The sequence below is a fragment of the Flavobacterium sp. W20_MBD1_R3 genome (genome assembly GCF_052119725.1).
In the GTDB taxonomy this organism is placed as follows: Bacteria; Bacteroidota; Bacteroidia; order Flavobacteriales; family Flavobacteriaceae; genus Flavobacterium.
Window position 1 is genome coordinate 1 of the sequence record NZ_JBGQOR010000011.1, and the last position, 57,671, is coordinate 57,671.

The 57,671-nt window shown below is 30.9% G+C and carries 50 protein-coding genes (1 of these 50 running past the window's edge); 25 read left to right on the plus strand and 25 right to left on the minus strand.

Annotation, left to right across the window (positions count from 1 at the left end):
- Nucleotides 1–365 precede the first annotated feature (365 nt).
- The 3 genes from ACEN2F_RS12535 to ACEN2F_RS12545 all read right to left on the minus strand — a co-directional run bounded on the left by ACEN2F_RS12535 (nucleotide 366) and on the right by ACEN2F_RS12545 (nucleotide 3,133).
- Nucleotides 366–749: a hypothetical protein gene (locus ACEN2F_RS12535; protein WP_441739554.1), complete on the minus strand. Its 384-nt coding sequence runs from the start codon at nucleotides 747–749 to the stop codon at nucleotides 366–368.
- Between the two features lie 229 nt (nucleotides 750–978).
- Complete coding sequence (locus tag ACEN2F_RS12540) at nucleotides 979–2,253, minus strand: FAD/NAD(P)-binding oxidoreductase (RefSeq protein WP_441739557.1); 1,275 nt, start codon at nucleotides 2,251–2,253, stop codon at nucleotides 979–981.
- 82 nt (nucleotides 2,254–2,335) lie between these two features.
- Nucleotides 2,336–3,133 carry a sulfite exporter TauE/SafE family protein gene (locus ACEN2F_RS12545; RefSeq protein ID WP_441739560.1) on the minus strand — a complete coding sequence of 266 codons (798 nt, stop codon included), beginning with the start codon at nucleotides 3,131–3,133 and terminating at the stop codon, nucleotides 2,336–2,338.
- A gap of 825 nt (nucleotides 3,134–3,958) precedes the next feature.
- Here ACEN2F_RS12545 and ACEN2F_RS12550 point away from each other — a divergent pair.
- Together ACEN2F_RS12550 and ACEN2F_RS12555 are read left to right on the plus strand one after the other, a co-directional pair.
- Nucleotides 3,959–5,707, plus strand: a complete 1,749-nt coding sequence (locus tag ACEN2F_RS12550) for a TrkH family potassium uptake protein (RefSeq protein WP_441739563.1) — start codon at nucleotides 3,959–3,961, stop codon at nucleotides 5,705–5,707.
- Between the two features lie 11 nt (nucleotides 5,708–5,718).
- The gene (locus ACEN2F_RS12555; RefSeq protein ID WP_441739566.1) at nucleotides 5,719–6,411 is read left to right on the plus strand and encodes a potassium channel family protein; all 693 of its coding nucleotides are present in this window, start codon (nucleotides 5,719–5,721) and stop codon (nucleotides 6,409–6,411) included.
- A gap of 425 nt (nucleotides 6,412–6,836) precedes the next feature.
- On the opposite strand, the gene ACEN2F_RS12560 is transcribed toward ACEN2F_RS12555, so the two are convergent.
- The 5 genes from ACEN2F_RS12560 to ACEN2F_RS12580 all read right to left on the minus strand — a co-directional run bounded on the left by ACEN2F_RS12560 (nucleotide 6,837) and on the right by ACEN2F_RS12580 (nucleotide 10,367).
- Entirely contained in the window at nucleotides 6,837–7,505 is a 669-nt protein-coding gene (locus ACEN2F_RS12560; RefSeq protein ID WP_441739569.1) for a peroxiredoxin-like family protein, read from the minus strand.
- Between the two features lie 32 nt (nucleotides 7,506–7,537).
- On the minus strand, nucleotides 7,538–8,224 hold the full coding sequence (locus ACEN2F_RS12565) for a haloacid dehalogenase type II (RefSeq protein WP_441739572.1): 687 nt from the start codon (nucleotides 8,222–8,224) through the stop codon (nucleotides 7,538–7,540).
- 158 nt (nucleotides 8,225–8,382) lie between these two features.
- The gene (locus ACEN2F_RS12570; RefSeq protein ID WP_441739575.1) at nucleotides 8,383–8,934 is read right to left on the minus strand and encodes a carboxymuconolactone decarboxylase family protein; all 552 of its coding nucleotides are present in this window, start codon (nucleotides 8,932–8,934) and stop codon (nucleotides 8,383–8,385) included.
- Nucleotides 8,935–9,020: 86 nt separating this feature from the next.
- The gene (locus ACEN2F_RS12575) at nucleotides 9,021–9,875 is read right to left on the minus strand and encodes a helix-turn-helix transcriptional regulator (protein ID WP_441739578.1); all 855 of its coding nucleotides are present in this window, start codon (nucleotides 9,873–9,875) and stop codon (nucleotides 9,021–9,023) included.
- Nucleotides 9,876–10,190: 315 nt separating this feature from the next.
- A complete protein-coding gene (locus ACEN2F_RS12580) occupies nucleotides 10,191–10,367 on the minus strand; it encodes a histone H1 (protein ID WP_441739581.1) in 177 nt (58 codons plus the stop codon).
- Between the two features lie 631 nt (nucleotides 10,368–10,998).
- On the opposite strand from ACEN2F_RS12580, the gene ACEN2F_RS12585 reads away from it, so the two are divergent.
- Complete coding sequence (locus tag ACEN2F_RS12585; protein WP_441739584.1) at nucleotides 10,999–14,526, plus strand: PAS domain S-box protein; 3,528 nt, start codon at nucleotides 10,999–11,001, stop codon at nucleotides 14,524–14,526.
- A gap of 7 nt (nucleotides 14,527–14,533) precedes the next feature.
- A complete protein-coding gene (locus ACEN2F_RS12590; RefSeq protein ID WP_441739587.1) occupies nucleotides 14,534–14,908 on the plus strand; it encodes a response regulator transcription factor in 375 nt (124 codons plus the stop codon).
- A 49-nt stretch (nucleotides 14,909–14,957) separates the two neighbouring features.
- Here ACEN2F_RS12590 and ACEN2F_RS12595 read toward each other — a convergent pair whose 3' ends face one another.
- Together ACEN2F_RS12595 and ACEN2F_RS12600 are read right to left on the minus strand one after the other, a co-directional pair.
- On the minus strand, nucleotides 14,958–15,446 hold the full coding sequence (locus tag ACEN2F_RS12595) for a hypothetical protein (protein WP_441739589.1): 489 nt from the start codon (nucleotides 15,444–15,446) through the stop codon (nucleotides 14,958–14,960).
- Between the two features lie 908 nt (nucleotides 15,447–16,354).
- Nucleotides 16,355–18,007, minus strand: coding sequence for a hybrid sensor histidine kinase/response regulator (locus ACEN2F_RS12600; RefSeq protein WP_441739592.1), 1,653 nt, complete (start codon nucleotides 18,005–18,007; stop codon nucleotides 16,355–16,357).
- A gap of 573 nt (nucleotides 18,008–18,580) precedes the next feature.
- Between ACEN2F_RS12600 and ACEN2F_RS12605 the strand changes: the two genes are divergently transcribed.
- Nucleotides 18,581–18,841 (plus strand): hypothetical protein, encoded by a 261-nt coding sequence (locus ACEN2F_RS12605; protein ID WP_441739595.1) that lies wholly within the window; start codon nucleotides 18,581–18,583, stop codon nucleotides 18,839–18,841.
- Between the two features lie 238 nt (nucleotides 18,842–19,079).
- Here ACEN2F_RS12605 and ACEN2F_RS12610 read toward each other — a convergent pair whose 3' ends face one another.
- Nucleotides 19,080–19,865 carry a response regulator gene (locus ACEN2F_RS12610; RefSeq protein ID WP_441739597.1) on the minus strand — a complete coding sequence of 262 codons (786 nt, stop codon included), beginning with the start codon at nucleotides 19,863–19,865 and terminating at the stop codon, nucleotides 19,080–19,082.
- Between the two features lie 222 nt (nucleotides 19,866–20,087).
- Here ACEN2F_RS12610 and ACEN2F_RS12615 point away from each other — a divergent pair, with 222 nt between their 5' ends.
- The 7 genes from ACEN2F_RS12615 (at nucleotide 20,088) to ACEN2F_RS12645 (ending at nucleotide 23,174) form a co-directional block, all read left to right on the plus strand.
- The gene (locus tag ACEN2F_RS12615) at nucleotides 20,088–20,255 is read left to right on the plus strand and encodes a hypothetical protein (protein ID WP_441739599.1); all 168 of its coding nucleotides are present in this window, start codon (nucleotides 20,088–20,090) and stop codon (nucleotides 20,253–20,255) included.
- Between the two features lie 15 nt (nucleotides 20,256–20,270).
- Nucleotides 20,271–20,609 carry a hypothetical protein gene (locus ACEN2F_RS12620; protein ID WP_441739601.1) on the plus strand — a complete coding sequence of 113 codons (339 nt, stop codon included), beginning with the start codon at nucleotides 20,271–20,273 and terminating at the stop codon, nucleotides 20,607–20,609.
- Between the two features lie 38 nt (nucleotides 20,610–20,647).
- The gene (locus tag ACEN2F_RS12625; RefSeq protein ID WP_441739604.1) at nucleotides 20,648–20,890 is read left to right on the plus strand and encodes a PAS domain-containing protein; all 243 of its coding nucleotides are present in this window, start codon (nucleotides 20,648–20,650) and stop codon (nucleotides 20,888–20,890) included.
- A gap of 85 nt (nucleotides 20,891–20,975) precedes the next feature.
- On the plus strand, nucleotides 20,976–21,422 hold the full coding sequence (locus ACEN2F_RS12630; RefSeq protein ID WP_441739711.1) for a PAS domain-containing protein: 447 nt from the start codon (nucleotides 20,976–20,978) through the stop codon (nucleotides 21,420–21,422).
- Nucleotides 21,423–21,566: 144 nt separating this feature from the next.
- Nucleotides 21,567–21,902, plus strand: a complete 336-nt coding sequence (locus tag ACEN2F_RS12635) for an ATP-binding protein (protein ID WP_441739607.1) — start codon at nucleotides 21,567–21,569, stop codon at nucleotides 21,900–21,902.
- Between the two features lie 68 nt (nucleotides 21,903–21,970).
- Nucleotides 21,971–22,075, plus strand: a complete 105-nt coding sequence (locus ACEN2F_RS12640; protein ID WP_441739713.1) for a hypothetical protein — start codon at nucleotides 21,971–21,973, stop codon at nucleotides 22,073–22,075.
- Nucleotides 22,062–23,174: an ATP-binding response regulator gene (locus tag ACEN2F_RS12645; protein ID WP_441739610.1), complete on the plus strand. Its 1,113-nt coding sequence runs from the start codon at nucleotides 22,062–22,064 to the stop codon at nucleotides 23,172–23,174. Before ACEN2F_RS12640 ends, ACEN2F_RS12645 begins: the two co-directional genes overlap by 14 nt.
- A gap of 622 nt (nucleotides 23,175–23,796) precedes the next feature.
- On the opposite strand, the gene ACEN2F_RS12650 is transcribed toward ACEN2F_RS12645, so the two are convergent.
- Both ACEN2F_RS12650 and ACEN2F_RS12655 read right to left on the minus strand, forming a co-directional pair.
- The gene (locus ACEN2F_RS12650) at nucleotides 23,797–24,897 is read right to left on the minus strand and encodes a Fic family protein (protein ID WP_441739613.1); all 1,101 of its coding nucleotides are present in this window, start codon (nucleotides 24,895–24,897) and stop codon (nucleotides 23,797–23,799) included.
- A 443-nt stretch (nucleotides 24,898–25,340) separates the two neighbouring features.
- Nucleotides 25,341–25,646: a hypothetical protein gene (locus ACEN2F_RS12655; protein WP_441739616.1), complete on the minus strand. Its 306-nt coding sequence runs from the start codon at nucleotides 25,644–25,646 to the stop codon at nucleotides 25,341–25,343.
- 614 nt (nucleotides 25,647–26,260) lie between these two features.
- On the opposite strand from ACEN2F_RS12655, the gene ACEN2F_RS12660 reads away from it, so the two are divergent.
- Nucleotides 26,261–29,353 (plus strand): P-loop NTPase, encoded by a 3,093-nt coding sequence (locus ACEN2F_RS12660; protein ID WP_441739618.1) that lies wholly within the window; start codon nucleotides 26,261–26,263, stop codon nucleotides 29,351–29,353.
- A 221-nt stretch (nucleotides 29,354–29,574) separates the two neighbouring features.
- Here ACEN2F_RS12660 and ACEN2F_RS12665 read toward each other — a convergent pair whose 3' ends face one another.
- Nucleotides 29,575–30,864, minus strand: coding sequence for an SEC-C domain-containing protein (locus ACEN2F_RS12665; RefSeq protein WP_441739620.1), 1,290 nt, complete (start codon nucleotides 30,862–30,864; stop codon nucleotides 29,575–29,577).
- 203 nt (nucleotides 30,865–31,067) lie between these two features.
- The gene (locus ACEN2F_RS12670; RefSeq protein WP_441739623.1) at nucleotides 31,068–31,361 is read right to left on the minus strand and encodes a hypothetical protein; all 294 of its coding nucleotides are present in this window, start codon (nucleotides 31,359–31,361) and stop codon (nucleotides 31,068–31,070) included.
- A 492-nt stretch (nucleotides 31,362–31,853) separates the two neighbouring features.
- Between ACEN2F_RS12670 and ACEN2F_RS12675 the strand changes: the two genes are divergently transcribed.
- Genes ACEN2F_RS12675 through ACEN2F_RS12695 form a run of 5 tightly spaced genes read left to right on the plus strand, consistent with a single transcriptional unit; the run spans nucleotide 31,854 to nucleotide 41,497 of the window.
- A complete protein-coding gene (locus tag ACEN2F_RS12675) occupies nucleotides 31,854–33,434 on the plus strand; it encodes a type I restriction-modification system subunit M (RefSeq protein ID WP_441739626.1) in 1,581 nt (526 codons plus the stop codon).
- Entirely contained in the window at nucleotides 33,431–34,717 is a 1,287-nt protein-coding gene (locus tag ACEN2F_RS12680; protein WP_441739629.1) for a restriction endonuclease subunit S, read from the plus strand. Before ACEN2F_RS12675 ends, ACEN2F_RS12680 begins: the two co-directional genes overlap by 4 nt.
- A 2-nt stretch (nucleotides 34,718–34,719) precedes the next feature.
- The gene (locus ACEN2F_RS12685) at nucleotides 34,720–36,858 is read left to right on the plus strand and encodes an McrB family protein (RefSeq protein ID WP_441739632.1); all 2,139 of its coding nucleotides are present in this window, start codon (nucleotides 34,720–34,722) and stop codon (nucleotides 36,856–36,858) included.
- Nucleotides 36,858–38,291 (plus strand): 5-methylcytosine restriction system specificity protein McrC, encoded by a 1,434-nt coding sequence (locus ACEN2F_RS12690; RefSeq protein WP_441739634.1) that lies wholly within the window; start codon nucleotides 36,858–36,860, stop codon nucleotides 38,289–38,291. The genes ACEN2F_RS12685 and ACEN2F_RS12690 overlap by 1 nt, the downstream gene beginning before the upstream one ends.
- A 2-nt stretch (nucleotides 38,292–38,293) precedes the next feature.
- Nucleotides 38,294–41,497: a type I restriction endonuclease subunit R gene (locus ACEN2F_RS12695; protein ID WP_441739637.1), complete on the plus strand. Its 3,204-nt coding sequence runs from the start codon at nucleotides 38,294–38,296 to the stop codon at nucleotides 41,495–41,497.
- 73 nt (nucleotides 41,498–41,570) lie between these two features.
- On the opposite strand, the gene ACEN2F_RS12700 is transcribed toward ACEN2F_RS12695, so the two are convergent.
- Nucleotides 41,571–42,797, minus strand: coding sequence for a hypothetical protein (locus tag ACEN2F_RS12700; RefSeq protein WP_441739640.1), 1,227 nt, complete (start codon nucleotides 42,795–42,797; stop codon nucleotides 41,571–41,573).
- 369 nt (nucleotides 42,798–43,166) lie between these two features.
- Here ACEN2F_RS12700 and ACEN2F_RS12705 point away from each other — a divergent pair, with 369 nt between their 5' ends.
- The 4 genes from ACEN2F_RS12705 (at nucleotide 43,167) to ACEN2F_RS12720 (ending at nucleotide 46,176) form a co-directional block, all read left to right on the plus strand.
- Complete coding sequence (locus ACEN2F_RS12705) at nucleotides 43,167–44,786, plus strand: reverse transcriptase domain-containing protein (protein ID WP_441739643.1); 1,620 nt, start codon at nucleotides 43,167–43,169, stop codon at nucleotides 44,784–44,786.
- 152 nt (nucleotides 44,787–44,938) lie between these two features.
- On the plus strand, nucleotides 44,939–45,697 hold the full coding sequence (locus ACEN2F_RS12710) for a LytR/AlgR family response regulator transcription factor (protein ID WP_441739645.1): 759 nt from the start codon (nucleotides 44,939–44,941) through the stop codon (nucleotides 45,695–45,697).
- A 156-nt stretch (nucleotides 45,698–45,853) separates the two neighbouring features.
- The gene (locus tag ACEN2F_RS12715; protein ID WP_441739647.1) at nucleotides 45,854–46,000 is read left to right on the plus strand and encodes a hypothetical protein; all 147 of its coding nucleotides are present in this window, start codon (nucleotides 45,854–45,856) and stop codon (nucleotides 45,998–46,000) included.
- A gap of 11 nt (nucleotides 46,001–46,011) precedes the next feature.
- The gene (locus ACEN2F_RS12720; RefSeq protein ID WP_441739650.1) at nucleotides 46,012–46,176 is read left to right on the plus strand and encodes a DUF1737 domain-containing protein; all 165 of its coding nucleotides are present in this window, start codon (nucleotides 46,012–46,014) and stop codon (nucleotides 46,174–46,176) included.
- Nucleotides 46,177–46,533: 357 nt separating this feature from the next.
- On the opposite strand, the gene ACEN2F_RS12725 is transcribed toward ACEN2F_RS12720, so the two are convergent.
- The 8 genes from ACEN2F_RS12725 to mnmE all read right to left on the minus strand — a co-directional run bounded on the left by ACEN2F_RS12725 (nucleotide 46,534) and on the right by mnmE (nucleotide 53,170).
- Nucleotides 46,534–47,205: a hypothetical protein gene (locus ACEN2F_RS12725; protein WP_441739653.1), complete on the minus strand. Its 672-nt coding sequence runs from the start codon at nucleotides 47,203–47,205 to the stop codon at nucleotides 46,534–46,536.
- An 86-nt stretch (nucleotides 47,206–47,291) separates the two neighbouring features.
- Nucleotides 47,292–47,942, minus strand: a complete 651-nt coding sequence (locus tag ACEN2F_RS12730; protein ID WP_441739655.1) for a hypothetical protein — start codon at nucleotides 47,940–47,942, stop codon at nucleotides 47,292–47,294.
- Nucleotides 47,943–47,944: 2 nt separating this feature from the next.
- On the minus strand, nucleotides 47,945–48,361 hold the full coding sequence (locus tag ACEN2F_RS12735; protein ID WP_441739657.1) for a hypothetical protein: 417 nt from the start codon (nucleotides 48,359–48,361) through the stop codon (nucleotides 47,945–47,947).
- 28 nt (nucleotides 48,362–48,389) lie between these two features.
- The gene (locus ACEN2F_RS12740) at nucleotides 48,390–48,719 is read right to left on the minus strand and encodes a helix-turn-helix transcriptional regulator (protein ID WP_441739660.1); all 330 of its coding nucleotides are present in this window, start codon (nucleotides 48,717–48,719) and stop codon (nucleotides 48,390–48,392) included.
- A gap of 178 nt (nucleotides 48,720–48,897) precedes the next feature.
- On the minus strand, nucleotides 48,898–49,818 hold the full coding sequence (locus ACEN2F_RS12745) for a hypothetical protein (RefSeq protein ID WP_441739662.1): 921 nt from the start codon (nucleotides 49,816–49,818) through the stop codon (nucleotides 48,898–48,900).
- Entirely contained in the window at nucleotides 49,808–50,944 is a 1,137-nt protein-coding gene (locus ACEN2F_RS12750; protein WP_441739665.1) for a site-specific integrase, read from the minus strand. Before ACEN2F_RS12750 ends, ACEN2F_RS12745 begins: the two co-directional genes overlap by 11 nt.
- A gap of 8 nt (nucleotides 50,945–50,952) precedes the next feature.
- Nucleotides 50,953–51,525, minus strand: coding sequence for a helix-turn-helix domain-containing protein (locus ACEN2F_RS12755; protein ID WP_441739668.1), 573 nt, complete (start codon nucleotides 51,523–51,525; stop codon nucleotides 50,953–50,955).
- Between the two features lie 244 nt (nucleotides 51,526–51,769).
- A complete protein-coding gene (mnmE, locus tag ACEN2F_RS12760; RefSeq protein WP_441739670.1) occupies nucleotides 51,770–53,170 on the minus strand; it encodes a tRNA uridine-5-carboxymethylaminomethyl(34) synthesis GTPase MnmE in 1,401 nt (466 codons plus the stop codon).
- Between the two features lie 176 nt (nucleotides 53,171–53,346).
- Here mnmE and ACEN2F_RS12765 point away from each other — a divergent pair, with 176 nt between their 5' ends.
- From ACEN2F_RS12765 to ACEN2F_RS12775, 3 genes are all read left to right on the plus strand, one after another.
- Nucleotides 53,347–54,183, plus strand: a complete 837-nt coding sequence (locus ACEN2F_RS12765) for a universal stress protein (RefSeq protein ID WP_441739672.1) — start codon at nucleotides 53,347–53,349, stop codon at nucleotides 54,181–54,183.
- Nucleotides 54,184–54,253: 70 nt separating this feature from the next.
- Complete coding sequence (locus ACEN2F_RS12770; protein WP_441739674.1) at nucleotides 54,254–55,087, plus strand: universal stress protein; 834 nt, start codon at nucleotides 54,254–54,256, stop codon at nucleotides 55,085–55,087.
- A gap of 116 nt (nucleotides 55,088–55,203) precedes the next feature.
- Nucleotides 55,204–56,976, plus strand: coding sequence for a MutS-related protein (locus ACEN2F_RS12775; protein ID WP_441739677.1), 1,773 nt, complete (start codon nucleotides 55,204–55,206; stop codon nucleotides 56,974–56,976).
- A gap of 229 nt (nucleotides 56,977–57,205) precedes the next feature.
- On the opposite strand, the gene dnaN is transcribed toward ACEN2F_RS12775, so the two are convergent.
- On the minus strand, nucleotides 57,206–57,671 hold the 3' portion of the coding sequence (gene dnaN / locus ACEN2F_RS12780; protein ID WP_441739680.1) for a DNA polymerase III subunit beta. The gene runs 653 nt beyond the window's last position; 466 of the gene's 1,119 nt are visible here — the last part of the coding sequence; the start codon falls outside the window, past its right edge; its stop codon occupies nucleotides 57,206–57,208.

Consider the following 57,671-nt stretch of genomic DNA (forward strand, 5'->3'; position numbering starts at 1 on the left):
GTTTCGAACGGTAAAAGGAATTATCCTGATGCCTTCTTTACCAGATGGATCCTTACTAATTATTTTTAGTTGATGTAGACCATCAAAACAACAGATAGCGTAGTACATAAGGACCTAATATTTAATCACTACCTGCCATTTTCGTGATTTTTACATACAAAACACAACGAATTGAAGCCAAAGCCAATGGTGCTTTGATCCGTTTTTAGGGTACTTTTTACTTTTAAAAATAAATATTAATCATATTTTATAGATTTCTCAGAACTTGTTGCTTTTATTTTTGATTTTCACAAAAATAAAGGACTTACTGTGATTAGTAGCCCTTTGTTTTAGTCTTATATAGTTGTTTTAATATGTTTTAGATTTCACATCCATTTTGAAAGAAAATCAATCAACTCTTCTCGTAATTCTTTGAATATTTTTTCAAATACTGCAATACTTTCTCGGTGAATTTTATGATCTGAGAATTTAGTGTGCTCCAGATTATTACTATTCTTGCGGACCGTTGCCTGAAGATATGATTCGTGGCTAGTGATATCATGATGTAAAATATCGATTTGTTCTTTTTGTATGATCAGCTGATTGTGAAAATGATCAACTAATGAAAGAACTTCCGTAGCCGTATTTTTTTTTGCTATTTCCGAAAGTCGGTTGGTCATTATTGAAAGTTCATCTTTGTAAAATAAAAGTTTGTTAAGCCACGTTTTGTGCTCCTCATGTAATTGGTAAATTGTTTTTGTAGTTTCCATTTTCTTATTTTTAAATTAATGCAGTTGAAGTTGTTTTTTTTTAATTCTTAGTAACCCATTTGGTTATATGTACTTTTTTAGAGAAAGCTATCGTTTTGCTGACTACTAATTTAGGAATATTCTAGTTATAATAAAAATTTAAGTACTTAATTTTGAAGTTGTTATGATTAAAAAACAAAAAATCCCTTTCAATTTTACTCGAAAGGGAAAAAAACAAAAATAACTATTATTAGGCTGTTCCTTTTAGGATTTTGTTCCAATACAACCAAGGTAATATCTTAGTTTTAAGAATCCACATCGCCCAATTCGGGTTGGCTTGATTTATTGGAAAAGTCATTTTCGGAGTGTTTGAATAATCAAATTCAGCCAGCATTAATTTCCCATATTGTGTTGGAATAGGGCAGGCGCTATAGCCGTCGTAGTGCGCTGTCATTTTCTTTTTGTCTAAAATCGCCAAAAGGTTTTCAACTACAACAGGCGCTTGTTTTCTTATTGCGGCACCGGTTTTGCTACAAGGGGCATTAGTGCAGTCTCCTAGCGCGAATACATTTGGAAAACGAACGTGTTGCATAGTATGTTTATCAATGGCGACATATCCCAGTGGATTTTCGGGGTCTCTCAAAGGGCTATTTTGTATAAAATCAGGTGCAGATTGCGGGGGAACTGCGTGGCACAAATCAAAATTGAGGATTACTTTTTTGAGTTCATCAGTCTTTTGTGTTTCTATAATTCCGTAACAAGCAGCGTTTTTATTAGATAGTTTTTGATTTAGATTTTCATCAATTTCTTTAGTTACAAATTCTATTGTTTTATCTGCTCCGTTGATCGCAGTGACATTAGCACCATAATGAACGTGGATATTATATTTAGACACGACTTTTTTTAATGTATCCGCATATTCTTTGACACCAAAAATAGTATTTGCGCCAGAAATATAATGAACCTCACATTTATCTAAAATTCCTTTTTTACGCCAATAATCGCAGGCTAAATACATTATTTTGTGTGGTGCTCCCCCGCATTTTATAGGCGTTGTTGGGTTTGTAAAAACTGCTGTGCCACCCTTAAAATTTTCAATCATTTCCCACGTATATGGTGCATATTGAAAAGAGTAGTTACTGCTTACATTATTCTTTCCAAGAGTTTCTTTAAGTCCTTTTATTTTGTACCAATCCAGTTGAATTCCGGGACAAACCACTAAATAATCATAGGTAAATTCATCACCTGAAGTACATTTTACTTTGTTTTCCGTTGGTTGAAATTCAGAGACAGCTTCTTTTATCCAAGTAGTATTTTTAGGAATCAGCTCTTTTTCATTTCGAACGGTAGTTTTGATGTCAAATATTCCCGCACCAACTAACGTCCATGCCGGTTGGTAATAATGTTTTTCAGATGGATCAATGATTCCAATGTTCAGATTACTTCTTTTACGGAGTAATTGTGAGGCTACAGAAAGTCCTGCATTTCCTCCACCTACTACAAGTATTTGATAATGATTAGCCATTTTTTTAATTTATTTAAAATAATAGATTAAAATTAATTATTTTAAACACTTGTTTATGTGACTTTTATCACATATTGAGATCTTATTTTAGAAAAAGTTCTTTCGTAATAATATAAATACCCATTACTAAAACAAACCATCCAAATGCAGGTTTTAGTTTATTTCCATCAATTTTTTTAGACAATGCAGTTCCTATAAAAATACCAACAATTGCAAAACCTGAGATGGTAAATAAAAACTGCCAATCAATAACACTTTCTCCGCCTTCACCAAAAAAGCCCAGTAATGATTTAGCAGCAATAATAACAAGCGAAGTTCCTACTGCTTCTTTCATGGGTAATTTACTCAAAATAACTAATGCAGGAATTATCAAAAACCCGCCGCCTGCGCCAACTAATCCTGTAATAACACCTACAAGGGCACCCTCAATAAGTATCATAGGATAATTGAATTTTTGCGCTACCGCTTCTTCGCGAACTGCTTTTTTATCTTTTTTTATCATCGTATAAGACGCAAGAACCATGATAACGGCAAAAAGCAGCATTAAAAAAAGATCTTTTGTTAGTATGAATTTTTCTATCGTAAAGATTTCTTGGGGTATAGCGGGAACAATAAGCGCTCTTGTGGTAAAAACCGCAATAATAGACGGGATACCAAAAACAACTGCTGTTTTGATATTAACTAATCCTTTTTTGAAATATCCAACAGTTCCAACTGCACTGGTTAATCCAACTATAAATAATGAATAAGCCGTTGCTAATACGGGTTCAATTGCAAATAAATAAACTAATACCGGTACGGTAAGGATTGAACCTCCTCCACCAATCAGTCCTAAAGCTACGCCAATTAGGATCGATGCAAAATAACCTACGTATTCCATAATTATAAATTTTATAATGCAAATATTGCTCGTTAAAACCGTATAATCTGTAACATTTATCACATTGGAAGATTTTTTTAGAAAGTTAATGTAAAGATCAAAACGCAATAGTTAAGAATTTTCCGCTGCATTGGATTGAAATTAGACCATATATAGACTTAAAGCCCGTGCTGCTTTGCATTGTAGCGTCCGTTCATGTAAGGCTTGATTCTCTCTCGATTGTAAACTTGTTTGTTCTATTAATTATGTGAACTCAACTATATTTTAAATTCCAATATAAAGATATAACATCTTTTTATTTGTAAATCAACTTATTAGGTTTGATGATTCAGAATGCCACTTGGCTTCGTTTTTCTAAAACGAAAATAAATCCATCGGAGGCCATTTTAATTATCAGTTCTAATTTTCTTTCAAATATACTTTTTAATTATTCACAAGGTATTCTTTTAGAGTTGCATTTTGGGAAAGTATTCTGGTATTATTCATTCCATTTTTGATTCTCATTTTATTATTTTGCACACAAAAACGCATTAATTTTGTAGCTCAATGTTAGGTACTAATTCTAATGAATATTAATGAAGTTGCAGCTATTGACTCGTTGCGAAAGAGAAAGGAATAGTATACATCCCAAACATTATCTTTAAAACGATAGTAATCAAAACTCAAAATAAAAGTGATTGCGAGAAACTAAGTAACTTTAGGCTTTGTTTGAAGATCATAAAGGGTAAATTATAGTATGTTTGTGTGAAGCGAATTACCCTATATATAGAAGTAGTAATTTGCGAACTAGTTTGACAAAATATAAATGGAGAAACGAGCGAATTAATGAAAATAGATTTAAAAAAATTTTATAATGTTGCGCTTTTTATTAGTTTTTCCGGGGTTGTAACTTTTATAGCTGATTTTGGTTTTCCTCAAACCGAAAAATTCCAAAATATTTTAAATAGCTATTATTTTTTTATTCTGATATTTGGTGTCATCTCGTCTTCTCTTCGTCATATAAGAGAAGGAAAAATAGTAAAACGTAAAGCCTTTATTTTTGACAGTTTGTCCATACTTTTTACACTTGTAATCTTATTTCAGCACTTTGTCACTGGCGACATTAATCAATCTTCATTGTTATTCTATAATGATAGTTGGGTAAAACTTGCCGTTGCGTTTAGTTTCATTAGAGAATTTTCAGAAATAAAACTCAATTTTAAACGGAAGGTGCTCAATCCTGCACAATTATTTATAAGCAGTTTTTTGTTGATTATTTTGTTTGGAACCTTTCTTTTAATGCTACCCAAGGCGACTTACAGTGGGATTTCATTTTTAGATTCCTTATTTACCGCTACAAGTGCGGTTTGTGTTACCGGGCTTATTGTTGTTGATACAGGAAGTTATTTTACACTATTTGGGCAAACAATAATTTTGTTACTTATTCAAATTGGTGGGTTGGGTATTCTAACTTTTGCTAGCTACTTTAGTTATTTTTTTAAGGAAGGTACTAGTTATGAAAATCAAATGGTCATTGGCGATATGACTAGTTCTCAAAAGCTTAGTGATGTGTTTTTGACCTTAAAATATATTTTACTGATCACCTTTAGTATCGAATTTTTTTCGGCAGTACTGATTTACTTTAGTTTACCAGAAGAAAATTTCCGATCACAATTTGACCGACTATTTTTTGCAGGATTTCATTCTATATCTGCATTTTGTAATGCAGGATTTTCCACATTACCTAAAAGTTTGTACGAGGGAAGCTTTAGATTCAATTATTTATTACAAATGATTATCATTATTACTTTTGCCTTGGGCGGTTTAGGTTTTGCCATTGTTGTAAATTTACTAAATTATTTAAAATATAAGATTGCTAACTTTTTTTCAGTTACCGCTAAAAAGCATTATTTCAAACCATGGGTATTGAATATTAATAGTAGAATAACGCTCATTACAACACTTTCACTATCGGCATTTGCTTTTGTTGTGTTTTATATTTTTGAATACAACAATACACTTGCGGAACACCATGGTTTGGGTAAGGTCATTGCTGCATTATTTGGTGCAACCACACCGCGAACGGCTGGATTTAATTCTATTGACACAGCGGCACTGACTTTCCCCACGCTGATGATTGTTTTATTGTTAATGTGGATTGGAGCTTCTCCATCATCAACAGGAGGGGGAATTAAAACGAGTACATTTGCGATTGCAACATTAAATATTTTAAGTCTTGCCAAAGGAAAATCAAGAATAGAAGTCTTTCGCAGAGAAATTTCGGATATATCAGTGCGTAGAGCTTTTGCAATTATTACCTTATCGTTGATTACAATAGGATTTGGGATTATCTTAATTTCTTTTTTTGATAGTAATCAAACTTTAATGAGCATTGCTTTTGAATGTTTTTCAGCTTACAGCACCGTAGGATTAAGTTTAGGAATAACAAATCAGCTAAGCAGTGCGAGTAAGTTTGTTCTTATTGGTATTATGTTTGTAGGTCGCGTTAGCATGTTATCTATTGTAATTGCTGTTTTCAAAAAAGTAAAGCATCATAATTATCATTATCCAAAAGAAGAGATTACTATTAATTAAAATTATAAAAAATGAAATATATAATTATCGGCCTAGGAAACTTTGGTGCATCTCTTGGTCAAAAATTAACTGCTCAGGGAAATGAAGTGATTGGCATTGATACCAGTATGGTGAAAGTCGAGGCAAATAAAGAAAAAATTTCACATACTATTTGTATGGATGCCACTGATGAATATACCGTTTCCGGATTGCCACTTAAAGAAACAGATATTGTAATTATTGCCATTGGAGAAGATCAGGGAGCTAATGTAATGACTACTGCATTATTTAAAAATTTAGAAGTAAAACGACTAATAAGCAGAGCCATAAATCCTCTTCATGAAAAGGTATTACAAGCCATTGGTGTAGACGGAATTGTTCATCCCGAAGAAGAAACGGCAGAACGCTGGGCTAAAAAATTGTGTTTAAATAATGTGGTAGATTCCTTTGAACTTAGTGATAATTACAGTATTATCGAAGCAACTGTGCCCGAAGAATACATTGGTAAAAGTATTGAGGAGATTGGATTGTTACGAAATTTCAATTTAAATGTTCTTACTACAATCAAAAAAATAGAGATTAAAAGTCTTTTAGGAAAAAGTAAAACAGAACTAAAAGTTCAGGGCGTAGCTGCTCCTGATTTAATTCTTGAGGAAGCCGATATTTTAGTATTATACGGCTCTAATAAAGATTTACAGGTATTTTTGAAACAAAAAATAAACTAACTAATTGACCAGTTAGTCCCACTATTGCCTAGCTGTTCAGACAATTTTTGGCAGATTTGCCACAATGCAAAAACAAAAATCCATATTATTGCTTTTTTTGATAGGAATAATTCTATTTCCCTGGCAATAAATCTGTTTAGCACATCCATTAGGCGAACCGGATCATTCTGGAGATCCAGAGCATAAAGAAATTTCAAATTGCGAATTGAGAAGACAATACAAGGGTAAACAATCCGCTATTTGGCCTCCAATAAATTGCAAACAAGAGATTTTGAATCAGTAAAGTTTCAGCAACCACAATTTGACAGTCTAATTTTAGCTGTTAGTCCTTTTGTAGTACTTATTTCTAATTTTGAATTTACTTTCAATTCGAAAGCAATACAACCTCATTTATTTCTTGAAGAACCGCAGCTTTCCAGCTAAAACTATTTTGGTAAATTATTCAAAATATCGTCTACTGAGGCTCTTATTTTATAATCAGGATTGAATTGTTTGTAAATAATTTTTCCGTTTTTGTCAATGATAAAAGTAGCAGGAACAGGAAGTTCCGCTTGTTTATTTGCATTAGTCTCCGCAATTGAAACTTGAAATTTGTCTTGTATTATTGCCTGATAGTCTTCGGTCACTTTAAAATTTACGTCAAAAGCGTTTCGGATGCTTCCATCGATATCTGAAATAATAGTAAAATTAGCTCCTGTTTGCTCTTTAGTTTTGGACACATTATCATAACTTTCAGAAGTTATAGCAATTAGTTTTGCTCCAGTTGCTTCAATTAGTTTTGATTTTTCCGCAAATTCCGATAAGTGTTTATTGCAAACCGGACACCAAAAACCTCGGTAAAAGATAATTACGACGGCTTGTTTTTTATAATATTCTGACAACGCAATTTTTTTGTTCTCGGCGGTAGTCACGATAATTTCAGGAGCTGCATCACCTACATTTAATCCTCTTGGAATTAAGGTTGTATCCATGCCAGCACCCGAGTAATCAATTGTAGGCTTTGCTGTAATTATTTCTTTTGGCGCATCAGTAACTTCTTTTTTGCAAGAAATAAATGCAGTAACTACAAGTAATGTCAATATTAATTTTTTCATTATCTTTTTTTGTAATTAACTTTTATAAATTGTTATTTATATTTTTCAGTTAGAACCAGCGCCATTTCATATATATCTTTGGCCACATAATTCGGATTATCTGAAAGTGAATATAACGATTGTCCTTCACGTGCTATAAAACCAGTTTTCAATCCAGCATTCATTGCACCGGCTAAATCCCATCCGTGTGCTGCAATCATGATTATATTTTGTGTTTCCTGATCTAATTGAGTTGCTGCCCATTTATAGGTTTGTGGGTCTGGTTTGTACTTTTTAAGGGTATCTATGCTTAAGGCAAGTTCAAATATATCTGTCAGATTTGAATTAATTAACTGTTCTTTAAGGGCATTTTCAGGTGAATTAGTCAAAGTAGCCAATCTAAACCCATTTTCTTTTAATAGTTGTAAGCCTTTTAAAACATCTGGATACGCTTTCAAATTCCGAATTACTGACAGTGTTTTTTTAGTTTCATCGTCGGTTATCGTCTTATTTAAAGATGTTGCCGTCATTTTAAGCATCGCAACAGCTATTGTGCTAAAATCATGGTACTGATTGGTACAATTATCAACAAGCGAATGATGCAATACCATTCCAAACCAAATTTTGAACGCCATTGGTTCATCCAATAAAGTGTTAATTGCATCCTTTAGCGGCGTCATGTCTAACAAGGTTTCATTTACATCAAAAAGGAGTACTGGTTTTGTTTTTTTTGAGTTCATAGTTGGGAATTTTTATATCTTTTTAAGAATTATTTTCGTTTAACTGATTAAATTCATGTTTGCTCAAATTTAAATGTACTAATTTTAAAACACTATTTTGATTTTCTAAATGTGAAATACAAATTCAATAACACACCAGAATTCACTTTAAAGTTGATTTATTTTTTCCACGCTCTTCCTGCAAAAGCATCATCTAATACTGGATTTGTGTTGTGATTAGAATAATTACTGATTGTTTTTACCGCTATTCCGGCAATTATACCTAAAACGTGTGATTCGGTATATCCTACGGCTAAAAATTCATCAACTTCTTCTTGTGTAACATTCCCGCGATTTACAGTTAGTGAGCGTGTTAGTTTAGATAAAGCGGCTAGTTTTAGATCTGGAACTTGTTTTCCTTCACGAATTGCATTGGTTACTTCGGTAGGTACTTTTGACATTTTATCAGCAATAAAACTGTGTGCTGCGGTGCAATATTCGCAGTTGTTTTCGTAAGCTACGGAAAGAAAAACGACTTCTTGTTCTACTGAATTAAAACCAGAATTGGCTCTAAAGCTATTATAGCCATAAATATATGTCTCTAAGAGTGCTGGATTTTCGCCCATGCTTTTGTACATGTTGGGTACAAAGCCTAATGTTTTTTGAGTAGTATCGAAAATTGCTTGAGCTATTGGAGAAACTGGATTGTTTTCTAATTTTAAATGTGCCATTTTTGTTTTTTAAAGTATTTACTACTTGTTATTTATTTAACAAAGGTGCAACTAATACTGAGCTTCGACTTTTGTTATTCGTTCAACTACTTGGCTATTTGGTCCAAACGGTAATTAGATGGCGTTTGATTGTGTTTTTCATGAAAAAGTGTCGAAAAATTTGCTAAATCATTGAAACCACAATCAAAAGCAATATCTGTAATTCTCTCGTCAGAAATCAATAAAAGTTCGGCCGCTTTTTCTAATTTTTTATTCCGAATATAATTTGCCGGACTATCATCGTAATTTTTTTTGAATTCTCGTTTAAACGAGGAAAGACTTAAATTAGTCAGTTGCGCCAGTTGATCTATGGTAATGTGTTGATAAAAATTATTTTCTATAACTTGTTTGAATGTAAAACTGGTAGGAGAAAAAAGTTGGGATAAAATTTGTTGTATTACAGGTGCATTTTTTGTTTGACACAACAACAAAATGATTTCTTTTAATTTGATGATCAATAAGTCCTCATTAATGAGAATTTGATTGTCAAAATAAAACAGTAAACTTTCAATGTATTTTTGAATTAAAAAATCAGTATTAATTGGGGTTATATCAATATTCTGATTTGCTAGTTTTGGTTGTTGGAAAATCTTAGGTAAATCGGTTTCATAAATTTTTTTCAAAATTTCTGGATGAAAATGGACAAAAACAATTTGATTGTTTTTAGAGAGTTCATTGCTTTTCATTTGACTGAAATAAGAACCACATTTTAGCAAAACCGCTTCATTGACCGGTACTGAAATACTTTGTTGTTGTATTTGATAGTCTATTTGCCCTTCGAGCATATACAAAAAACAAGCCTCATTAGGCACTGGATTCGGGATTTTGAACGGAGTTTCGATTTTCACTTTTTCGAAAATTACATACCCGAATAATTCGTATTGTTTTCTTTCTGTAATCATTGGGATAGTTTTAAAGTGAAAATTAGATTTCTATTGTTTTATTTGTGATCAAATACAACAACATGTTATTAGGATAAGATACAATTAAACAATAAAATAAAATTTATTTTTTAATCAAAAACTATACTAGTAAAATAATCGGGGTTCAATTAAAATAGGCACTGTCTATTTTGTTGAAAATAGGGCAAAAATTAATTAGCTTAGAAGGAACTTGCTACGCATCTTGGAACAAAAGAATGAAACCTAATAGAGGGGGCTGTCAAGAATAACTAAAAAGCCCTCTAAAATTAAGAGGGCTTATAAATAAAGAAAAATTTATTTTTTTGATTCTTCAACAGATACTTTTCTAAACTCTTTTAATAATTTTTCCATATCTAAAGTTGACTTACGAGCTCTAGTTCCAGCAGCTTTGTTTCCTTTTTCAATGTGTAGTTCACATTCAGTTTTGAATGTTTCGAATTCGGCTGTAATTTTTTCGAATAAATCTTTCATGATAATGCTTTATTAAATTAGGGCGCGAAAGTAGAATTTTGTAGTTTAAATATAACTAAATTGCTGTTAAAATTATTAATTTTTATTATGTCGGATTATAAAATAATCAAAATTGTGAATATTAGGAGAGGTTATAAAGAGTTATACTTTGCTGTTTTTTAGATTTGAGTTTTTTACTGTGAGCGCAACGTGCTCACTTTCGTTTGCATTACTTTAATAAAAATTAAAAATATTAAAGTGCTTGTGTTTTAACTGATGTGAGATGTCAAGTTACAATTTAGCTACTACATTTCTATGGAAGTTTAGCTTACAGGAGCAGGAAGTTATTGAGCAGTAGTCTCTTAAAAAATAATTTTTTAAAAATAATTTCGGACTATTATCGCTCATGAAACTTGAAAAACGATAGAAATGGTTTTGTTAAAAGAGAAAGATAATTTGTCTGATAGATCCGCGGGTGTATTTCTGCATTAGGCTTTGATTGAAAATCAATGAAATGTTTTTTTTTTGAGAATTAAAAAGATTTATTATTTTTGTTTTTTTTTTTGAAATAAATGGTACTTTTTAAATTGATTTTAAAATCGAATGACCATGTTTGTTAACAAAAATTAATTCTTCAAAACCAATGCAAGGTGTGAAAAAACAAAAAAAGCTAATAAAATTATTTGACACACTTGATTTTCAACAAGAGTTCAATACTATGTTATCATTAATTTCGGAATTGTGTGATGTTTCAGCTGTTTTTATTTCTATAATTGGTGACGATGGCGAAATTATAAAAGCTAAAGTTGGGTTTGAGACTTTGGTTGTTCCTGAAAACTTGTCAGCATTCATTAAATCAATCGTTAATCATAAAGAAAAATCAATCCTTGTCGCCAGCAATCAAGAAATCAAAGATTTAGCCAGTCCTCATTCCTTTTTTGCGGGTTTCCCTATTTGTGTCAATGAAAGTTTCGTTGCAGGAACTCTTGTTATGATGGATGCTAAGCCAAAAAATCTATCTGCACTTCAATTGAAATCGTTAGAGTTTTTTGTATCACAAATTCAAAGTTTATTAGAGTTACACCTGCAAAAGCATAAATTACAAGAAAAAGAAATTCAATTTGAACAAATTATTGCTAATGCAAAAGAGATTTTCTATCAACTTGATCAAGAGGGATTGATTATTTATGCGTCAAAAAACTGGACAACTATTTTGGGTTATGACATTAATGAACTGATTGGCAAAAGTAAAACTATATTTCTACATCCTGATGACGTAAATGAGTACACCACTTATTTTAAAAATCTAGGTGAAACGGGAAAAGGTGAAAAAGAACTTACTTTTAGAATATTACATAAAAAGGGATATTATGTGTGGCATGCTACTAATCTCAAATTAGAAGAAGTAAACGGTGATTTTATTTACATAGGAAACTCAAGAGATATTAGTGAACATATAGAGATTCAGCAAAAAAATTTAGAACAAAAAGTTTTTTACGAAAAAATATTAGATCAGCTCCCAACTGATATAGCTGTTTTTGACAATCAGCATAGATATATTTATTTGAATCCGTCCGCAATAAAAAATGTGGATTTAAGGCGATACATTGTAGGAAAAGACGATTTTGAATATGCAGTGCATACTGGTCGTGATGATACTTCGGCAAAAATTAGACGAATGAAATTTTTAGAAGCAATAGAATCTAAAAATTTAATTGAATGGGAGGATTCTATTGAAAGCTCCGATGGACAAGTCTTTTTTCATTCTCGGAAACTGAAACCTGTTTTTAATGACGATGGTACATTAGAAATGATGGTTGGTTTTGGTGTTGATATCACTGAAAGTATAAATATTCAGCAGGAAATTCTTAGAAGTAAACAACTTACTACTAGCATTGTGCAAAACGTAGCAGTGGGGATCTTAGTTCAAGGACCGCAATCCGAAATAATAGAAAATAATAAGGCAGCTTGTGAAATGTTAGGACTAACAGAGGATCAACTTTTAGGTAAAACTTCTTTTGACGATCACTGGCGAGTAATTTATGAAGATGGCAGCGACTTTAAGCATGAAAACCATCCGGTACCTCAGGCTATACAAAAAATGAAACCCATAAATAATATTGTTATGGGTGTTTATCGCCCTTTGTACAACGATTTAGTTTGGTTATTAGTAGATGCTATTCCTGTAACCAACGAATCAGGAGAGTTACTCTATGTAATTTGTTCATTTAACGATGTTACTGCGCAAAAAAATGCAGAAAAAGCATTAAAAATAAGTAATGAACGTTTTATGTATTCTAGCGAAGCTACTTCTGATGCGCTTTGGGATTGGAATATAATTACCGATGAAATCCTTGTTGGAGAAAGTTATACAGCACTTTTTGGACACCGATTTAAAAACAATATTTATACTGGAAAAGAATGTGAGCAATTTATTCATCCAGAGGATAGGGGCAGCTGCATTGCAAGAATGAACGAGTGTATTAAAAGTGATATTTATAAATGGTCAGAGGAGTATAAATACTTAAAATCAGATGGTACATACGCGTATGTGAAAGATAAGGCTGTAATTCTAAGAAATGATCAGGGTGAAGCGATCCGTATGATTGGCGCGATGCAAGATATTACGACTGAAAAAAAATTAAGAGATGAATTACAACTAAGTGAACAGCAATTCAAGGGAGCCTTTGAAAATTCAGCGGTTGGAATGGCTATTGTTAATCATGATGGCTATTGGATTGAGGTGAATAATAGATTGTGCGAAATATTAGGATATACGAAGGAAGAGTTCAAAACGTTAACATTTCAAGAAATTACCTATTTTGAAGACTTGAAACACAATTTAGCACAAAAAGAAAAATTAGTTTCAAGTGAAGTCTTATATTTTAGTTTAGAAAAAAGATACATTCACAAAAACAAATCTCTAGTTTGGGTTCATTTATCAGTTTCTACGGTGCGAAATAATCTAGGTGAAATTCTACATTATATTCCGCAAATAATTGATATTTCCGAAAGAATTAAAATGGAAGAGCACAATAATTTCTTAATCGAAGAGAACAACAGGAATAAGACAAATCAACTGAATGAGGCACAAAATATGTATCGGCTTTTAGCAGATAATACAATTGATTTAGTTTGTTTACACAATTTAGATAGTTCTTTTCAATATGTTTCGCCATCAATTCAAAATTTATTAGGGTATACTCCTGAAGAATTGATTGGTAAATTTCCGCAAGAATTTGTTCATCCGGATGATAGAGAAATGCTTCAAAGTAATATTGACGGAGTTATAACGGAGTCACAAGATGTGTCAGTAAGTATTAGATACAGAAATAGTGAAGGCAATTATTTTTGGCTTGAAACCAAAGCTATTTTAGTAAAAGAAAATGGAATTCCAATAAATTTTCAGACTAGCACAAGAAACATAACGCAGAGAAAAATGGCGGAAGAAATTGTTGAAAACACACTGCTGCGAGAACGAGAATTAAATGAACTACGGACCAATTTAGTTGCTACTATCTCCCATGAATTTAGGACACCAATGACCACTATTAGAACTAGTGCTGAACTGATATCTTTATATTTAGAAAATCAAAAAATTGATAATGTTGATCGATTGCTAAAAAGAGTCACAATTATTACAGAAGAAATCGATCGAATAGTAGAATTAATGAATGATGTTTTGATAATTTCAAAAGAAGATTCTAAAAAAACCTCTTTTAATCCTAAAAAATTAGATTTAAAAGAGATTTGCCTAAAATTAATAAATACGAATAATTTTAAACAAATGAACTCCAGAAAAATTGACACGAATTTTTCCGGTGAATCTTTTACTGTTTTTGCAGATCAAAAATTAATAGAACATGCCATTTTAAATGTATTAAATAATGCCATCAAATATTCTGAAGAATATGATACAATTTCTCTAAATCTTTTTAGCATTGACGGTATAGTGGTGGTGTTAGAAATTATTGATTCTGGAATTGGCATACCAGAAAATGACCAGCAGAAACTATTTAACACCTTTTTTAGAGCCAGCAACACTAATGGGATTCAAGGTACTGGTCTAGGACTGTATATTGCGAAAACATTTATCAAAAAAAATTCAGGAACTATTAAATTAGAAAGTAAACTAGGAAAAGGGACTAAAGTAGCAATGCAATTTCCTTTGAAAAAATAATAGCAAGATGCCTAAAATACTAATTATTGATGACGAAGTAAAATTGAGAGAAACCATTAGTGAGCTCTTCTCATTTAGCGGATACGATGTACATGAGGCTGAAAATGGAGTTAAGGGATTACATAAAGTCAAAAAAATAAAGCCCAACTTAATTATTTGTGATGTTATGATGCCTGTTTTGTGCGGTTATGGTTTTTTAGAGCAACATAAAAAATCTGATTATTTCTACATTCCAGTCATATTACTAACAGCTCTAGCTGATTCTAAACAAGAACAAAAAGGAATTAGTCTTGGAGCAGCTTTACAAGTAAAAAAACCATTTGGTTTTCAGGAATTAAAAAAAATAGTTGATTCACTATTACTAACTAATAATTGTAAATAAAATATATTTTGTTATCCCAGTTGTTGCAAAATGATAGGATTTTCACAAATTATGCGATGTTTTGTCCTATGTTCTGATAATTAAACGCAATTGTTAGATTGACTTTGTTGTTTTTTACGGCAGTACCAGAGAATTTAGAAAGAAAAATCTTAGCATAGTACAAATTCGTTTTACTAACAAGAATCTCTTGGTAGTTATTATACTTATTGTTTATTAACAATTGGTATGAATAATTTCGTAGTAGAGTATTCACTATTACAGAAATCGTAAGTAAAGCAACAATGAAATTTTGAACAATAGCATCCAAATTTATCGTTTGTAATACTGTTAAATAAAATAAGGCTGCCAACAGTATTACTATAATATTGATCTTAAAATCTCTATTTTTAATAAGTCTTACATTTGTAGTTTGATCTAAATTTATCTTTATTCTTTGATTGTCATTTTTAAAAATGATTGTGGACTCAGAGAGGATGAAGAAATTATTTTCTTCTATTTCGCTCCCGATTGTATTATTGGATGATAAATTTTTTCCCATAATTCATATGTTTTTACATTTGATAAGCTTAAAAAAAATGATGTAACTTACTCATAACATTAATGTTGTGTCCAGAACAGTAATAGTACAACCTAATGGTACAATTAGTTGTAATGATAATAGTTTGTCAGTTCTAGTGATCTTGTTTTTGATTGAAATCAGAACCACCACAAAAAAAGTATCGTTAAAACGTTTTTTAAATAGAAGTCGTTTTAATTACGAAGCGCATCGAAAAGATTTTCTCTTTTTTAGTTTACAATAAAACACTAGAATTGAGGCTTTTTAAAAATTGCACCCAAAGGATTATTGTAATACTTGTGATATTGATGACAACTAATTCCTATTTTTTTTTTAAATTTATTGATTAGTTTAGTTTTATTTTTATTTTTAATTTATAGGTTAAAATAAATGATTTATAATTGATATTTTACCAAAAATTAATAGCTACTTAACTCAATATGAATCGCATGAGTTACTTCGCTCCAAGGCTTTTTTTTCTAAAGAGAAGAGTTGTAAAATAAAATTGTAACACAGAAAATATGTTAAATCGGATAGCGATTCCGAGCTAAACTGAATAGAGCAGTACGCTGTACTATTGCTACTATATAAACGAAACTGAATTTCGATAATGAAGAAAGTGTGATGTAAATTTGTGCAGGAGATGAATTTAAATTAAAGCATACTTTTAGTTGGAATAATTGGAGTTTAAAACCAAAATAGTAAAAAAGGTGTAATCTATCAATGCTATAGAAATCTGGTACGATAAAAAAACAAGAAACGTTTTTTGAAATATGACGCTTAGTAAAATGAAAGACCTATTGTCATATTTTGTAATATTTTTAAAAGTATAGTAATGAGGAAAAACTTTTTTTGAAATAATGAGAATTTATGTTTCTAGTAACTTTTTTTTATTGTGAGATCGTTATGAGTAATTTTCTTAACTGATCAACTGTGAATGGTTTTCCTAGAACGTAATCTACACCATGTTCTTTTTTTGTTTCTTCTTCTATTTCCAAACTCCATCCAGAGGCAACCACAATTTTGATTGTATCTCCATATTTTTCTTTTATTAGTGAAGCAAGTTGCCAACCGTTCATTTCTGGCATACCAATATCGGTAATTACCACATCAAAGTTATAATTTTTAAGGTATTCTAAAGCTTCTTTTCCACTGCAGGCAGTATCACATTTATGACCTAATGTTTCCGTTATCAAGCAGGCGCTTTCCCTAATTAATGCATCATCCTCTACCCATAAAACTTTTAGAACACTTTTCGCTTTTAAAAAGGTTTCTTCCAATTTTTTATGTTCCGGATTTTGCGCTATTGGAAGTATTATTTCGATTGTAGTTCCTTTTCCTAATTCAGAATTTTCAATCTGAATACTCCCGCCATGTTCCTTTATTATGCTGTAAGCTCCACTCATTCCAAGACCTCTCCCAAGTTCAAATCCCTTTGTTGTGTAAAATGGCTGAAATATTCTGGTCTTACAATTTTCATCCATACCCATCCCGGTGTCAGTGATGGTCATAAAAACATTTTCGACTCTTTTGCCAGTTGCAATGCTAATTTGTCCCCCTTTAGGCATTGCTTCAATACTATTTTTAATCACATTATATAAAGCAATACGTAATTCACTAGCATGGCCCATAATATCCGGTATTGAAACAAAGTCTGTTACTAATACTATTGCTAATCCATTTTTTTCTGCTTCATCTTTCCATAAAGGTTGTGATTGACTTATAACTTCGGATGCGATTGCATTTAAATTTAGTATTGAATGCTTTGTATTTACTTGGTTTTTACTGCTAAAATGCTGTATTTTTTGAACTCGATTTGCAGCATCTTCAATGACAGTCATTACTGTTTTTAAATAGTGTAACGTGGACTCCGGCAAATCACATTGTAACATCGCGATTTGTAAATTTCCTAGTATTAATTGAAGGGAATTGTTGAAATCATGTGCAACTGAAGATGCCATTTCACCAATTGCATTCAATCGATGGCTTTCGATTGCAGCCTTTTCAAATTGTCTTCGTTCCGTAACGTCAACAACAGTTAAAAAACATTGATTGCTATTTTGGTCAATAATTCCTTCAATATGCACATCTTTAGGCGAATTAACTTCCGTTAAAAGTACTACATTACATATTTCTTTGGTTTTATTTAATAATATTCTTTCAAAAAAGGAATTAAAAGTAGAGCGGGTATCTTCTGAAATAAAAAAACCAAATCTTGTATGTAATAAATCTAAACGTGTTTTTCCCAGCATATTTGCCGCACAAAAATTCAACGCTGTAATTTCGCCATGATTTGAGAGGGAAACATAACTGGTAGGGGCAAAGTCAAAAAGTCTAGCGTATTTTTCTCTGTCTAGTTCTGCTTGTTCTTTTGCTAATATAAGTTCTTCGGCTTGCAATTCCAGTTCGATTTGTTGCACGTGAAATTCATGAAGTAATTTCAAATTGTCTGATTCAGAAATAGATTCCTTATATTTAGTCAATTGTTCTTCTGCTTTCTGGCGAAGAATTGCTGAATTTAAAGTTTTATCATATGTTTTCATAACGAGAGAAATTTGTATTCACAAGTGTTATTTTAGTTATCACAAAGTCTGTCAAACGTAATCACGTGACAAATTTTAATACTATTAACCATCTAAATTGATTTATAAAAGTCATTTAGTCAGTAGCGCAACGACCACATATAATTTTTAATCGGCTGTGTGAATATCAAAAATAATTAAAAAACAATAATTTAAACAATTAAATCGGCCGATTTTTAATATTATTAAAAGTCGATCAAATATACATTTGTTGTAACAGTATTCAAGCAATTTTTTGTTATAATTTTTCTTTTTAGAGTAAGTCTGGACTATATTTTGAAGAAAATAGGGGCACTCGTTTTTTTAAATTTTATAAAGAAAGAAGATCTTAGTATGTGGTTTTTTGCATTTTTCTTCAGTATTTTTTTCTTATAAAAAATGCAATAGAATTGATACTCACAAAAAAAGTATGCTAACACATAAAATTCGGATAATTTATCAATACTAATTTAGATGGGAATAAAACCCTTAAAGCACCACTATTATGCTAAAAATAAGTAAACCTGCGGGAAGGATGTCAAGTTCAAAGTTGCTTTGAAAGCTTTAAATAAGCAGGATAGCATCGAGTTAGTAGCAAAAAAAATAGGAGTTGCTGGTCATCTAAATCTCATTACAGAAGACAGAGGCTATAGGGGATTTTTGGTCGGTTTTTTCTGCAGAAAAACCAGTAATTATCAAAAACAAAATCCTAACAGAGAAATTCAAACCTCGAATAGCTCTATTGCTGCACCAGAAGATTCAAAAACGGAATCACTGAACCTATTACTTGGAGTTGCTATTTATACAAATAAGTAGTGAGGCAGGAAAATAAATCTGTGAGAGAGAGCGTTCTTGAATTCATGGAAGCAGATAAGCAACTAGTTTTAATTCAATTTTTAGCATACAATTAAAACAAGTTCTTTTTTTTATTGAATTTTTTTATCCTTTTTGATTCGAGTTTTGATTAGTATTACCTCTAACGCAACCTCAATCTTATAGAGCTTTCTTACTATTAAAATAAATAGTTCAAATTGATATTTCTTCCAGCTTAATTTTATAAGGTGTTTTGTTCAGCACTATGTTTCTCTATTGAAATAGATTTTATATAATCTCTTGGAGTTGTATTAAAGTAGGATTTAAAACTTGTAGAAAAATAAGAAAAGGAGCTAAATCCAGTTTCATTAACTATATACTGAATGTTTCTTTCTCCTAAATGAATTAGCCTGGCCGCATAATCTAGTCTAAATTCTCTAATATACTGACTGGTGTTTTTATTGGTGAGCTTCCTTACCTTTTTATCTAATGTTGATTTACTTATAAAAAGTTGATGTGACAAGTCATTTATGTCAATTTTTGATTTAATATTTTTTACTAAAATTTCATTTATGGAGATTATGAAATCTTTTTGAGATAATTTTATAGTTATTTTTGAAAACGGATCAGGGCTACATTTTTTTTCAATACTTCTTTTTAGATCTAGTAGATTATTAATTTTGTAGATAAGTTCATTAACTTTAAATGGTTTTATTATAAAATCATTTACTCCATTTTTTAATTGCTGAAACTTGGTTTCTTCGTCTATTTTTGCTGTAATTACAATAAATGGAATGGTACTAAATTTATTGTTTTTACGAATTTTAACAAATAACTCTTCACCACCCATCATCGGCATCATCAAATCGCTTATAATAATATCGGGTGTTTTTTTATCTAGATATTTAAATGCCTCAACGCCATTCTTTAGCCAAATGACTTCAAAATCATTGAGCACTAATAGTTCTGAAATGGAGCTTCCTAAAGCTAAATCATCTTCTATTAAAACAATTTTTAATTTATGCATTTTCATTCCACTAAAGTAACAATTCTTACTTTAATTTAAAGTTTTATATTTTTAAATTATGAGTAATTAAGAACGTTTTTTTAAAAATTATAGTACGTTTATATTTTAAGGGATAAAAACAACGAAAAATATAGAAGTAAAATCTTCTTTTGAACTTTTGATTGCTAGTGAATACTGAATCAAATAGATCAAAAGTACTACAATAAAAATGTACACAAAACAATGAAAAATCATTTATTAGGTCTTTCTATTGCTAATAATAAACGGCTAAAGGAATCTTGTATTGATGATGCTTTACGTCAATGTGCAGTAGTGCTTGGAGAGAGTCAAGGAATTGATAGATGTTATGTTTTAGAAATAGAAAAACATTCAATCAATTATTATTATTAGCGACTTAACAATAAAATGAATACTGTATCTAATAAAGCTAAATTTAGAAATGAAATAGGTAAAGAGCTACTTAAAATCTATGGTGCTTTATTTAAGGATGAACCGATTCATGGAGTAGTTAAGGAATCTAATTCACCATCGTTTTATAAAATCATGAATTCTCGAAAAGTACAAACGTATGTTTTTATACCCATTTTTAGTAATCCAGCGTTTTGGAGTCGGTTGGCTTATCAAGATTATACAAATCAAATAAAATGGATTATTGAAGGAATTCAATCACTGCATTTATTAGCTGAAAATATAGGAATTAGATTGAAACATGATAGAATATTGCGGAGTTCGATACTAAATTAGAAAAGCTCAATTTTTATAAAGATGATTACCAGCATGGTATGTGGGAATTAGATTTGATGACATTCGAGGCTAAATTTTCAAATTATTGGGCTGGATTGCTCGGATACACGATTGAGGAGTTTGAACACAGTTATGATTTTTGGAAAAATAATGTTCATCGGGATGATGTTATGCGTGTAGAAAAAGAATTTTACGATTACATTTTAAATTATTTAGAAACGTATGAAGTAGTCTTTCGAATGAAGCATAAAAAAAGGAAATTATGTTTGGTTAAAATTTGATGAGTCAATCAAAAGAGATCTTAGCGGAAATTCAATTAAAATCATTGGAAATCAAAGTGATGGAAATGAGAGTAACAAAAGAAAAATTAAATTAGAAGTAGCAGAAAATAAATTCAGACGCATCACTGAAAAAACATCTGATATAATTTGCCAACATATTATTGATGGCGTTTTGTATTATGTATCAAAGTCGTCAAGAGAAATTTTAGGATACGAGCCGTCAGAAATGATTAACAAAATTGGCTTAGATTTTATTCATATTGATGATTTTTCAGTTTTAAAAAATGCATGTCGAGAATTTATAAAAACAGCCAAAAATATTCCAGTAACCTATCGATTTAGAAAAAAAAACAATTCCTATGTTTGGCTTGAAACAACTTCAAGAAATATAATTAATCAAGATAATGTTATAATAGGGATACAAACTTCTAGCAGGGATGTTATTGAAAGGATTAAAAGGGAACAAGAATTAAAAATGGCACTTGCAAATGAAAATGAATTTAACGATAACAAATTTAAATTTTGTCCATAGCATCTCATCAGTTTAGAGCGTCACTAACTGTTATATATTGGAATTTAGAGCTGATTAACATGAAAATTAATCATTGTGGAAAAAAAATAGCCGATTCAGTTGAATTTAGTACGGATAGAATAAAAAATGAAGTAGACAGGATTAATGACTAATATTTTAGTTTTTGGAAAATATGAATCGATAAATAATCAACAGGATTTAAAACCTATTGATTTTAAGGTATTTATGAAAAAACTAGTCAATACTTATTTTAGTAATGTTGTCCATAATCGAAAAATTAATTTAAAACTTATAATTAAAAGCCGTTTAATTCTTATAAAAAAAGCCTTGACTATTCATGTTTTAACAAATTTAATTGATAATGCATTGAAATATTCTACTGGTAAACCAGATCCATCACTTATCATTACGTATTTAGAAAGCGAAATAGAAATACAGGTTAGTGATTTTGGCATAGGAATTCCAGAAAATGAAATTTAAAATTTATTTACCTCTTTTTTAGAGCTTCAAATACAAATATTATTTCAGGTTCGGGGCTAGGTTTATTTATTGCAAAAAAAATTACAGAATTTCTAAACGGAAAAATTGAATTAAAAACGAAAGAAGGTTCTAGCACCGAAATAAAATTAATATTCCCTTATGAACAAAAATAAAATTTTACTTGTTGATGACGAGTTAAATATTAGAGAAACTATTGTAGAGCTTTTAATTTATCAAAATTATGATGTAAAAGCAGCTGCTAACGGTCAAGAAGCATTAGATCTTTTAGAATATTGGGTCCCAGACTTAATAATATGCGATATCATGATGCCAGTTATGGATGGAATTGTACTTCATGAGATCATTCAAGAAACTGAATCTTTAAGTTTTATTCCATTTATCTTTTTGACAGCAAAAAAAGAAAATAATTTGATGCGTAAATGTTTGCTCGACGGTGTTGATTATTTTTTATCTAAACCATTTAAAATAAAAGAATTATTAAAAATAATTGAAACAAAAATTGATCGGTTTGAGAAAATAAAGAATACTCATAAAAATTTATATGCTGGTCAAAAAAAGTATTTTTTACATGAAATAAATACACCCCTAAATGGAATTTTAGGTTCCATCGAAATCTTGATTAAACATATAAAAGATTTTGATCAAAAGCAGGTTTCGGAGTTTTATGAAGCAATCAAAATATCGGGGGAACGACTGAATAGGACTATGCAAAATATAATTCTATATCAAAATCTAAAAAATAATTTATACCAGACTAAAGAATCCTTTGAGTGTGAAATAGCAATAATTTTTACGGATGTAAAAACAAAACTTTTTCAGATGCATGAAGATCCAGAGCAAAGAATAAGCTATTCTGTAGATGAAGCAAACTTAAAAATTGATAAAGAAGATTTACATTTTATTCTTTTTGAATTAATAGATAATGCTTTGAAGTTTTCTGAGGATGGTAAAGCTGTCATTGTATCTGGAAAACGATACAATGACGAGTATTATGAAGTAGTTATTAAAGATTTAGGAATTGGATTCAGTGAACAGGAATTAAAAAAAATAGGTGCAGCACAACAATTCAAGAGAGAAGAAAGAGAACAACAAGGATTAGGCTTAGGACTATTTCTAAGTAAAATGATGATTAAAAGATCAAACGGTGTATTCAGCATTATTTCAAAAGAAGGGGAAGGTTCAACAGTAAAGATATTCCTTCCCTTGGAGACTATAAAAAGTCGTAGCATTGCGGAATTACAAACTATTTAGGTAAAGTCTTGATTATAATTATTGAGATGGATATGCAAATAAAAATTGCATAGTAAGTTAAGCTATATTTTTGTAATTAATTTGATTATTAAATTCTTCAATAATTGCATAATTCCCTAAATATTACGTAGCGAAATGTTTCAATAGGTAGCATCATCTGTCCACGGTTGTTGCCCATTCGATGTGGGCAACAAAATTAAAATTTTTTAAAAACAAAAAATCCCTTTAAATTAAAGGGATTGCGTGCGTTATGTTGATGTATGTTTTGTTATAAAATGTGTATTTATTTTCCGATACAGAAATTAATATCCTATATTTTATAATACCTAATAGGTTATGAGGTACAGTATGGGAATAATTATTTTTTATTTTTTACGGAAATTAGCAATTTTATTGCGAAAAAAATATCAATTGTTCCTTGTCCGTTAATCATTCCTGAATTTTATCAGTTAAATCAATACTTTGCAAAAGTATTAATAAAAACGGTGTCCTTTTGTATGTTTTTTTAAAGAGAAAATCAGCCCGCTTTTTGGTCAAATTTGGTGCTAATTTCCGTAAAATCTGCCGTTAAAACATTAATAAATTGATTTACAGTTGTTTAAATGTTTTAATGCGGAATTTTTTATAGGCTAACAGTATAGGATGTACTTCTTCCTCCTTTATCATCTTTCATTAAAATTCCTTTTGAAATTAGATCTTGAATATCTCTTAAAGCCGTATCGGGTGAACATTTTGTAATCTTTGCCCATTTTGTTGTCGTCAATTTCCCTTCAAAGCCATCTAGCATTTTGTTGAGAAGAATTTTTTGTCTTTCATTCAATGGCGTGTTGTTTTGTTTTTCCCAGAAACCAGCTTTTAATAGAACTTGTTCCAAAGTGGTATTCGTTGCATGTAAGGCAGCTAATAAGTTTTCGAAAAACCACAATAACCAATTGGTAATATCTAGGTTCCCTTTTTGTGTTTGTTCTAAAATGGTATAGTATTCATTCCGTTGTAAAAGAATTTGTGCCGACATACTGTAAAATCGTTTTGAACTGCCATCAGCCTTGCACAATTGCATATCAGTTAAAGCACGCGCGATTCTGCCGTTGCCATCATCAAAAGGGTGGAGGGTGATAAACCATAAATGGGCAATTCCTGCTTTTAATACTGGATCTAAGGTTTTCTCATTGTTAAACCAATCTAAAAACTGGTTCATTTCTTTTTCTAAAAGAATTGCATCGGGAGCTTGGAAATGTACTTTCTCTTTTCCAAATCCACCAGAAACAACTTGCATGGAGCCATTATCGTCTTTTCTTAATTGACCTACATTAATTTTGTACATCCCGCTTCTTCCAGTCGGGAATAGACAGTTATGCCATCCATATAATCGATCTTTTGATAAGGGATCGGTAAAGTTCTGGGTAGCATCCAGCATCATTTCAACTACACCATCAACATTTCTATTGGAAGGAATAAGTCCAGCAATATCCATTCCTAATCTTCTGGCAATGGAAGAGCGTACTTGATCTGTATTTAGAATTTCTCCTTCTATTTCAGAAGATTTAAGAATATCTATGGTCAATATGTCTAATAGGGCTTGTTCTTGCAATACAAACCCCATTGCTTCCATTTTCCCCATAAGTTTGCCTTGCCTGTTTCTTACCTCTCCTAATAGTGTTTGTAAAAAGGTTCCATCCCAAATAAAGGATGGCCAATTTTCATTTTGATAGATATATTTCATATTCTCCGCATTATTTGCGGTAAATATAATACTTATTCTCCGCTTTCTGTTATATTCTCCGCAAATAGCGCGGAGAATAAACTGTTTAATTACCGCATTACCACTAAATTTTGCAATTATTTTAAATCTACATTTGTAATTTGAGTAAAATTTATGAATGTTGGGCTTTACAGCTTTTTTGATATATAAAAGTAAAAATATATTCAACGAATATGAGAGATCTAAATAGAATAAAAACCAACAATTGAAAAATTAGAAAAACTTTGGCTTGTAAATCCTGATATTAGATTTGGTCAAATAATTATGAATATAATTATTAATATAAGAGCCTAGTCCCAAATTCTTCTATATGGAAGATGATGAGTTTTTAAAAAAGCTTTACGAAATTCAGAAACAATCAAATGAAAATCAAAAACAGTAAAAATGATAACGAACGGCTGTCTTTAATTTTCTTTACGTTTCATTCCATCAAATATTTTCGGGTCATTAGTTTGTAAATAAGCTAAAATTTTTTCGGGGCTGGGCTTTTGCACTAAATTGAATTGCCCTTTTAAACGATGGCCGTTTAAAATAATCAACATATTTTCTTGTATTTGTTTATCTTTCTCTTCTTTTTTAGTTAAGGTTATAATATTTACTAATGGCTCCTTTGTTAAGATGGTGCTTTGATTTAATCTTTTCAGTATTAATTCCTGTATTTCCATCAACTTATCTACTTTTAAAATCAGGGTTTTTAATTCGCTTTCCATAAGTTTTAATTTTTTAATTATTTATAAATCATTAAAAATAAACATTAAAAGATTAGTACGGGCTAATACTTTTTTTAAAGTTCTAAATTGTACTTTATTGTATTTCATATGTTTCAGCAATTGAATATATGCGCAAATACTGGAATGGATATTACGACAATGCGCTATAGAAAAGATTAAAATTATACGTTACCAAAAAGTAAAATCATCAATTGTAAAAAAAATATCAAAAAAAAACGCCATTTACGGTTTCCCGTAAAATTATGAATTAAAAAGTATTAATATTTGTAAAAAATCAGGTATAACTATATATAAATAATCTTGTTAAAATCATTTATATATGGTAGGTTTGGTATAAGAAATGGAATACTGATTAGAAAAAAATCAAGCTGTTACAGAAAACAGTAAAGTGATGAAAAATGTTTGATTTTTTATGGTATTAGATGGATGATTGTGGTTTTAGGCTCATCTTTGTTGTAAATTGCACATCAATGCTAGTGTCGCGGGGACATATTCGTGGTATCTGGTATTCAAAATAAGGTATAGATACATTATTTGTTATTTTAGGATGTCAATTCAATTATAAATATAAACCGTTACAAAAAGTAATAATTATGAGTGATTCAAAATTACCTAAACCATTAATAGATGGTATTAAAGACGGAAATATTATTCTTTTTTTAGGTGCTGGTGCAGCTTTCGATTCAATCCATAAAGACGGAAAAAAACCACCAACCGGAACTCAATTAGCTGATTTAATTGCTGAAAAATTTTTAAGTTCCGACTATTTAGGTAAGGACTTGCAATATGTCTCAGAGCTTGCAATTAGTGAAACAGATTTATTTAAAGTACAAAAATTTGTCGCTGACATTTTTATTGAGTTTAAGCCTGGAGAACACCATAATTTAATCCCTATGTATAAGTGGCATTCGATTTATACAACGAATTATGATCTAATAATTGAAGAAGCATACGAGAGAAATCATAAAAAACAACAGGAACTAGCAACATTCGTGAAAAATGGTGAACGAATTATTGATAAAATGATATTTCCTAATTCAGTAATGTATAATAAATTACATGGATCTATTACTGACATTGATGATAAAGAATTACCTTTAATTCTAACGCCTGATCAATATATTGAGCATCGTGAAAATAGAAACCGACTTTTTAATAGATTAGAAGAATCTTCGTATGAGCAACCCATCGTATTTGTTGGTTTTAGTTTTGCTGATGCAGACATTAGATTTACCCTAAAACATTTAGAAAAAATAGGTAATATTCGTCCACGATCATATATGGTAGGTCCTAATATTACAGACGCGGAACAAAGATTATGGGATCTAAAGAAAATCTCTACTATAAAATTGTCCTTTAAAGATTTTATGCAAGAAATAAAATCTTGTATCTCAGAAAATGAAAGAATTTTAAGTACCATTATCATAGAAAAACCTACTCATTTAATAATGAGCAGATTTTTATCAGGGGTGGCAAGCCCTAGTGAGCGATTGATAAAGTTTTTAGATAATGATGTGGTTTATATTCATGCTGATTTGCCAGAAAAAAATACTAGCCCACAAGAGTTTTATAAAGGATATTTTGATGGATGGGATCCCATTATCAAAAATTATGATGTCGAGCGAAACATAAAAGATTCTATTTTATCTGAAGTTTTTTTAATTGAAGAAAATCAAAGAATTTCCCAACAAGAATTATATTTGATAAAAGGCAATGCTGGTTCTGGAAAGACAGTTTTATTGCATCGATTGGCATGGGATGCGGCAGTTATATATGAAAGATTATGTCTATACTATAAGACAGATAATAAAATTGAATATGATAGGCTTTCGGAGTTATTTTTATTATCAAAAGAAAGAATCTACTTGTTTGTAGATAATATCACAGAAAGGACTGATGACATAGAATACATATTAACCAGAGCAAAAAAAGATAACGTTTTACTGACTATTATTTCAGCTGAAAGAGTAAATATTTGGAATGTTAATGGTGAAAGATTAAGCGGTTATCTAACAAGAGATTATACTTTACAATATTTAAAGGATAAAGAAATCGAAAAACTGATTGAATTACTAACTAAATATAAGTCGCTTGGATATTTGCAAGGAAAAACTAATGATCAACAAAAAGAGGCATTATCTGAAAAAGCTGGAAGGGAATTGCTAGTTGCTCTATACGAGGCCACAGCAGGTAAGCCGTTTGCTGATATTGTAATGGATGAATATAATTCTATACCAAATGAAGAAGCAAAAAATTTGTACTTATCTATTTGTATTTTCCACCGAATTGGATCATATGCGCGTGCAGGAATAATTTCTAGACTTCATGGAATTAATTTTACTTATTTTAAAGAGCATCTTTTTAAACCTTTGGAATCTGTTGTTTATCACAAAAGAAATTATGAAATCAATGATTTTGTATTTTGCAGTCGCCATCAGTATATAGCTGAATTGGTCTTTGAGCAAGTACTCGTTGATTTAGATGCACGTCATAACAGATATGTAAATATTATCTCAAAATTAGATATTGATTATGATAGTGATAGACAAGTATTTACTGCATTGATTAATGCTAGAAGTTTACTAAGTATATTTAAGGATGTATTAATGATCCGATCAATATATAAAACTGCTTATAGAAATGTTGGAGAAATTGCTTCAGTTATGCAACAGGAATCTATATTTGAGATGAATGCAGAAGGCGGAAATTTAGAAAAAGCTTCATTATTGTTAGATCGAGCACATGAAATTGATCCCCAGAATGGATTCATCGCTCATTCTAAAGCTGAATTTCTTTATAAAAAAGCTGAAAAATCGAATCAAAAATTAGTGATTAATAATTTACTATTAAGTGCAAAAGAAATTTGCAATGACATAATTTCAAACAAACGAAGCAAAAATATAGTACATGCATATCACACGTTATTAAAAATATGTTTATTAGAATTAAAAAACTCAATAAATGATCTTAGTGACACAATTGAAATAAAAATTCAACAATTTGAAAAAACATTAAATAAAGCAAAATTAATTTATCCCAAAGAAAGTTTTTTTCATGACGCAGAAGCAAGCTTTAATAAACTTATAAATAATACACCCCGAGCATTAGAAAGTTTAAAAGCTGCTTTTGCGACTAATATACGCAGTCCTTATTTGGCTACTCGACTGTGCAATTATTACATTGAAGAAGGCTTAATTGAAGAAGGCTTATCAGTTTTGGACACTGCGCTCGCTGAAAATGAAAATGATAAGGACTTAAATTATAAATATGCCAAGCTGTTAGCAGAAAAGGCTCCTGAAAGAAATATAGACCTAAAACATTATTTAAGAAAATCTTTTACAAAAGGAGATAAAAGATACGATCAGCAATTTTGGTATGCCCGATGTTTATACCTGTTAGGGGAAAAAGAACCAGCTATGGAATATTTTAATTATCTGAAAGAAGTTGCGTTGGATGTAAGAATAAAAAGAAAATTACATGGACATATAACCGATGATGGTAAAAATAAAGTATATGAGGGTACGATAACGAAGATTGAAAACTCTTTTGGATTTATTAAAAAAGATTTTACCGGCGATTCATTATATTTTAGCAGGCACATACCTGATAGCATAAGGTATAATTCACGAGTAAAATTTAATATTGCGTTTAATTATAATGGGCCAATTGCTGAAATAATTGAATAACCCTGACTGCAAGGGATAAGTAACTAAGAAGGAGTTCAGAATCCGTAAGAGAATCATCAAGAGACCAAAATCATTTTTTTGAAAGACTTATTGACTGAATAAAAACTGCTCATTTAATAATGTGTCAATTGAAATTGCTGAATATGTATCAAATACATTTTCATTTTCCATAATTGTTTATTTTTTTTGCATTATGTTTAATGGCTGTTGTGAGAAGTTTTTTATGATTCGAAAAGCAAAAATTTACCACTAAATATTTTCATGTCTTTTTCGTGTTTTTCTATTGCTTTAATTGTACTTTCAGTATTTTTGAAATTCTTATTTCTTATTTGCTCTAGTTTCGTATTTTGTAAATTCTTTAGAATTAAATATTGGTGAATTAGTTCTTCATGAATAATTTTTTTTTGAACAGGTACTATTACGCTTTCTAATTTTTTAATTGTATCATCTAGATAATTTATTAGATTTACTGCACTTAAAGATATTTTATTTAATTTTTTGTTTAAATCTTTTTCTCCAGATATTTCTTCAGGTTTAAATATTGGTTGAAGTTTATTGTTCATTATAGATTTAATTCTTAATCTCCAATTGTCAATTAAATACTTAGGAATTAAATTTTCGTATTTCACAGAAATTTTTTCTAATAGAATATTATAAATTTCTTCTAATTCCTTTAAATTATTTTCGGTAATATTTCTGTTATGAGCTTCTTCACGCCTTAGAATGTTTAAACGGTCAATAATTGTTTCAAAATTTTCTCTGCTTCTGAAAAGGTGTTTAAACTCAATCCAATGAGTAAGTGTAATTTTTTTTAATTGCAATATGTATGTATAGTTTATGAGAATCTTACCATCGAAAATTTTTTCGCCAAATTGTTCATAATAAGTTGTTTTTATTGATTCTCCAATTTTGTTGTTTAATGCAATGTTCCACCAATCACTTCCATATTTTTCAAATAAAATGCTTTCTATTGCATATCTAAGTGAAATTTCAATTTCCGAAATTATTCTTTTTGCAATTCCTAATCTATAGTCGTTGGTATTTTCAGTAAATAGAGTAGACTTAAGCCAATCAATGGAATTGCCTTGACCTATTTGTTTTGCAGTATCTTTATAAGATAAAGCGTTTAAAATTTCGATGTCGTTTTTATCATATGCTCTTGCAGCATAATAATTAATTTTTAAATTTTCAAAACTATCTTCTTTTAAAAAGCCATGCATAAAACCTATTATTGTTGCAATTTCACCTTTCACATCAATTGAGTTTTCTGAATATGAATAAAATTTACATTCAATTGTATTCTCATTTAGTATTGTTAAGCCTTTAACCAATATTTTTTTACGAGATTCTAAGAGTTTGTCATAATTTTCCAAACCACTTTTAAGCCATACTAATATTGTCTTTATAGTTGGTTGAATTTCTTCATTAATTTGGGAATTAACGTTCATACAACATTTTTTATATTTTAAACCACTTCCGCAATGACAAGTGTCATTTCTATTGTATTTCATCGTTTCGTCAAAATTTATTACAACCGATATTTACTCACTACAAAATACTATATTTAACTAAGTCTTTTAGTTGCTTTCAAATATATACAACTTTTATTATGCATTTCAATTGAATGGAGGTGATTTCTTTTATTTTTGTGGTTTACAAATAGGAAATAGTTTCTTGATTTATTTTGTTGGTGATTTAGGGATTTGTCCTGTTCTTACTTTTCTCTTAACCAAGCATCTGAAAATTTCTCTCTAAATTCCTCAAATATTTCTTCAAATCTAATATATCCTGCATCTTTCAATTTATCAGAGAATTCAATAGCATTTCCTTTACCTGCAATAGCAGACCAATAGTATTTTAGCATACCTGCAGCATCATTTTGATTTTCTAATCTTGTAATGGTTAAACGAACTCCTTGTTTAATCTGGTTTGATGCAGTAGAAGTCAGAATTGGCTCAAATACTCTTTCTTGGAGGAAATTCATAATTTCCATTTGTTTCGTTGTCATTTTATAAATAAATTTTACGTTAAATGAATCTTTAATGTATTTTTAATTTTTAAGGATCTCATGATCAAGTTAACTACCAACTTGCATATAAACATAATAAGCCTTCATTAATCCCCCTTCGTAAGTAAGTTGAATTAGCGAAGTTTGTTTCTCATTATTGTTTTATCAAAAATATAAAAAAAACTTTACAAATAATTAAGGAACTTTAATTTATATTTAAATCTTCAAGTAGTAATTTTTTACAAAATAAATATATGTTGCGCTACTTCTTTAATTATATTCGTAAGAAGAATTAGACAATATATTTTATGCATAATTCATAATTAGACAAACTTAGAATGTCATAAAGTGCATATTTTTATTATGATTAAGAGAAAAATAATGATAAATATTTAACCCTTTACGGTTTTCCTCAATACTCTTAATGAAATAATTAGTTACTTTAGCCATTCAACAAAGAATCTGAATAAATACAAGCTTTTACAATATTTCATGACCCAAGAACAAATAAAGAATTTAGAAAAAGAATTGTGGGATGCTGCCGATGAATTAAGAGGTAATTCTAAATTAACGGCTGCCGAATACAAAGACCCTTTACTGGGATTAGTACTTTTACGCTTTGCGCAAAACCGTTACGAAGATGCCAAAATTGCTTTAACTAATTCATTACCTATAAACCCAAGAACGGGGGTACAACGCGAAGCAACCAAAGATGATTATGCAGCCGCGGGAGCCATTATGTTACCCGAAAAAGCAAAATACGATTTCCTTGCTGCGCTACCTGAAAGTGAAGATATCGCCGAAGCCATCAACAATGCGATGAAATTGATAGAGGCAGAATATCCTGATTTAGCGGGTATTCTTCCTAAAAGCTATCAAGAATTTGAAGATAAATTATTACGAGACTTGGTTCGTGTTTTTAATAAAGATGCGGTACGCCATGCCAAAGGCGATGTCTTTGGTCGTATCTACGAGTTTTTCTTAATGAAATTCTCCATGCAGGGAGCCGGTGCTCAAGAAGGTGGAGAATTTTTTACGCCCCCATCATTGGTAAACTTGATTGTAAATTTCATTCAACCCAATCACGGTATCATACACGATCCCGCTTGCGGATCAGGCGGTATGTTTGTACAAACCGCTCATTTTATACAAGATCATGAAAATAAAAGTGTCAACGAAGCCATTACGGTTTATGGAACTGAGCTAAAAAGCAATAATGCTAAACTGGCTAAAATGAACTTAGCCATTCACGGTATTGAAGGCAAAATCATTGAAGGGAACAGTTTTTATACCAACCCACATAATCTTACCGAAAAGTGCGATTTTGTGATGGCTAATCCTCCCTTTAACGTGGACAAGGTCGATGCCAAAAACAAATTCCTGGCTGAAGACGAACGCCTTCCTTTTGGAGCACCGCTTACCGGAAATGGTACCGTAAGTAATGGAAATTACCTTTGGATGCAATATTTCTATTCGTATCTCAACAAAACAGGACGTGCCGGTTTTGTCATGGCGTCCTCGGCAACTGATGCAGGAAATGCCGAAAAAAGGATACGCAAAGAACTCATAGAAACTGGAGCGGTAGAATGTATCGTCTCAGTAGGAAACAACTTTTTCTATACCCGCTCGTTGCCTTGCCATGTTTGGTTTTACAACAAAGGTAAAAAACCAGAGAACGAAAAGAAAATCCTGATGATTGATGCGCGTAACACTTTCCGAAAAGTGACAACAACCATCAATGACTTTAGCGAAGAACAACTAGAAGGACTTACCGCCATCATGCAACTCTTTCGTGGCGAAAAACTAAAAGTAAGCAAAGACAACACTTGGTTTAACGAAAAATTCCCAACAGGAAAATATGCTGATGTAGAAGGTCTTTGCAAAATAGTGGATCTCGAAGAAGTTACTGCCCAGGATTACAGCCTTACTCCCGGCCGCTATGTTGGGGTAGTAGTTGAACTAGATATGGATTTTGATTACCATGGTCGTATGTCCGAAATTCACAAAGAACTGGCGACTTTGAATGAAGAAGCGAATGCCTTGATGCAACAAATTCAAAGTGTAGCATTATGAGAGAGGGATGGAAAGAAGTAACCATTGAAAAAATTTCATCAAAATTAGGAGACGGTTTACACGGAACCCCTAAATATGATGATAATGGGGAATATTATTTTATTAATGGAAATAATCTCCAAAATGGCAAAATTATAATCAAAGCAGAAACGAAAAAAATATCATTTTTTGAGTATAATAAAATTAAAAAAAAATTAAACGACAGGACTCTTTTAGTTGCAATTAATGGAACAATCGGAAATGTAGGTTTATATACTGGAGAAAAAGTTGCACTAGGTAAAAGCGCATGTTATTTTAATGTAATCGATTCTGTAGAAAAGAACTACATAAGATATGTTTTAGAAAGTTCCGCATTTCAAAACTATGCACAATTATTTGCAACTGGTGCAACAATTAAAAATTTATCATTAAAAGCAATGAGAAGTTTTAGTTTTCACCTCCCAGAACTCCAAACCCAACGCAAAATAGCCTCCATTTTATCATCTTATGATGATTTGATCGAAAACAACCTAAGACGCATTCAATTATTAGAAGAAAAAGCCCAACTTACTTACGAGGAATGGTTTGTAAAAATGCGTTTCCCAGGGTATGAAACGGCCAAATTGGATGAAGTTACGGGATTACCTGAGGGGTGGGAGAAAGTTAAGTTGGGTGAATTATTAGAAGTAACTTCTAGTAAGCGAATATTCCTATCAGATTATGTCGAGGAAGGAATTCCTTTCTATAGAGGGAAAGAGATTATTCTAAAAAGTAAAAATGAGACAATTAATGATTTGCTATATATTTCGAAAAACAAATTTGAAGAAATCAAAAAGAAATATGATTTACCCAAAACAGGAGATATTTTAGTTACTGCTGTTGGAACTTTAGGATATCCTTATTTAGTAACAGAAAGTGATGGTGATTTTTATTTCAAAGATGGAAATTTAATTTGGCTAAAAAATAGTCAATTAATTAGTTCAACGTACCTGATTTGTTGTTTCAAAAATGAAAATTTTCAATCTAATTTGAAAAACACTGCTATTGGCTCAAGCCAAAAAGCATTGACTATTTCGAGTTTAAAAGATATTTTGATTTTAAATCCTAAAAGTGAAATCCAATTGGACTTTGATTCTTTAATAATACCGTTATATAATAGTATTGAAAATCTCCAAAACCAAAAGCGCCTTCTCAAAGAAACTCGCAATATTTTATTGCCAAGGTTAATGAGTGGGATGATTGATGTGGAGGAAATAACAGTACAAGTTTTGGAGGAGATGGGTAATATACAAACTACTGAGTAAATATGAAATATTGGATATTATCTCCTAATGTAAAAAATGGAGAAAATGAATCAGAATGGAAAAAAGTGATTCAAGATTTAGGCTATGCCTTTATAGGTTATCAAGACGATCATAAATATGGTGAGTTATTTAAAAATGGTATTCAAATAGGCGATGCTATTTTATTGGCTCAGGGCCAAAATTCAAATAAAGTACCTTACTTATGCGGAATTGTTTCCGCAAGCGCTAAATGGGAACATTTAAAAAACACACCTAGTAGAGCTCAAAATAGAAAATTAGACAGCTGTATTTCAAAAAAAGAATTAGAGGAGTTAGGATTAGATTTTAATGATAGTACTTGGGGAGAATCGAAACAACCTGCTACTTTGTATGCGCTTAAACCTAATGAAAATTCAAAAGATTTACGAATTGTAAATAAACTTCAAAATGCTATTCGTAGAAAAAGAATAGGAACTCTTATGGGAAAAATTAAACTGAGTAAAAGTAGAGAGTTGGAAATCAAAAACATGTGGGTAAAATTCAAAGAACCTTACTTCAATGACCAACAAAAAAATATTTCTATAAGAAATCAGGTAGAAGAACTTATTGAGGAATGGAATAAATACAAGTCAAAAATAAAAGACGATAGTCTCTCAATTGACGATTATACCAACCGATTAAATAAAGATATTGAACAAATGCCTGGTGGTTATTTATGTAATTTTTTGGAAAGGACTACTAGCACTTTTTTTGGTTCTTCAAAACCAGGTAACGCAAATAATTTTGAAATAAAATTAAATAGCGATGGACAAACGTTTACAATACGTAAAGACCTGAAAAATAATGAAAAAGAAAATAAAAATGATAAAGAGAAAGCAACTTTATTATTTGATGGTACAATTAAAGAGCTTTTAAAAAATATTGTAAATGCTGAAGAACCAATAGATAAAGTTCTATTAGTTGAAAATAGTGATTTTACCTCTAAACAAGTGTTACGTAAACTAGCGGTTTTAGACAATACAGAAGATTTTTTGTTTATTTATTCTAATGATATTATAAATGCTTTGCATCATGAATTTATTGATAGTGAAGAATCTGCAAACCTTGGGAAAAATTATGAGATAAGAGCTGTTGTCAACCAAATTTTGGATATAAACAAAAATGATGTAGTTGAATCTGTTTTACTTTCTTGGTTTTTATGGAAATATGCCAACACCCAAAGTATTGCCGATGAAAACACACCAAACGTAATATTATATGGCCCTCCCGGAACGGGCAAAACCTATGCGGTAAAACAAAGTTTGAATTTTATTTGCCAAGGAGACCGCAGCCGTTATGAGTTTGTACAGTTTCATCCTTCCTTTACTTATGAAGACTTCATTGAAGGCATCAAACCCAAAGGCGTTTCAAAAGACGGAAATATTAAGTTTGAACTGGTAGATGGAATTTTTAAACGTTTTTGCAAAAAAGCCAAAGCAAATCCAGATAAGAAATTTTACTTTGTTGTTGATGAAATTAACAGAGCCAATCTATCATCGGTATTTGGAGAAACGCTATTGTGTTTAGAAAAAGACTACCGCCATGATGTTCAAAACAGCAACGATGAAAACCTTATTAAAACACAGTATTCGACTTTAATCGAAGAAATGATAAAAGAGGATCCTGCTAAGGAAGAATTAGCCTATCATTTTAAGGATGGTAACGCTTATTTTGGCGTACCTAACAATGTGTTCTTCATTGGTATGATGAACGATGTAGACAAAAGTATAGATGCTTTTGATTTGGCTTTACGCCGAAGATTCAAATGGATTAGAAAAGACTGTGATTATGAGGTAATTGAACAAGAAACGAAGTTTAGAAATGGGGAGGAATTCACTAATATGGATAGTTACGTAAAAGCATGTAGAAGCTTAAACGATTATATCAATACAAAACTTGGTCTAGGAAAATCGTATGAATTTGGACATTCATTTTTTATGAAAATACCTGCTATGGCAAGTAGAAAAGAAATTACAACCAAAAATTTAGAGAATTTATTTCAACTTCATTTAAGTCCAACGCTTAAGGAATACCTAAGAGCAATGTTTGCTGAAAGTGAGTTAGATGATAAGTTGGCAAAAGCATTAACGGAATTTACAAAACCTCTAATAGCAAAATCTTAATGCGCATAAACGTACCTACCAATCATAATTTTTATGAAGAAGCTCCTTTAACTGAAATTCAGTTAAAGGAGTACTTTGGTGTGCGCCTTGATAAAGAGGTAGTAAACGTAAAAAGCAATTTATTCAGTTCGACTTTTGAGTTTACTTCTAAAAGTAAATCATTAGAACAGGTACAAATTTTTGGTTTTAAAAATAATCGCAATAAGCTAGAAGAAGACGAACAACTAATACTTAAACTCTATTCTAAGGAATATCCTAAAGAAGAAAAGAGATACATTATTCAAACAGGATTATTTGCTGGTGTTTTATACCATAAAGGATGTCAATTTAACATCACAACTCCTTACGGCGAAACATTTTTGAATAGAATGTTAAACTTTATAAATGACGTCTATATTGACAATCAGGAAGCAAAAGCGTCAAAATCAAAAGACACAAACGAGTTTCAAAATATTATTGCCTATCTGTTTATTCAAGCTTTAGAAAAAGCTTCGGTAATGGGTTTACCCAAAGTATATCAAACCCAAACACAACGCAGCCATAAAGTAAGAGGGAAAATTGATGTAAATGCGTATTTAAAACATGATTTTCCATTTCAAGGTAAACTAACAACTTCGTTTAGAGAACAAGTATATGTTCAAGAAATTATTGATGTTCTATACCTTGCATGTAAAAAACTAGAACAAAGTTTTGGTAAAGAAATACATAGAAAAATTCATGGTATCTATCAGTTATTAAAACAAAATTATTCTGGTATTTATGCGCAGCATACCACTATTGAGAAAGCAAAAAATCATAGCGTGCTTCAAAATCCTATGTTTGGACCTTTTAAAAATGTATTAACCTATGCCGAAATTATTTTGAAAGACCAGAGTTTAGAAACTTTGAATCAAAAAGACAACTTAGCAACTACAGGCTATTTATTTGACATCTCTCAATTATTTGAAGTGTATCTTGAAAAGCTTTTAAGCAGGCATTTTTCTGATTGGTATGTTACCGGTCAAGAAGAGCTAAATGTGTATACGGACTTGTTTTATGGCCGTAAAATGTTTCCAGATTTAGTAATGAGGCATAAAGAAACGAATGAAATAATCGTTTTTGATGCCAAATTCAAGAAAATGAGGAGTATAAAAAAGGATGTGGATAGAAGTGATTTTTATCAAATACACTCCTATATTCAATATTACCAACCCAATGTTTTATTCGGTGGATTATTATTCCCTTTTTCTCAAAATATAGATACCGTAAAAGCACATTCAAAAAGTCTCTTTGCTAATGATAATAACACACATTCTTTTATCGTTGATGGAATTTTTATTCAAAAAGACATGAGTATGGAGGATATTTCAGTACGTGAAAATGAATTTTTATCGAGAATCGAAGAACTTATTGCTAAGTTTGAAATTAGTTATGATAAGCTATTAATAGAATAAATATGAGCTACGAATATTCAGAAGACGCCCTTATAGAACAAGCCACTCACGATGTATTAGAAGAGTTGGGTTGGAAAGTAGTCACCGCATGGACAAAAGAATCCTTCGGTGAGCATGGTTTATTAGGCCGTGAGAACAAATCGGAAGTGATTTTAAAACGTTATGTCATTCAGGCTTTGGCTAACCTAAATAGTGATTTACCCATTTCGGTTTATGAACAGGCGTATGAAATTCTGGCTCAAAAAGTCGCCGACAAAACCTTGGCGAGTATCAATAAAGACAAGTATGAGTTGCTCAAAAACGGGATTCCTGTAGTCTATACTAACGATACAGGCGAACTGATAAAAAAGAAACTCAAAATTTTTGATTATAATAATTACGCCAACAATCATTTTTTAGCGGTCCGCCAATTAGAGATTGTGGGAGAATTGTACAGTCGTCGTCCTGACGTAATTGGGTTTGTAAATGGTGTTCCTTTGGTTTTCTTCGAATTGAAAGGCCACCATACCGATTTACGCAATTCCTATAATGACAACATCAAAGATTATAAAGATACCATTGCACAGGTGTTTCATTCCAATGCATTTATTGTTTTGAGCAATGGTGTGGATAGTAAAGTAGGCACAGTGACAAGCCCATACAAATTCTTTTTAGACTGGAAACGTATCGAGGAAGAACAGGAAGGAGTGGTTAGCCTAGATACCATGCTGCGTGGAACTTGTGCACCGCATCGTTTAATGGATTTGTTTGAAAACTTTTTGTTATTTGATGAAAACAGTGGAGACGTGGTCAAATTGATGGCCAAAAACCACCAGTATATTGGGGTAAACAAAGTGTTGGAAAACGTTAGAAATATTGAAGACCTTCAAGGGAAATTAGGGGTCTATTGGCACACCCAAGGTAGTGGAAAGTCCTATTCTATGGTTTTCCTTTGCGAAAAAGTACACCGTAAATTCGGCGGTGCTTATACGTTCTTAATTGCTGTTGATAGAACCGAATTGGAAAATCAATTGTACGATACCTTTTCTGGAGCAGGCATCGTGAATGATAAAAATATTGTTGCGGGTAAAAAGACAGGAATTTCTGGAAGAGACCACCTGAGGGAATTACTCGCAGAAAATCACCGTTATGTATTTACTTTAATTCATAAATTCTCAATTGATCCGGAAAAAGAAACTGAATATCCGCTGATTACAGATCGTAAGAATATCATCGTAATTTCTGATGAAGCGCACCGTACACAAGGTGGAACTTATGCCAGAAACATGCGTTTTTTCGGTTTACCAAACGCTTCATTTTTAGGTTTTACGGGTACACCCATCATCAAAGACGAAGAAGAATTAACAAAAAATATTTTCGGAGAATATGTTTCTGTGTATGATTTCAAAAGAGCCATAGAAGACGAAGCTACACTACCATTACTCTATATTAACAGAGGAGAGAAATTAGGATTAGACAATCCTGAAATGGATGAAAAAATGGCCGAAATACTCGAAGATGAAAATATTGATGAAGATAAAAAGAAAAAATTATCTTATTTATTTCAAAAAAACTACCCAATTCTTACCGCCGAACGCAGATTAGATGATATTGCAAAAGACCTAGTTTGGCATTTTAACGAAAGAGGCTATCAAGGAAAGGCTATGTATGTAGCACTTGATAAACCAACAGCGGTACGTATGCATCAATTGGTAGTGAAATATTGGCCTTTATATTTAAAAGAACTGGAAGGGCGCATTACAAAAGCACAAGACCAACAAGAAGCACAAGAATTACAACGTAAATACAACAAGGTCGCCGAAACAGAAGTTTGCGTAGTGGTCAGTAGTGAGCAAAATGAAGTGGATAAATTCCGTAAAATGAATTTAGACATTGAGCAACATCGTCGTAAAATGGTGGAGCGCAATTTGGAAAAGGAATTTAAGGACGCTGAAAATCCGTTCCGTTTAGCCATTGTTTGTGCCATGTGGATCACTGGTTTTGATGCGCAATGTGTATCAACGGTCTATTTGGATAAACCAATTAAAGGGCATACGCTGATGCAAACCATTGCAAGGGCAAACCGCGTGTATGACGATGAAAAAGAGAATGGTTTGATCGTCGATTACGGAAACGTTTATAAAAAACTGGAACAGGCTTATTCTGTTTATGGAGAAGGTGGGAAAGGTAAAGGCGCTGGCAGCGGAAAAGCCGTTGAGGAAATTGCAGATCTGGTAAAGGAATTGAAAAAGGGCATCAAAGAAGTTGCGGAGTATTTGATTACGTTAAATTTCAAACTCTCAGATCTATTTGATGTAAAGCCAATGGACAAAATAGGTTTGTTAAAAAAGGCAGCTGATTGCATTTGCTTAAATGAAACAACCCGCACGAGTTTTGAAATGATGGCTCGTTCTGTATTTAGAAAATACAAAGCATTATTTCCGGAAGAAGAAGTTAAGCCTTACATCAAAGAGTTTAATGCTATTGATGCCATTTACAGTTTACTGAATCAAAATGTAAAATCGGCAGATGTGACCGAGATTATGATGCAGTTGCAAAGTATTGTGAACGATAGCGTGCACTTGAAAAAAACGGAAGCAAATGAACCGAAGCAAGAAGTTTATGTTGATTTGAGTAAATTGGATTTTGAAAAGTTGAAAGCAGCTTTTGCAAAAGCTCCTAATAAAAATACTGTAGTTTACGATTTGCAACAAGCCATAGATCAAAAACTACAACAAATGCTAAAAGAAAATCCGTTGCGTTTGGATTTTTATGAGCGATACAAAGAAATTGTAGCCGAATATAATAAGGGTAAATCCTTAGAAGATACCATTGCCACGTTTGACAAACTGAGTAATTATGTTACAGATTTGACCTTTGAGGAGCAACGAGCCATAAGGGAAAATCTTACGGACCAAGAGACACTGGCCATTTTTGATTTGCTTAGAGAAGGCAAAGAGCTTGAAGGTAAAGACCTCAAACAAGTTAAAAAAGTAGCTCAGGAAACACTTGAAAAACTGAAAGCAGAGAAATTAAAAATTGATCGTTGGAGAGAAAAAAGAGAAGTTACGGCACAAGTAAAAAGTGAGATTTACAATCAATTGTTATGGCTTCCTCAAGAAGTTTATACCGATGAAGAAGTAAGCCTTAAAACGGTTACAATCTATCAACATATCTATTCGAATTACTATGGTGCCGGGAATAGTGTGTATCAATCTCACCCTTAATAAGCGGGTAGTTTAGATTAGCTGTTTAATTTTATCAATTTTTAGGGCGGCCATTTTGTTTTAAAACATTCTATTATTCTTCGTCCAAATCTTCAAATAAATTAGGATGTAGGGCTTCTATTTTTAATACGCCTTCTTTAATTCTGAAGTGTCTTTCTTGGCCATTTCTAAGCAAACAATCAGCTATAACAATTTTTCCTTTAATGTAGTCTTTAACAAAAATTACTCTCTCGGTAACCGTACCCGCAGCATCTTTATAAGTTATTCTGTAATATTTATCCTTTTCAAACTCATAATCTTTGCTAAGGGTGAAATCTTGTTTGTCTTTTTTATATTCTGGTACTTTTTCTAAAATAATATCATCCAAACTAACCTGAATACCATTTAAATTAACTTTAGATAAATCAATTTTATTATAACTACTGCTGAAAAAATCATAGTAATTCAACGTATATTTGTAATGATTAAAGACTAAATCAGTTGCTTTAATATAGGTATGGTTTAATATTTTTCCACTTTCAAGTACTATATAATTATCCACTTCTAACTTTACAAATTTATTACTTGATATTAAAACACTTATTTCATCTATAGATTGGATTTCTGGAATTAGATTTACTGCTTCTATTGGCAAAAAGTCTTCTGAAAAAATACCTAATGAAGGGTTATACCATTTACATTTTAATAAGAAGAAAGAACTTACCTTCTTTTGGTTGCCGGACTTAGGATTATAGGTTGTTTTTTCTTCATTTTGCTTTATGTCAATAACTGTAAGTACTGGTGGAACAAAATCTAAGTGGGCATTAATTTTTTGAGATGACTTGTTTCCATTTTTTTCAAATGTTGATTTTTGTTTTCCAAGTTCAAAATCGCAGGATTTTAAAATAACTTGACGGTTCAAAAACTCCTTTTTTAAATCAATTATAGATGTTTTTTTTAAGTTCTCAATCCCAATGCTTTTCAAATCGTCTTCATCTCCAGTTTTTATTTCGACTAAATTGTTATCATCAGTAGAAGGTAATGAAGTAATAATTTTTTTTGTAATTGGTGTTAACTGTTCCGGATTGAACCAATAATTTTCAAATTTATGTGTCTTGTGAGAGTAAAAAATACATTTTATTTGTTTAGGTTTTTTCTCTCCAGTTTCTGTATCAAACTCTTTAGGATTGTTTAAAATTTCTGTAACAACTAATAATGGTGGTGTCATCTGAGCAAATGCAGATATTTTAACGTCAGTATTTCCAATACTATAGGGATGGTTTTTTAGAGAAAAAATAGCTCCAATTTTGATAGATGACATAGATTTGATTTGTTAAATATAGAAGCAAACTTAACAAAAAAAATCTTATATTTGTGAACCTTGTGCAGAAAAGCAGATTTTTTACAACTAGTTAGGACTAAAGGGCATTTTTGCTTTACTGAATATTTTAGATATTCAGGTAACGTATTTATTCAAAGTCGCCTCTATTAGAGCACTGAGAACCAATACAAATATACTGTTAAATAGTTCCATCAAATTTAATTAATTGAAGTGTGATGCTGTCAGGTATACATTTACGAATAAAAACAATGACTCAGTAATTGGGTACTAGTCCGACTCTTAGGAGTGTTATGTAAAATATATATCATTATTGCTAGGCTATATGCACAAGGTTTTTTTTATACAAAAATGACACAAATCCCCGATTGGTTAAAAAGTAAAGGTTATCTACATCTATCCCCAAGTTTAAAAATTGGAGAAAATTGGCACGTTTATAAAAGCCAGATTGAAAATAAAGACTTTGTATCTAAATATGCGTTCTACCCATTAATTCATTCTTTTATTCTTGAAAGAAAATATAAAAAGGCGGACAACGATAAGCACTCTACAACAGGTCGGTCACATAAGCACAAACACAAAACTACTAATGAAACTGAAAAGACTGCTAAGTCAAGACCTTTGCATTATGCGAGTCATTATGACGCTTTAGTTTATGGGTATTATGCACACCTCTTGAATCATAAATATGAAGAAAAATTAAGTCAAATTCCTGGACTATCTGATAGCATAACAGCCTATAGAAAACTTAAAATTGAAGAAGGTCTAGATAAAGGTAAAAGTACAATCCATTTTGCAAAAGATGTTTTTGATGAGGTTAAAAAATGTGCACAATTCAACGACGAGATCGCAGTTTTAACTTTTGATATAAAAGGATTTTTTTCTTCATTAGACCATAATATTCTGAAACAAAAATGGGCATTTATTATTGATAAGGAAAAACTTCCGGACGACCATTATAATGTTTTTAAATCTTGTACAAATTTCAATTATGTCCTTTCAAATGATTTAAGGAAAAGACGGTCAAAAGGAAATAGAAAGTCGAGCTTTGACGATAGTAAGCTAGCAAAAATAAGAAGAGAGAAAGGATTCAAATGTTTTTTTGAGTCAAATGAGGACTTTAGGAATCATATTAAGCAAGGAAAATTGAAGATATATAATAACCCTTTCAGAAAAACTGCTTTAAATGGAAAAAAGATTAAAATAGGTATCCCACAGGGGTTGCCTGTGAGTGCAGTTTTAGCGAATATATATTTATACGATTTTGACAAGTCTATTATATTTGATTTGGTTGATAAAAGAGGTGCCTATTATCGAAGATATTCGGATGATATTATTGTGATTTGTAAAGTTGAAGAAATTGATTTTACTAAAAATTATGTCGAAAATTTAATTTTAGAAAGTGAAGTAAAAATAAGTACTGAAAAGACTGAAACGTTCATCTTTAAACAGATAAAATATAATAGAATAGGCCAAAGTAGGCTTACTTCAATTAAAATAAACAAAGACAACAATCATTCAATTGGTTCTCCTTTGATTTATCTAGGTTTTGAGTTTAGAGGTTATAATGTAGTTTTGAAATCAACAAATTTGGCAAAATATTATAGAAGATTGATCAGTATTGTCAAAAGAAGAGCAAAAAGGGTAATTAAAGTTATTGCAAATGATCCATTTCAAAATAAGGCTGTGTACATAAATCAAATTAAAAAGCTTTATAATCAGCCTTTGCGTGAATTGGATTCTGAGAACAAGGATTTAAAGCAAAAACAACGCAATAAAACAGTATTGGAGGATAATGAAAGAGGTGAGTATTCAATGATTTCATCTGAGTATACACCTAAAAGAAAGAATTCTAATTATATGGGATACATTAAAAGGTGTGTCGATATATTTGACAGTGAAACATTTAACCATCAAGTTAGAAAACGTAAGCATATAGTTTATTCTGCAATAAAAAAGCATCTGAAATAAACTGAATTTGAAACAAGATTAAAAACTATTTGTGCAAATAATTAAATAAAACAAGTCCTGGTATTCAAAATGAAAAGTTTAACAATCACTTGCAGAGAAAAATATTTTTTTTTAGAAAGTACATTTATTAAACTAACCAAACAACCTAATTTATGTCCAAATTTAAAGCAGCTTTACTCGACGATAACGAAGAACAATTACAACTTAACAAAAAAATACTAGAGAGCATTGGTAGGCTAGAAGTAGTGTGTTCTTGCACATCTGCAAAAGCTTTTCTAGAGGATATAAAAACGACACCACCCGAAATACTATTTTTAGATTTAAACTTGGGAGATTCCTATATGACAGGAATGGAAATGGCCTTTCACTTAAAATTACCAGTGTTGTTCGTAAGCAGTAATACTTCACAATACATTAAAGAAATTGAAAGATTAAAAAGAGATTATGATCTATGTGTGGACCATATTACCAAACCGTTTACGGAAGAAGAATTTATAAAAACGACACAACGCTTTTTAAAAGAAGTGGAACTGTTCAAAAAAGAAGAATTCATTCATTTAGATTTTGGAGCTACTAAGCGCAATAAAATAGCCATTAATAGCATCGTGTATCTCTCAACGGACAAAAACAACGGTTCTGAATCCAACAATAAACAAATTCATTTTACCAATCGTAAGCCAGAAAATCTGATTGATTTTTCCTTTTCAAAAATGGAAGAGAAAGGGTTGCTAAAATCACAATTTGTTACCATTCATAAATCATTTCGCGTAAACGCACACCATATAAAAAATTATCATAAAAAGAATGAATCAATAGAGGTGGATGTTTTTTCAAGTCTAGGTAAATTCGAATCAAAACTCCTTCAGGTTTCTGAAAACTACCAACCTTTGGTAAAACAATTCAAAAAATAAACCGCTCTTATACCCTTAAAAAACACTTTTGTTCCTCATTATGGGCTGATATGATTCTGAATTATATCAGCCTCTTTTTTTTACTGAATTTTGACTCATAATAAAAGCGGAGGCCGAAAAGCTGATTAGAGTAGGTAAATTTTAAAATTAAAAAGTATGAAAAATGCAAATCAAAATTCAGGTACAAACAGTGGGAACAGTTCAAAATCAGCTGGAGCGTCAAGGAGCAACTCCAATCCTAATTATCCCAGTAAAACGGGTAATCCTTCAGGCGGAAACAGAGGAAATACACCAAAACGTTAAATTTAGAAATCATGGAATATAAAGTTGTAGAAAGCTGGGATGTAATGATTTTTGAAAAAGAAATAAACAAATTATTGCAGCAAAATTGGGAGTTGCTTGGAGGTGTTTGTGCGTCGTATGACAGAGGAAATTCTAAATTTCAGTATACACAAGCAATGATAAAAAAAATAAAATAATCACACTTTGTTGGCTACTTGCAGCCGTCGCATTTGTAATTTTATTGATTGATTTGTAAGAGATTCTTAACGGTATTTGATGTTTAAGTCCGTTTCATCCTTACTAAAATTGTTAGATAAAAAGCAGATCCTAGCGATAGGGTGGCAAAGCTAGAAGAGTATTCTTTATTTCCGAAAAAAAAGGAGTAGTAAATAATTTTACTACTCCTTTTTCATTTTTCTAATTTCGAGCTTGTGGGTCTTTTTCATAAGAGATATTTAATTTTTTCTAAGTAAGATAATAAGATTGTCAAGCAATGTCGATTTTATTTATTCCCTTAAGTTTCGTTTCAATTAATTTTTGAGTGTTTTATAAAATCAGCCTCTAAAACTTTTGCCTTTTGTTTCTATAAAATTAAAATCACTGAAGAGTCTGTCATATATTCTTCCATCATATCGAATGCCAAATTCGTCAAGTCCTTTTTCGAAACTATTTGGAAAAGATGGATCATAGTTACAAGTTATTATTGTTCTTAATCTTTTTTCATTTCTTTGGTAAAGTATTTTTTTGACTAGATTCACTTTTCCAAAATTGGAAGCATCATTCTCAGATTTCACATCGTCGTAACAACGAAATCCTCTTTGATGTTTTATAAAATAATCTTCTCTTTCTTCAGGGTTTTTCAGCTTTTCGAATTCATCTACCAACTGATAGGCACTAATTGATCTAAAATGAGTTTTAGGATCAAAAAGTAAATGGTTATTAAATACTTTTTCTAAGGTTGAAAAAATACTTGTTTTGCCAGTACCGGTATTTCCCATTACTAATAAACCTTTGTCAAAAGAGGGATTTGTCCCATCAGGTTTAATTAAGCATGGAGAATTAAAGAAATTGTCATCCCTAAAAAAGTAATAAAGAACAGTAAATAGTAAGATTTTGCTTTCTTCGGTAAACTTAAAATCACGCTTAAACATAATTTTATACTCAGCACAAAAAAGGTTTTGTATTTCTTCAATGGTATAGCTTTTTATGGGTAATTTGGGTTTCATAACTTTATTTTTATTAATTTCATCTTGTACCGTAGGCTCAGTTAAAAAGTTTTCGGGCTTCAATTTTTGCAGTATTTGTATCATAATTATCTGTTTTTTGTGAATGATTGCTCATTTTTTTTTGAAGTTAGAACTTTCCAATTTTTTAATCGATCTTCTAAATTCCAATAATTAATTTCTTCAAATTTTCGGCGCCCAGTTTGCTTATTTATGGTATCATAATATTCATAGAATCCATTTAAATGTTCTTGAGAATATAAACTCGAAAATTGAAAAATTTGATTTTTAAAATTTTCTATACTTTCTTTATTTTCTTCTTCTTTCTTTACAGTCTTAGTTGTTGTTACTTGTTTGTGGTTGGCTTGTGATTTCGGGGTCAATAGATCGTCAACCTGCGTGTTATTTGCAATAATAGTTCCATCGTAAATTGTTGATTTATTGATTTTTACCATAGTGAATTTGTTCGTGCCTTGGGTGGTTATATAATTTGTTTTTTTAAGTTTACTCAAACAAGTTCTAATTACATTTTCGGTGAGGCATAATTCTTTGCTTAAATTCCCGATGGAGGTAATCAGTTCTCCAGGATTTATGGTGTTTCCTTGCCATTGTTTCACAGTATAATTTGATTTCAATAGTAAGTGAATCATTACTCGAAATGTATTATTATCTTGATACCATTCCCATTCCAGGATTGTTCTCTTTAACTTGAGGAAGCCTGTGTCTCTTTGTTCTTTCATGATTATTGTTTTTTTAGGTAAACTAGACTTTGCGTTTGTAAATCATAAAATGGTCTAGCTCCATCGGGTCTAGGCGGTACATTTTTTATTGAATGATATCTAGTCATTAAAAGACTTTTAATTTCTTTTATATCTTTTTTTGTTGCTGGTTTGTTTTCTTCTTTAGTGAAAATATTTGTTGCAAAATTTACTGCTAATGCTCCGGCTACTGCATTTCCGACTCCAGCGATACTCATTTTATCAACTTGAATAGGATTATTTGTTTTAGTAGGGTTATTTGGTACTGATAGCTCACTTTGATTCTTATTTTTGATATGATTAAGTGATCGACAACTGTCGCTGCAAAAGCGTTGTACAAAACGTCTTTTAGGTTTGTAATTTATTCCGCAGAAATTACACTTGGCCTTTGTTTCTTCCATTTGTTCGTTATTTTACGTTTATTAACGCTTAAAACAATCTGTTTTTAGATAGATACTCGTTGGCCCTGATTTCTAGCTCAGATGTAGTTTCCTGTTTTCCGCTTTTTATCCATTCAAGTATTTCAGATTTTAGGAAATATAGCCGTTTGGATTTTTTATGAAAGGGGATTTTGTTTTTGTGTACTAAACCATAAATACTAGCTTTAGCCAGATCTATCATTTTCGATGCCTCATTTATTGTTAAAAAGCGATCCTCCTCCAGGGGTACTGAGGACTTCATTGCTTTCATAATGTTATCAGTTACTTGATCTGATATTTTTTGAATGATTTCTTCAAATAGAATGTTGTAATTACTCATAATTAATATTTTTAATTTTGAGCAAATCTATGGGAAGACTAAAGTTTTAAATATATACTTTGGAAAGTGGTTGGAAAGTGGTTGGAAAGTTAATGCATTGATATAAAGTAATTAATAAAAACAAAAAAGCCAAAACAACCATAATTCCAATTTGGGTTTTGGACTTTTTTATTACGATTTATTTTTTGTTCTTTTTTATTGTTGTTGTTTTTTGGCTATCTATGAGTCCTTTGATTGAATTTAGATTTAGGATTTCAATTTTTTCTAATAAACTTGTTATTAGGTTACTTCTTTTATCTAATGAATCAGAATAAATAATTCCTTCATTTAGTTTTTTATAAAAGGTTCTACTGGCATAATTTTTATCAAATATATTTACATCGATACTTTCTTTAGTCAAATAAATAATTCTAGCAAATTCAGTTAAGTCTATTTTAGGCTTTTTATCTATTAGATTATCTTTAAAGTAAGTATTATAGACAATATGCAATAATATTATTTTTTCGTCATTATTTAATAACGTAAATATTGGATCAATGTCGGAAGTCGAAGTTTGATTTTTTTTAGTTTCTGCTTTTGATTTTTGTTGAGGATATAATCGCGTATGTAGTTTTTTAAAAAGAGGAGTATTATCCAAAATCATAGGATATTCTGCTAGTTCAAAACCTTTAAAATCATTTAGTATAAACATCATTTCAAATAATCTGGAGTTATTGCTAAATAAATTCGCTACTTTTTTCAAAGCTTTTATAGTCCCCAAAAAGAAAAGGAATTTGTCAAATGAATAATTGGTTAAAAACCCTACTTGGTTAAGTTTTAAAAACTCCGGATAAACATGGTTTTTTAGAGATAATTCAATACTGTTTTCGGAGTATTCAGATAAATTATTTTGAAATACTTGATCTAAATACAATAATTTTTCGTCGGCTATAATTTCGTTAGCATTGATCTTATTTTCTAATTTTTTATTGATTTCATTTAAAATAGATGTAAAAGATCTTGACTCTGCCTTAGAAGTAATTAAGTCTTCTTTTATCTTCTGCTCTGTGCCAAAGTAAGTTTTGGCATAAAAATCATTGTATATTTCGTTAAATTCCATCTAATTTCAAGTTTATTCGGTTAGCAGCAACTATTTTATTTTTGTCCATTATTTTGGTGTAAATCTGTGTGGTTGAAACGTTTTTATGACCTAGAAGTTTTGAAACAGTATAGATGTCTGTACCATTCGCTAGTTGTAATGTGGCGTAAGTATGTCTGAAATTATGAAAGGAAATTTTCTTTGTTATTTTAGAATCAATTAGCCATTTTTTTAAAGGTCTAGTAATTTCAGTGTACTTCACGTCTCCAAATACAAATTCATTCTCTTTTGGCTGCAAGTTTATAATATTCAGGACACTTTCTGATATTGGATGATTATATAAATTACCAGTTTTTTGTTCTCTTATTTTTATGTAATCCCCTTGATGAATGTCTGAATATATATTGCAATATGGTAAAGTCTTTATGTCAATAAAGCGTAGGCCTGTTAAGGCTGAAAAAATTGCCATGTGTTTTAGTTTTGGAAAACTACAATCTGTATTCCATAAAGTCTCCAATTCTTTCTCGGATAAGTATTCTCGATAGGTTTCTTCCTCTTTTATATATTCGGTTTCTTCTGCAAGATTGTGTTCTATAATTTTATTTTTATAAGCCTTTTTAAGAACCATTATAAAATTTTTGTAATAAGAAGATGCTGTGTTGACAGATAATTTTTTCGAGTTGGTTCTCAAATTTGGTGTTTCAAGTAAAAAAGTCCTGTACTTTTTAACATGCTTTTCATTTAAAAAATGAGATTGCAATTTGTCACCTGCAAAAGCCTTAAAATAGTTCAATGATGCATTCCAACCGGAATGATTTGATTTTGTTCCATTGTTAAAGTAGTCATTAACTACAGAGGCGTAAAATTCAATAAAATCGACATCGTAAGTGATGTTTTCTTTAAAGCCATACTCTTTATCTCTAATTTGTGTAAGTCTTTTGGCTCGCACTAAATCGGCGAATTCCAATGTCGATTTATTATGTGCCTTATCGATATCATCTTTTGGCTTATCAAAAATTTGAAGACCTAAAAACTCTCTTCTGGATTCTTTTCCAGTTTTGGGATTAATAATAGGGGGGAAGTAGTCCAAAAACAAACTTGACTTATTGTTTGCTAATGCTTTTTTTCGCAAGGTAACATTTGCCATATTTTTATTTAATTGAAAATGGAATCAATATCTTCTTTTCTTACAAGGGTGTATTTACCTTGCTTTTTCTTTGGTATTTTGAACCTAATAATGAGATTATATAATGCTCCATTAGATATATTGTATTTTTCTTGTGCTTCTTGAATTGTATAGGAATTATCAAGGTTAATATCAATTTCTGAATTTTCAATACTTCTTTGAATTTCTTTCAAATTATTATCAAAATAAGTATCAATATCTTTCCTTCGAATTAGTGTTTTTCTTGCCGAAAAATTAAATGAATTGATTTCTTTTCTTTCGATCAATCTGTAAAGTGTCTTTGTGGAAATATTTAATAATTGAGAAGCATCTTTTACAGTTAAAAAATCTTTGCTTTTTATTGCTTCAATTTTTTCAAGAGGCTCACTTAATTTAATTGATTGAGTTTCTGAATTACTTTTTTCAATTTTTAAATTTCGAATTAGCATTTTGTTGTTTCTACTATTGCAGGTCGGGGAGCAAAATCTAGTTTTCGTAGTCTTAGCTACAAACTGATTTTTGCAATATTCACACACTCTGTTTACACTTAAATTTGAACTCATTTTTCAGACGAAATATAAAGTATTAAAACCCTTTAAAGATAATTAAGCAGAAATAAGGGACGTGATTATCACTAATTCTATTCAAATATAATAATTTTTTTTAATGAGGTACAATATCGGTACAAAAAAAAGATAAATATGCATTTCTATAATAAAATTAAAATTTTTTAAAAACAAAAAATCCCTTTAAATTAAAGGGATTGCGTGTGTTATGCTTCTGTATATTTTGTTATAAAATGTAGATTTATTTTCCGATACAGAAATTAGCAAAAATATTCCCTAACAATTCATCATTAGTAACTTGGCCGGTAATCATCCCAAATTGGTACAAGGCTTCCTTGATATCTAAAGCCATCAAGTCACTGGACAAGTTAGTCTCCAACCCATATTTTACTTTTTTTATTTCATCTAAAGCTTTTAATAAAGAATCGTAATGTCTTGTATTTGTGATTATTGTTTCGTTATTGCGTAGTGCTCCCATGTTGACAAATGATAACAATTTATTTTTTAAATCATCTACACCAATATTCTCTTTAGCAGAAATAGTTTCTAGGATAACGTCTAGCGTTTGAAGTTGTTTTCTAATATTTAGCACCTCATTTTCTGAAAGTAAATCTATTTTGTTGATAACAACCACTAATGGTTTGAGTGGAAATTGATTCTTAATTCTTTCAATTTCTATGATGTATTCAGAACTTTGAACTTTAAACTTTAAACTTTCAAATAAATACAAAACGACCTGCGCTTGTTCAATTTTTTCAAATGTTTTACGAATACCGATGCTTTCTACCAGATCTTGTGTTTCCCGAATTCCCGCAGTATCAATGAACCTGAAACCAATACCACCAATCACTAATTCGTCCTCGATAGTATCACGCGTTGTTCCTGCAATTTCTGAAACAATCGCGCGCTCTTCATTCAATAAAGCATTTAGAAGCGTTGATTTCCCCACATTAGGTTCCCCCACGATAGCCACTGGAATTCCATTTTTGATCACATTTCCAACCGCAAATGAGTCGAGTAAACGTTTTAGTACAAACTCAATTCTATTCAATAATTGATGGAATTGGGTTCTGTCGGCAAATTCAACATCTTCCTCAGCAAAGTCCAATTCGAGTTCTATAAGTGAAGCAAAATTCAATAGTTCTTCCCTCAATTTGGCGATTTCATTAGAGAATCCACCTCGCATTTGCTGCATCGCAATTTGATGGGATGCTTCATTATCGGATGAAATTAAATCGGCAACAGCCTCTGCTTGCGATAAATCCAGTTTTCCATTTAGGAAAGCTCGAAGCGTAAATTCACCAGGATCCGCCATTCGGCAACCTTTTCGTAATAATAACTGAATGATTTGCTGCTGAATATAAGTAGAACCGTGACATGAAATTTCTATCGTGTTTTCGCCAGTATAAGAGTTTGGCCCTTTGAAAATGGATACCAAAACTTCATCTATAGTTTTAGCATCATCCATGATATGACCTAAATGTAGTGTATGCGTTTTTTGGGTTGTTAATTCCTTGTTTTTGATGGATTTAAAAACAGCGTTTCCTATAGTAATGGCATCTAGACCGGAAACCCGAATAACAGCAATAGCGCCCGCTCCCGAAGGAGTTGCCAGTGCAACTATGGAATCTTGAAGTATCATAATTTATTTCAATTTAATGCAAAAGTAGGTAATTTTGAATGGTAACACGAGTTCATTATTAAACCATTAAGATTATTTTTTGTTAAAAATGAGCCAAACTGATAATTATCATGCAATTTTGCTTTTTGTTTTGTAAATTTATATGAGTAATTAGTTAGTAATAAACCACTTGTGTGATGAAAAAAATTCTATTTCCCACCGACTTTTCAGCAGTGTCTAAAAATGCATTTATTTATGCGCTTAAATTAGCAGAATCTATTAACGCAGAAATAGTTACAATGCACGTATATCAATTACCGCAAGCTAATTATATTAATGTTTCAGAGTATTTACACGAAATTTATGATGTTACTGAATTGAGTAACTTTGAAAATTATAAAGATGAAGTCCCACTTTTAAGAAGAATTGCCGAAGATAATAACCTTGGGCATATAAAAATAAGCCATGTTTTAATTCTTGGAAATTTAGTTCCCGAAATAAAAAAAATTACGGAGAACGAAAATTTTGATTTTGTGGTGTTGGGAACTAAAGGAGCTACTGGTCTTAAAGAAACTTTTTTCGGTACAATAGCCACAAAAGTTATGAATGATGTCAAAGCTTTAATTTTGGTAATACCAGAACATTGTAAATACCAACCCATTCAAAAAACACTTTTTATTACCCAATACAAATCAGAGGATACAGCCTCTTTCATAAAAGTGATGTCTTTATCTAAAATTTTTCACGCTCACCTCGATTGCTTGCGTGTGGAAGCAACCCATCAGGAGGTTAAAAAGGATTCGAGAGAAGATTGGAACACATTAATAGAGAAACAAAGTGTTGCGTTTCATTCGATAAAGGGAGACGATGTTGAAGGAATTATTTTAAATTTTATCGATTCAAATGATATTAATCTAATTATAATGCAGGTACATCACAGAAATTTCTTTGAAAAATTATTTGAAATTAGTCTGTCAAAAAAATTAGCTTTTCATATTGATATACCCATTTTGGCAATTCACGAATTAAAATAATTTTGATTGTAATATTATAATAACGGCACAACCAATTTTTTACTACAAAACCACTTTAAAATGATATAAAATGAAAAAAATTCTATTTCCAACCGATTTTTCTACCGTGGCTACAAATGCATTTGTTCATGCTTTAGAATTTGCAAAAATAGTTCATGGCGAACTTATTTTATTGCACACTTTTGAGTTACCAATATATGACAATCAGTTTTTTCCGGAAAATTACGCGGTCATTTATGATTCCGTGGAGTTGGCTCAATTTGATATGTTCAAAGATGAAGTCCCAAAACTTCGAACAATAGCTGAAGAGCGTCATTTAGATAAAATTAAAATATCGCACCGTCTTATGGATGGCGATCTGCTATTTAATATCAAAAAAGTAATTAAAGAAGATAAAATTGATTTTGTAATAATGGGTACTTCTGGCGCTACAGGTTGGGATGCTTTTTTTGTGGGTTCTAATACTGGAGCTGTAATTTCCCGAATTGATATTCCCATGTTGTGCATTCCTCTGGAAGCTAAATTCAAGAAAATTGAAATTATAGGATTCACAACTCGTTTTAGAACCAAAGATAAAAAAGCCTTAAAAATGGTTTTGGATATTGCCAAAAAAACAAAGGCAAAAGTCAAATGTTTGTATGTAAAAACCAGTGAGTCTGATGTTTCAAATGATACAGTTGCTAAATGGGAAGATGAATTTATTAATGAACCCATTGAGTTTTTTGTTATTAATAGCGATGAAGTCAAAGAGACAATTTTAGACTTTATCATGTACAAAGAAATCGATGTATTGACAATGCTTACCTACAAGAGAGGCTTTTTTGAAGGAATTTTTAAACCTAGTTTAACAAAAAAAATAGCAAATAATTTTGACATCCCTATTTTAGCCATTCCTATTGATTGATTCCGTTTTAATTCAGTTGAAATTTTGAATTCTAAGTAGTACGGCATCGCCATTGCCTTTTAATTTAGACTTCATAGTAATCTAATTTGCTATATTTGCAGTTCATCAATTGAATTATGGAAATATACAAAGCAAAAAAGATACGCTTTTCAAACGCATTAACTGCAATCAATAAAAAGTACAGTAGTGTAAGTATTTTAAGACTTATTACTATTGTACTTTTTTTGGTTTCTATTTATTACTACATCAAAAACAATCAGATTATTTTCGTTGCTTTTGCCATTTTTCTTTTTGGATTATTCGTCGTTTTGATGCGTGTTCATTCTAAATTAGCATTCAAAAAACAAGTCAATCAAGCTTTATTTGATATTAATGAAAATGAAATTTCCTATCTCGAAAAGAACAAAACTCCTTTCGAAAACGGGCAAGAATTCAATGATTTTCATCATCCGTATGCCTATGATTTAGATATTTTTGGAGAGCATTCTTTATTCCAAAACTTGAATAGAACTGCTACTTTTATTGGAAAAAAAACATTTGCGAACCAATTGTTATCCATTTTACCAAATGATGAAATTGTTAAAAATCATCAAGCTGTAAAAGAATTAACTAAAAAATTAGACTGGCGTCAGGAGTTTTTGGCTTTTGCCAAAATAAGCAATGACACACAATCTAATTATGAAATTTTGCTCAAATGGAGTACTTTTAATAGTACACCTTTATCTAAACTGAGTATTTTTATTTCTTACTTGTCACCACTTCTTTTTCTTGGAATTTTGATTGCTTATTTAGTTACTGCCAATATTCTTTTCGCTTCTATATTATCATACTTATTGGTATTTAATTTAATTATTTTGGGTCGATTTATGAAACGAATTCAAGCCGAAATTGCTAATTCTACTAATATTGATAAAACCATTCGTCAATATAGTTTGTTGCTTCAAAAAATTGAAAATGAATCTTTTCAGTCGGAAAAATTAATCAATTTGCAACAAAAATTAATGTTCAAAAAAGAAAATGCCAGCGTTCATTTGAAACAATTAGCTGGTTTATTTTCAAAGATGGACAGTATCAGTAATTTTGTTACGGCTATTGTATTCAACGGAACATTTCTCTTTAACCTTCATGTTTTAAAATCATTAATTCAATGGAAAAAAGAGCATGCTGAAGCTTTAGAGAATTGGTTAGAAGTTATTGGTGAATTCGAAATGCTGAACAGTTTGGCCAATTTTTCGTATAATAATCCGGAGTTTGTCTATCCAACATTGAATACCAATTTCGAAATTGATTTCAAGGATTTAAGTCATCCTTTATTGAATGAAAAAACAAGAATAGGAAATGATGTGCGTTTTCATCCAGAATCATTTATGATTTTAACGGGTTCTAATATGTCCGGAAAAAGTACCTTTTTGAGAAGTCTGGGAGTCAATATGGTACTGTCAGGAATTGGGTCGCCGGTTTGTGCCAATCAAGCGAATGTACATCCTTTACCTGTTTTAGTGTCGATGCGATTATCCGATTCGTTGTCCGATAGTGAATCGTATTTCTTTGCCGAAATAAAGCGCTTAAAGCAAATTATGGACGAATTGGAAAACAGACCGGCATTTGTGTTATTAGATGAAATATTACGCGGAACGAACTCCGATGACAAACGGAATGGAACAATTGAAGTGGTCAAAAAAGTAATTGCTAAGAAAGCTGTTGGCGCTATTGCAACGCACGATATTGAAGTTTGCCTTACAACGAATGATTATCCAAATGTATTAACCAATAAATGTTTTGAAGTAGAAATTATCAATAATGAACTTCATTTTGATTACAAACTGCGTGATGGAATTTGTAAAAATCGAAGCGCTACATTCTTGATGAAAAAAATGGGCGTAATTTAATAAAGTAGTCAGAAATCATTGTTCAGTTTGTCTTTGCGAGGAACGAAGCAAACTCATTAGCAAGAGAAATTATAGATAATTATTGAAACAGTTAAATGATATAAGATTCCTTCTTCGTAGGAATGAAAAAAAGATAATTAATTAAAAGCAAAAAAACCATCAAGTTATTAAACGAGATGGTTTTTTAAATATAAAAACGGTTTGGTTAATAGCGTATTTTAAAAGTAAACTAGCTGTTTAGCATTACTGGCATCACAAGCATCGTTACCGTTTCACCTTCTTCTAATCCATCAACAGGAGTAAGGATTCCGGCTCTGTTTGGTAATGACATTTCAAGCATAATCATATCGGATTGCAAGTTAGTCAACATTTCAGTCAAGAAACGAGAATTATATCCTATTTGCATATCATCACCTTGATAATCACAAGTCAATCTTTCTTCCGCCTTGTTTGAATAATCAATATCTTCGGCAGAAACATTCAATTCAGCACCAGCAATTTTCAAACGAATCTGGTGAGTTGTTTTGTTCGAAAAGATGGCTACACGACGTACAGAACTCAAAAACTGAGAACGGTCAATCATTAATTTATTTGGATTTTCTTTTGGAATCACCGCTTCGTAATTTGGATATTTTCCATCAATCAAACGACACATTAAAACGTAATTATCAAAAGAAAAAGTAGCATTTGAATCG

Coding starts and splice junctions, on each gene's coding strand:
- ACEN2F_RS12535 (WP_441739554.1), bottom strand. CDS start 749: ATGGAAACTACAAAAACAATTTACCAATTACATGAGGAGCACAAAACG.
- ACEN2F_RS12540 (WP_441739557.1), bottom strand. CDS start 2,253: ATGGCTAATCATTATCAAATACTTGTAGTAGGTGGAGGAAATGCAGGA.
- ACEN2F_RS12545 (WP_441739560.1), bottom strand. CDS start 3,133: ATGGAATACGTAGGTTATTTTGCATCGATCCTAATTGGCGTAGCTTTA.
- ACEN2F_RS12550 (WP_441739563.1), top strand. CDS start 3,959: ATGAAAATAGATTTAAAAAAATTTTATAATGTTGCGCTTTTTATTAGT.
- ACEN2F_RS12555 (WP_441739566.1), top strand. CDS start 5,719: ATGAAATATATAATTATCGGCCTAGGAAACTTTGGTGCATCTCTTGGT.
- ACEN2F_RS12560 (WP_441739569.1), bottom strand. CDS start 7,505: ATGAAAAAATTAATATTGACATTACTTGTAGTTACTGCATTTATTTCT.
- ACEN2F_RS12565 (WP_441739572.1), bottom strand. CDS start 8,224: ATGAACTCAAAAAAAACAAAACCAGTACTCCTTTTTGATGTAAATGAA.
- ACEN2F_RS12570 (WP_441739575.1), bottom strand. CDS start 8,934: ATGGCACATTTAAAATTAGAAAACAATCCAGTTTCTCCAATAGCTCAA.
- ACEN2F_RS12575 (WP_441739578.1), bottom strand. CDS start 9,875: ATGATTACAGAAAGAAAACAATACGAATTATTCGGGTATGTAATTTTC.
- ACEN2F_RS12580 (WP_441739581.1), bottom strand. CDS start 10,367: ATGAAAGATTTATTCGAAAAAATTACAGCCGAATTCGAAACATTCAAA.
- ACEN2F_RS12590 (WP_441739587.1), top strand. CDS start 14,534: ATGCCTAAAATACTAATTATTGATGACGAAGTAAAATTGAGAGAAACC.
- ACEN2F_RS12595 (WP_441739589.1), bottom strand. CDS start 15,446: ATGGGAAAAAATTTATCATCCAATAATACAATCGGGAGCGAAATAGAA.
- ACEN2F_RS12600 (WP_441739592.1), bottom strand. CDS start 18,007: ATGAAAACATATGATAAAACTTTAAATTCAGCAATTCTTCGCCAGAAA.
- ACEN2F_RS12610 (WP_441739597.1), bottom strand. CDS start 19,865: ATGCATAAATTAAAAATTGTTTTAATAGAAGATGATTTAGCTTTAGGA.
- ACEN2F_RS12615 (WP_441739599.1), top strand. CDS start 20,088: ATGAAAAATCATTTATTAGGTCTTTCTATTGCTAATAATAAACGGCTA.
- ACEN2F_RS12620 (WP_441739601.1), top strand. CDS start 20,271: ATGAATACTGTATCTAATAAAGCTAAATTTAGAAATGAAATAGGTAAA.
- ACEN2F_RS12625 (WP_441739604.1), top strand. CDS start 20,648: ATGTGGGAATTAGATTTGATGACATTCGAGGCTAAATTTTCAAATTAT.
- ACEN2F_RS12635 (WP_441739607.1), top strand. CDS start 21,567: ATGACTAATATTTTAGTTTTTGGAAAATATGAATCGATAAATAATCAA.
- ACEN2F_RS12645 (WP_441739610.1), top strand. CDS start 22,062: ATGAACAAAAATAAAATTTTACTTGTTGATGACGAGTTAAATATTAGA.
- ACEN2F_RS12650 (WP_441739613.1), bottom strand. CDS start 24,897: ATGAAATATATCTATCAAAATGAAAATTGGCCATCCTTTATTTGGGAT.
- ACEN2F_RS12655 (WP_441739616.1), bottom strand. CDS start 25,646: ATGGAAAGCGAATTAAAAACCCTGATTTTAAAAGTAGATAAGTTGATG.
- ACEN2F_RS12660 (WP_441739618.1), top strand. CDS start 26,261: ATGAGTGATTCAAAATTACCTAAACCATTAATAGATGGTATTAAAGAC.
- ACEN2F_RS12665 (WP_441739620.1), bottom strand. CDS start 30,864: ATGAAATACAATAGAAATGACACTTGTCATTGCGGAAGTGGTTTAAAA.
- ACEN2F_RS12670 (WP_441739623.1), bottom strand. CDS start 31,361: ATGACAACGAAACAAATGGAAATTATGAATTTCCTCCAAGAAAGAGTA.
- ACEN2F_RS12675 (WP_441739626.1), top strand. CDS start 31,854: ATGACCCAAGAACAAATAAAGAATTTAGAAAAAGAATTGTGGGATGCT.
- ACEN2F_RS12680 (WP_441739629.1), top strand. CDS start 33,431: ATGAGAGAGGGATGGAAAGAAGTAACCATTGAAAAAATTTCATCAAAA.
- ACEN2F_RS12685 (WP_441739632.1), top strand. CDS start 34,720: ATGAAATATTGGATATTATCTCCTAATGTAAAAAATGGAGAAAATGAA.
- ACEN2F_RS12690 (WP_441739634.1), top strand. CDS start 36,858: ATGCGCATAAACGTACCTACCAATCATAATTTTTATGAAGAAGCTCCT.
- ACEN2F_RS12695 (WP_441739637.1), top strand. CDS start 38,294: ATGAGCTACGAATATTCAGAAGACGCCCTTATAGAACAAGCCACTCAC.
- ACEN2F_RS12700 (WP_441739640.1), bottom strand. CDS start 42,797: ATGTCATCTATCAAAATTGGAGCTATTTTTTCTCTAAAAAACCATCCC.
- ACEN2F_RS12705 (WP_441739643.1), top strand. CDS start 43,167: ATGACACAAATCCCCGATTGGTTAAAAAGTAAAGGTTATCTACATCTA.
- ACEN2F_RS12710 (WP_441739645.1), top strand. CDS start 44,939: ATGTCCAAATTTAAAGCAGCTTTACTCGACGATAACGAAGAACAATTA.
- ACEN2F_RS12715 (WP_441739647.1), top strand. CDS start 45,854: ATGAAAAATGCAAATCAAAATTCAGGTACAAACAGTGGGAACAGTTCA.
- ACEN2F_RS12720 (WP_441739650.1), top strand. CDS start 46,012: ATGGAATATAAAGTTGTAGAAAGCTGGGATGTAATGATTTTTGAAAAA.
- ACEN2F_RS12725 (WP_441739653.1), bottom strand. CDS start 47,205: ATGAAACCCAAATTACCCATAAAAAGCTATACCATTGAAGAAATACAA.
- ACEN2F_RS12730 (WP_441739655.1), bottom strand. CDS start 47,942: ATGAAAGAACAAAGAGACACAGGCTTCCTCAAGTTAAAGAGAACAATC.
- ACEN2F_RS12735 (WP_441739657.1), bottom strand. CDS start 48,361: ATGGAAGAAACAAAGGCCAAGTGTAATTTCTGCGGAATAAATTACAAA.
- ACEN2F_RS12740 (WP_441739660.1), bottom strand. CDS start 48,719: ATGAGTAATTACAACATTCTATTTGAAGAAATCATTCAAAAAATATCA.
- ACEN2F_RS12745 (WP_441739662.1), bottom strand. CDS start 49,818: ATGGAATTTAACGAAATATACAATGATTTTTATGCCAAAACTTACTTT.
- ACEN2F_RS12750 (WP_441739665.1), bottom strand. CDS start 50,944: ATGGCAAATGTTACCTTGCGAAAAAAAGCATTAGCAAACAATAAGTCA.
- ACEN2F_RS12755 (WP_441739668.1), bottom strand. CDS start 51,525: ATGAGTTCAAATTTAAGTGTAAACAGAGTGTGTGAATATTGCAAAAAT.
- mnmE (WP_441739670.1), bottom strand. CDS start 53,170: ATGATACTTCAAGATTCCATAGTTGCACTGGCAACTCCTTCGGGAGCG.
- ACEN2F_RS12765 (WP_441739672.1), top strand. CDS start 53,347: ATGAAAAAAATTCTATTTCCCACCGACTTTTCAGCAGTGTCTAAAAAT.
- ACEN2F_RS12770 (WP_441739674.1), top strand. CDS start 54,254: ATGAAAAAAATTCTATTTCCAACCGATTTTTCTACCGTGGCTACAAAT.
- ACEN2F_RS12775 (WP_441739677.1), top strand. CDS start 55,204: ATGGAAATATACAAAGCAAAAAAGATACGCTTTTCAAACGCATTAACT.